This window comes from Ligilactobacillus saerimneri DSM 16049, assembly GCF_000423265.1.
Lineage (GTDB): Bacteria > Bacillota > Bacilli > Lactobacillales > Lactobacillaceae > Ligilactobacillus > Ligilactobacillus saerimneri.
The window spans coordinates 1-57671 of sequence record NZ_AUHQ01000009.1; the positions used below are offsets into that span (position 1 = coordinate 1).

Consider the following 57671-nt stretch of genomic DNA (forward strand, 5'->3'; position numbering starts at 1 on the left):
CTTTCTAATGGAATGTTGTAACGACACCATTAAAGACCTTTATGGGTTTTTCTGTCCACTAAAATGTTCAACTTAAATTTTACAATCTGCCTTAAATAAAAATTGCAATTTTTTGCACTTTTAATTTAATTTTAATCAAATGGTATGGTATTATGGAAACATAACTTAATCAATGGGAAATAGAAAGAGGTGAGAAATGATGATGTTGATGATGAAAAAGCAATTAGATGTTGGTTCTTTATTGATAAATCATGTTCTTACCTCGACTCTCGTGATGAAACAGGCGCTTCAGGGTTATTTTGCTAGCAAACGATACTATCCCATCTTTATGGATGGGGAATAATTAGTATGCTCTGAATTGTTAGGCAGTTTAGGGTAAAAATAACGCAGAACAAAATAATTAAAAGTTTCACGGGGAGTGACAAATATGACAAAAGTTCGATTCAGTGAAGCAGTCACTATTTTATTGGTAATGATTGCTATTTTGGGGACCGCAGTTATTAAGTTTGGAGTTAGTCCAGAGATGCCGGTACTACTAGTGATCGCATTGGTAATCCTATGGGCCAAGTTGCGGCGGGCAAGTTGGGACGATATTCATGCGGGCATTATTGATGGGATCAACACAGCAATTATTCCTATCTTTATTTTTATCTTGATTGGGATTTTGATTGCTGTTTGGATTCAGGCGGGAATTATTCCTGCCTTGATGGTAGTAGGCTTTAAGATGATTAGCATTAAGTTCTTTGTTCCATCGGTGTTTATTGTGTGTGCCTTAGTTGGGGTTTCAATTGGGAGTGCCTTTACGACTATTTCGACAGTAGGGATCGCCTTGTTTGGAATGGGATTGACAATGCAGATTAATCCTGCTCTCGTTGCCGGGGCAGTTGTATCGGGGGCAATCTTTGGGGATAAGACCTCTCCGCTATCTGATTCAACTAACTTGGCATCTGCAATCGCTGGGGCCGATTTATTTGAGCACATCAAGAATTTAATGTGGACGACTATCCCCGCCTTTGTCATTTCATTGGTATTATTTTTCCTATTAGGCCAGGCACATCATCGTCCTGATTTTTCACGGATTCAAACGACGACCGCAATATTAGCCCACCATTTCAGTATTACCTGGTGGGCGGCTTTACCGGTAGTGTTAATGTTCTTGTGTGCTTGGATTAAGATGCCTGCAATTCCAACTTTATTTACGAATATCTTTGTGACAATCGTAATGATTTTTGTTCAAAAGCCAACAACGTCATTGTCTGACCTGGCAGCTTTAATCCAGGATGGTTTTGTTGCTCATACCCACAATGCAGCTGTGGATGCATTGCTGACCCGTGGGGGGATTGCTAGCATGATGGGAACTGTATCCTTAATCATCACAACCTTGGCACTGGGCGGACTGTTGATGCAGTTTGATGTCATTCAAATTGCCATGGAGCCCTTAATTGCGCGTTTAAAGACACCGGGAAGTCTTATCACTTGTACCATTTTAGCTGGTATCGGGGTAAACCTCTTTGTAGGGGAACAATACTTATCCGTAATTTTACCCGGGAAAGCTTTCAAATTAGCCTTTGACCGGATCGGGTTGTCACCATTGGCATTGGGACGTGCGCTCGAAGACGGAGGTAGTGTAATCAACTACTTAGTACCTTGGGGAGTAGCTGCTTCCTTTGCGGCTTCAACCCTCAATGTTTCGGTATTACATTTCTTGCCGTTTACCTTCTTTAGCCTTTTGTCACCAGTCTTTTCAATCCTATCAGGCTGGACTAAGATCGGACTGAAGTGGCAAGACACTAAAAAAACTGTATAATGATCGCGCCTCATGTTGGGACATCATGTTCTAACATGGGGTTTTATTTTGAAAATAAGATTCTTGCTGGCATTGGTAAACGACTATGCCAGTTTTTTAATGCTCAAAATAAGACGTGTAAATTATTAATTTTAAGCCTACACACGAAATTTACACAAAATTTACATAAGCACCGCATTTTAACCACAATCACTTTTTATACTTTAGTTGTTGAATAAAGATAGAATCAGGTGAGAAAATGCGGGGAAAATTAAAATTTATTATCGGCATCCTCTTAGCTATTACTGTGCTGACAGGGTGTAGCCGAAAAACCGATAAAGTGACGATTGTTGGTTCGTCTGCAATGCAGTTGTTGGCGGAACAGGCAGGAAATGATTATCGGTTGCAGCACAAAGGGGTCAATATTACCGTTCAAGGTGGGGGCTCCGGGACGGGGTTAAGCCAGGTGCAAGAACGGGCCGTAGCCATTGGCACTTCCGATATTTTTGCAGAGCAAAAGAAAGGGATCAACGCAGCGCAACTCCAGGATCATAAGATTGCGGTGATTGGAATTACCCCTATCGCCAACAAGGAGGTAGGCGTGAAAAACATTACCCGAACTAATTTACAAAAGATCTTTACGGGGAAAATCACGAATTGGAAGCAAGTCGGCGGGCATGATCTTCCGATTACGGTAATCAACCGGAGTAAAGGAAGCGGAACTCGGACAAGCTTTGAAAGTGTGATTTTACCAGGTTTAGTGCCCATCAAGGCACAAGAACAAGATTCTAACGGCGCAGTGAAAAAGATTGTTGCTTCAACACCTGGGGCAATCAGCTACATTGCTTTTCCGTATGCGGAAGGTAATGCGGTCCAAAAATTAGCCATTGACGGAATCGCACCAACGAATACCAATGTTAAACAAAACAAATGGAAGTTATGGTCTTATGAACATATGTACACCCAAAAACATCCACAAGCGCGGACCCAAGCTTTCATCAATTATATGCAAGGAACCCATGTTCAACGCGATTTGATTCCTAAATTAGGCTATATCAGTGTGCATGATATGGAATACGAACGCGATGCCCAGGGAAACGACAAGCTAGTACGGAAGGGAGGAAAGCAAGATGTCGGATAAGAAGCATACGCACACACACCAACTGCAACAAGCATCGCGAGAAACACGGCACGAATGGTATGGCAAGACCATCACTTTAGCTAGCGTAGTTGGTATCATCATTTTAGTGGTGGCAATTATTTATTTTATCGGGCAACGGGGCTTAGCTGCCTTTACGACTGACCATGTTAAAGTGACAGACTTTTTATTTTCGGCTGACTGGAATCCCTTAGATGGGAAGCAATACGTTGGGGCAGCGGCGATGATTGTGACTTCTTTTTTGGTAATGATCTTAGCCACCCTTTTAGCTGTACCGTTTGCGTTAGCATTAGGGATTTTTATGACAGAATTTACGAAAAAGCGGCTAACAAAATACCTACAAATAATGATTGAACTCTTAGCCGGAATTCCCTCAGTTGTTTATGGTTTCTTAGGGGTTACGATTATTGTGCCGGCAATCCGAACGATATTTGGCGGAGCAGGGTTTGGGATCTTAGCGGGGATCTTGGTTCTCTTTGTGATGGTTTTACCAACCATCACTTCACTAACAATTGATGCCCTCAAGGGGGTCCCCGCACAGTACCGGCAGGCATCGTTAGCCCTAGGAGCTACCTGGTGGCAAACGACATCTAAGGTCATCCTCAGGGCGGCCACTCCAGGAATTTTGACCGCAATCATTTTTGGGATGGCGCGCGCCTTTGGGGAGGCGCTAGCAGTCCAAATGGTGATTGGAAACGCAGTCTTAATGCCACATAACTTGATCAGTCCAGCGGCTACTTTAACCAGTCAGTTAACTAGTCAGTTGGGGAATACAGTTAATGGGACGTTAGCCAACAATGCTTTGTGGTCCTTAGCACTATTCTTATTACTGATGTCCCTGGCATTTAACCTAGTGGTTAGAATAATTGGAAAACGGAAGGGATGAAGCAAAAGTGAAGCGTAAAAACAATGCTAAACTACAAAATAAAATAGCTATGATTACTATTTATTGCCTGGTTGGGACTGTTTGTCTTATCCTATTAGGAATTTTGGGCTATATTCTAGGCACTGGTTTACCGCACGTATCATGGCATTTTCTGACGAGTGAGTCATCGTCTTTCCAAGCCCATGGGGGGGTTAGGGATCAATTATTTAATTCGCTCTATCTTTTAGTGTTGACGCTCATCATTTCAGTGCCAATTGCACTGGGGGCAGCGATCTATTTGACAGAGTATGCCCGGGATAACTGGCTAACCAACTTATTACGGACGATGATTGAGGTCTTGTCCTCACTTCCGTCAATCGTTGTTGGTTTATTCGGTTACTCATTGTTTGTAATTAAATTCGAGCTGAGTTTCTCAATTTTGGCAGGCGCTTTAACCCTGACTTTTTTCAACCTACCGTTGTTAACGCGCAACATTGAAGAAGCGTTGCGAACGGTTCCTGCAACGCAACGGGAAGCAGGACTGGCCCTCGGTTTGTCTTATTGGAAAACGGTTTACGGTGTCGTTCTTCCCTCGGCCTTACCAGGTATTATTACAGGAATTGTATTAAGTGCAGGTAGGATATTTGGGGAAGCAGCCGCATTGATCTATACGGCGGGGCAAAGCAATGCGACCGTTAGCTATACCGACTGGAATCCCTTTAGTCCAACGAGCTTTTTGAACGTGATGCGGCCCGCAGAAACTCTGGCCGTGCATATTTGGAAAGTTAATAGTGAGGGGTTAATCCCTGATGCGACGCTTGTCGCTAGTGCGACGGCAGCCATTTTAGTGATTGTTGTCCTGATTTTCAATGTTTCAGCGCGGGCATTAGGCAACTTTATCTATAAAAAGATCACTTCAGCGAGGTAAAACATGGAACAATATCTTACACAAATTGCGCCAGAACAGCGTAGTTTAGAAACTAAAAATTTAAATGTTTATTATGGAGGAACCATCCATAAGCTCCATGATGTGAGCTTGCAGATCCCACAAAATGCGATTACGGCCTTAATCGGGGCGTCAGGTTCAAGTAAATCAACTTTTTTACGCAGCTTGAACCGGATGAACGATAAGGTAGCAAAGGTAACTGGTCAAATAATCTATGCTGGGATTGACATCAACCACAAAGATATCAATGTCTACCAGCTGCGTAAACAGATCGGGATGGTGTTTCAGCGGCCTAATCCCTTTGCCAAGTCGATCTATGACAACATTACCTATGCATTAAAAGCTAACGGGGTTAAAGACTCCGCGGTTTTGGACCAGGCCGTTGAAGACAGTTTGCGGGCCGCTGCCCTTTGGGATGAAGTCAAAGATTCATTGCATAAAAGTGCCTTAGCATTGTCAGGGGGGCAGCAACAACGGTTATGCATTGCTCGGGCTTTAGCGATGAAACCAGATATTTTGTTGCTGGATGAGCCGGCCAGTGCCTTAGACCCGGTATCAACTGCTAAGCTGGAGGAGACGTTGAAACAGTTGCGGGATCAGTACACGATGGTAATGGTAACCCATAATATGCAGCAGGCTTCACGGATCAGTGATTATACCGCCTTTTTCCATATGGGAAATATTGTCGAATATGATAGGACAGAAAAAATTTTTACGACTCCACGGGTGACACTGACAGAACAGTACATTAACGGTAGTTTTGGTTAGACAGGAGGGAGGCACAGGGATGAGCGAAGCAATTATTGATGTTAAAGATTTAAAGGTTGCCTACGGAAAAAATGAAGTGCTCCACGGTGTTTCGTTAGCCTTTCCTGCTGGTGACTTGGTCGCACTGGTAGGGCCGTCTGGATGCGGAAAGTCAACCTTTTTACGGAGTCTTAACCGCATGAACGATGAGGTGGGCAATGTGAATATTCAAGGAACAATTAAGTTTAAGGGTCAAGATATTTATGCTGATGGCAGTGACTTGGTAGCCTTACGCAGCGCAATTGGGATGGTGTTTCAGCAACCAGTTCCTTTTCCATTTTCTATTTATGACAATGTCGCATACGGACTGCGGGTCGCTGGTTACACTGAACGAGAATATCTTGACCAGCGCGTTGAGGAAAGCCTGCGGCAAGCAGCAATCTGGGACGAAGTCAAAGACGACCTCAAAAAGAGTGCACTGGCACTTTCCGGGGGGCAACAACAACGGGTATGTATTGCCCGCCAGTTAGCGGTTCGGCCCCAGGTCATTTTGTTGGATGAACCTACCAGTGCGCTGGACCCAATTTCAAGTAGTGAAATCGAAGAAACTTTACTGACATTAAAGCGCGACTATACTTTGATTATGGTGACCCACAATCTCCAACAGGCAAGTAGAATTTCAGACAGGACAGCTTTTTTTCTTAACGGAAATCTAGTAGAATATGGCAGAACAGAGGAAATGTTTTTACGTCCGCGGCAAGAAGTAACGAGTGAATATTTGAACGGACGGTTTGGATAGGTAAAGGGGTGGCAGAATGCACGCAATTTTTTTAGAAGAGCTTGAAAAATTGAATAAACGTTTCATTGATCTGGGGTTGCAGGTGAGTGAGCAAATTTATTTAGCAACCAAGAGTTTTATTGATCATGACCGTGATTTAGCTAAACAAGTTATTGAAACGGATCAAAAGATTAATGACCGGCAGATAGCAATCGTTGAAGAATCGTTGAAACTGATTGCACTCCAGCAGCCAGTAGCGACTGATTTTCGTAAAATTATTGCCATTTCTAATGCTAGTACGGACTTGGAACGCTTGAGTGATCACGCTGAAAGTATCGCCCGAGAAACTATCCGGGTAAAGGGTGAACAGCGCATTATTCAGATTGAAACAGAAATCGAAGCGATGGCATTACAAGTCCGCCGGATGTTAGAGCAAGTTTTGGAAGCATACCTACGGGGGGACCAGGATCTGGCACGAGATATTGCCCGCCTGGATACTGAGGTCGACCGGCGTCACCATCAGCTGTACAATTTGATTGTGGGAGCGATGAAGCGCGATGCTAAGACTGTGACGGCGGATACGTCTTATTTAACGGTTATTCGTTTGTTAGAACGGATTGGAGATCACATCATTAATGTAGCTGAATGGGTTATTTATCGCGAAACAGGAAAGATTACAGAATTAGCCTTTAAAGAGGATAGCAAATAAGTGAGCAGAAATAGCCTTTTTGGCAAAGTTATCTGTGCCGTTCATGAATAAATAATAAGGCTGGTGAGGAGGCAGAATCTTCTCACCAGCCTTATTTATTTGTAAAGCAGATAACGGGGAAATCAACCACGAGGCTAGCAGCTAAGGCAACTTTGTTCTAGCTTAGCTTAACGTCTGGTTGCAGAGCCTATTTCCCCGTATTATTAAAGCTTCTTGAGAGGACCTTCAAAGGAGTAGCCGAAGCCACGGACGGTTTTGATCCAGCGCGGGTGGTCTGGATCAACTTCAATTTTGTCGCGAAGATGGGAGATATGCATATCGACAATCCGCGAGCTGCCGAGCGTATCATAGCCCCAAACTCCTTGTAGAAGTTGCTCCCGGCTCAAAACCTGATTGTGGTGCTTGATTAAATACCACAAAAGGCGGAATTCTTTAGGAGTTAACCCAATATCAGTTCCATTATGGGTGACCCGGTAATGATCCCGATCAATCAATAAGTGTTCCAAATAATACCCCCGTTTAGGGGTAGTTTCTGCGGTCAGATTCGCAGTGACTAGTTTATCACCTGCAAACCAGAGTTGCTGGAGAAGTTGAGCAAAAATGACGCAGTAGTCTAAGGGCTTGCAAAAATAACCATTGATCAAGGCTTGTGTGTAAAGTTCATAAGCATGTTCAGGATCGGTTTTCGTTGTAAGGGCAAAGATGGGACGGCGAAAATCTTGGCGTACTTGCTTGATCAAAGCAATATCTTGTTGATAATCCTGCAAAACATCCATATCCCAAAAGATTGCAGTGATTTTTTTCTCTTTTAAAAGGGTTGGCACTTCAGCAGGATCCATAACGTTTTGAATGATCCATCCTTCTTCATTGAAAAAAGTGTTGAACTCAATGAAGATTTCAAGATTTTTAGTTAGCAAAAGAATCCGGTTGGACATCCTTATCCCTCCTCAGCCAAATTACATATATATTTTAGCAAACCAAATAGATCTTCACCAAGTTCAAAGCGCTTCCTAAATAAACAAATTTATCGGCAACAATAATGCGAAAAAGTCCCTGAACATACTGGCAATTAAGTACATAATCGTATATCGTAAATGGTAAGAAAAGTAGGAAAGAAGGATGCTTATGGACAAAATTTCATTGGAGCCAGCTGTTAGGACATTGTGCAGTGATGAGCGCCGACGCTTTATTCCCACAACAATTGGCATCCGTGCGCTACGTAAACGCCTGCAGATGCAGCAAGAAGGGCCGGTCTACCAGCATCCTGCTTCTTTTACAACCAAAAAGGTAGTGGTGCCAGGAAGAACCGAACCCCTAAATATTCATTTTGTTTATCCACGGCAGCCTGCAACAACTCAACTCCCGGTATTATTTTATATCCATGGGGGACAGTTCATCACAGGTGACCTCCAAGTTTACAATAAGTTCATTCGGGAACTGGCAGTGAGAGCACAAGTAATGGTAGTTTTTCCCGAATACAGTTTAGCTCCTGAAGCACAGGCCCCTGATCAGATTAAGCAACTGCAACACGCCTTAGCTGCTTTACCTCAATTCGGCGAGGAATTTAACCTTGATTTAGAGCGGGTGATTATTGGGGCAGATGATGTGGGAGCTAAATTTGCTGCCCAATTAATTGCTGATCCGGGTATAAAGAAAGTTGCAATATACAAAATGGCATGGATTTGCCCGGTAACCAATTATAATTTTGACACAGCATCTTATTATGAATTTGCTGGTGGATATGATCTAACCAGGGAACAGATGAAATTTGCTTGGCGCCAATATCTAGGGCAGTTAACGGAGCAGCTACCATTGCGGGAAATGCCACTGCGCTATTCTTCTGAACTCTTAGCGACTTTTCCAGAAACATTGATTATTACCGCTGAAGCTGACGTTGTTCGGGATGAAGGGGAAGCAATGGCCCGCAAGATGCGGGATGCAGGAGTTTCGGTAGCCCAAATCAGGATGCAAGGAACCATTCATAATTTTGTAATATACAATGAACTTGATATTACCAGTTCTTGTCGCTTGGCGATGAATGTTTTGGTTGATTGGATTAAAAAGAGAGGGTGAAAAAACGGATGCAATATCGTGATTATTTCTGGGACTTTGATGGGAATTTGTATAATACATATCCTGTGATGACAACAGCCCTCCACCAAACTTTGGCTACTTGGGGGTTAGATGTTACAGAGGCTGAATTATACCATGCGATGCGGCGGACATCAGTGGGGCAAACAATCAGATCGTATGCCCAGCAAGTACCGGTAACGGCAACCACAATTAGGCAAAAATATGCCACCATTGAAGCACCACAAATTGGGCAAGCCCGACCATTTCCCTATGTTAGGGAGGTATGCCAAGCGGTAGTCCAGGCTGGTGGCCGTAACTTTTTGTTGACCCACCGTAATCAAGTCGCTAAGCAACTGTTAACCCGGGATCACTTGGTACAGTATTTTACAGACTTTGTAACAGGTGATGATGACTTCCCGCGTAAGCCAGACCCGGCTTCGTTGAATTACTTATGTACTAAGCATAATGTGGACCGCCATGCAGCGGTAATGGTAGGGGATCGGACATTAGATGTTGAAGCAGGTCACAATGCTGGTTTAGCAGGAATCTTGTTTGATTTTGATGACCTCATCGCAGACCATACAACTGCAGACCAGGTTATACACTGCTTCCGGGAATTGTTGGTGAATTAAAAAAGCAAATATTCATGCCATTATAGGGCAAAAAAGCCGGGTTAAATCCTTTGATTTAGCCCGGCTTTCATATTATTTTCTCTTAGCTAGTGTGCTCGCTTGCTTAATATTTTTCGGATTGGCTGCAACAGTTGAATAGGGGCCGGCAGCGATCAGGCGACCGTGGTCGTGCGTCAAAGCAAAGACATAGGTCTTATTAACGAGTGGAAATTGGTCGTTATGATAAAGATAGACACTCCCAGTTTGGGGATTGCGACCACCTTTTTTAGCAATAATTACGCTCTGTGGTAGTTTTGTGGCAGTGAGGTTTTGCTTAACCCGTAAGCGAAAAACAGTGGTTGGAATGCCCTTGGAGGTGGTGGTTTTAACTTGTTGTTTGACCTGGGCGACTAGCAAAACATCAGCGTGCTGAAACTTACTTTGCTGACTTATTTTGGGGCTACTTAGGTACTTGGTTTGCGGACGGCTACGCGTATAGATTGTCATCCCAGTGATCACTACCAGCAAAACTAATGCACCGATTAAACCATATAAGAAATAGCGTTGCTTTTTACGTGTATCCATTATTCCTACTCCTGTTCAAAAAATTTGGCGATTCCAGTAGTCATTTCTGTTGTAACTTGGTCTTGGTAGGTAGTTGACCTGATTTTTTTGAAATCTTTTTTAGTATTGATATAACCCAATTCATTGAGAACGGCAGGGACGGTATTGTCCCGAATTACTAGGTAGTCTCCAAATTCAACCCCTTTATTATCTAACCCGTGGGGGTTGAGACTACTATTAATATCTTTGGCTAAACGATAAGAAGCTCCTTGGTGATAATAATAAGTAGTAAAACCTGATCCTTGGTTTTCGTCTGGCGAAGAATCAAAGTGGAAGCTGATGAAGGCATCGGCATGGACCCGTTCAGCTAAAGCAGGGCGGGCGGCCAAGCCAACAAAAGAGTCATTCTTACGGGTCATATAAACCTTGGCTCCCTGGGCTTCGAGTTTATCAGCCAGTTTTTGCGCAAAAATCAGAGTATATTTTTTTTCTTGCTTACCACTGATCGAGAGGGCCCCTGAATCACTACCACCGTGCCCAGCGTCAATTACAATAGTAGCCTGAGAAAGTTTAGTGACGGGGTTAGGTTGTGAAAAATACCAATCAGCAATCCAGCCTGTTTTATGGTCAGGCGTTCGGACCTGTTTCCAGTGATATTTGCTCCGGATAACTGCTACCCGGGCGTTAGGTTGGAGGGAAGTGATTTTTTTGTATTCAATCCCTGGACCAGAGCGCACATTAACTGCCTGGGTTACCACTTGCTTATGGGTATAAAGATACGTTCTTCCCCCTACAACCACGAGGAGGATTACGATGATTCCCCAAAGAACTTTGAGATGGTTGGGGATAGTCTTATCAAAATGACGCGCGTGTTTCATTATCAATCAGCCTCTAAAATCAAATTCTAATAAATATTGTAACAAAGTTAAGCCGGCAAACTCTAGCTATTATTATACGCAGACTTAAATGCTATATAAAAAACAATTAAAACGGACGGCACACTTTTTAGGGTTCAAGAAGAGCCTGCCGGTTACCGAGTGAGCGAATAAGCCTAAAACTTTTGCGGAAATTCATAGGTGTGGCTTGACTTTGCAATATGAGCAAAGTATTCTTAAATAAAGAATATTGAACCGGAAATGAGAGATGAGTAGGTGGCTGAAAGCCTTTAGCGAGTGAACGTTGGTGGGAGGTTCATGGTGATAGGTCATTGAAGACACTTTCTAGGTGCATACTTGTTGAAAGTATGCCGTCAGCGACGTTACCCTGAAGAAAAAAGTTAAGGTGGTACCGTGCAGTTTGCGCCCTTGCTGGTCGTTTTGAGACTAGTGAGGGCTTTTTTATTCCGGCGTTAAAGCATAAGGAGGAACTGGTTATTATGAAGAGATATCAACGACCTAAGGGAACAGCCGACATTGTCCCTGGGGAATCCGAAAAATGGCAATATGTTGAAGCCAAAGCCCGGGAGGTGTTTGCCCACTACCGTTATCATGAAATTCGCACACCTATTTTTGAAAATTATGACGTGTTTGCGCGGACATCCGGGGATACATCTGACATTGTTACCAAGGAAATGTATGATTTCCACGATAAAGGTGACCGCCACGTTGCCCTGCGTCCGGAAGGAACAGCTGGTGTTGTTCGGGCTTTCATCGAAAATAAATTCTTTGGCCCAGAAGTACCGAAGCCATTCAAGGTGTTCTACATGGGACCAATGTTTCGCTATGAACGGCCCCAGTCCGGTCGGATGCGACAATTTCATCAAATTGGGGTTGAAGCATTTGGGTCTGATGCCCCAGCTTTGGATGTTGAAGTTATTGCAATGGCAGTTGATTACCTCAAACAGTTAGGTTTAACTGACCTCAAAGTGACGATCAACAGTTTGGGTGATGCTGAATCGCGGGCAGCTTACCGGCAAGCTTTGTTAGATTATTTAGAACCATTAGCTGAACAATTAAGTCCAGATTCACAGGCGCGGTTACACAAAAACCCCTTGCGGATTTTGGATAGTAAGGATGATCAAGATCAAGACATCATTGCCCATGCCCCGTCAATTCTTGACTACCTCACACCGGCTGCAACTGAACACTTGACAGTTGTTAAGCAGTTATTGGACCAACTGGGAATCGAATATGTAATTGATTCTGAGATGGTCCGGGGGTTGGACTACTACAACCACACTATTTTTGAAATCATGAGTAACTCGCAAGCCTTTGGTGGCAAGTGGACAACTGTTTGTGCCGGGGGTCGTTACAGTGGCTTAGTAGCGGAACTAGGCGGTCCCGATATTGCTGGGGTTGGCTTCGGTTTAGGAGTTGAACGGTTGTTATTGGTATTAGAAGCAGAAGACAAGCAGTTAACTGCGCCAGATCCATTAGATGCTTATGTTGTTGGTATTGGCAACAGCGCTGAAGTCAACACTGCGTCATTGGTTGTAGTGCAAGCACTACGGCAGCAAGGATACAATGCTGAACGGGATTATTTGAACAAAAAGCCTAAGGCCCAGTTCAAAACCGCTAATAAACTAGGGGCCCGTTATACTGTAACTATTGGCGAAGCCGAATTAGCTAACCACCAGGTGAACGTTAAGGATATGGTTGCCAACCAAGAAATCACTGTGCCGTTGGCTACTATCACAAACGATTTTAAGAGCATTAGTGCCAAGTTTTAGTTAAGAAGGAGAAGTACTATGAAACGAACAACATACTGTGGCTTAGTCGATGAGTCATATATTGGTCAAGAAGTAACCCTCAAGGGTTGGGTGCAAAAACGACGGAGCTTGGGGAACCTGATTTTCGTTGACTTGCGGGACATTGATGGAATTGTCCAACTAGTATTTAGCCAGGAATTTGGTCCTGATGCACTTGCAGTTGCTGAAAAATTACGGAGTGAATATGTGATTGAAGCTCACGGCCGGGTAGTAGCCCGGGGCGAAGGGGCGATCAATCCTGACATGAAGACAGGGAAAGTTGAAGTTGAAGTTACTGCTGTCACTGTATTGAATGAAGCTAAGGTAACACCATTTAACATTCAAGATGATATTGATGCTTCTGATGACCTGCGGTTGAAATACCGTTACTTAGATTTACGGCGGCCAGAAATGCAAAAGGGATTATTGATTCGGAACCGGATCACCCAGGCGGTTCACAGTTACTTAGATGAAAATCACTTTATTGATATTGAAACCCCGAACTTGACCCGGTCTACTCCGGAAGGGGCGCGGGATTATTTGGTACCATCGCGGGTATATCCAGGTACATTCTATGCCTTACCTCAATCACCACAGTTGTTTAAGCAATTGCTGATGGGGGCAGGGTTTGACCGGTATTATCAAATTGCCCGTTGTTTCCGGGATGAAGACTTGCGGGGGGACCGGCAACCAGAATTCACTCAGATCGATATGGAAACTTCCTTCATGGACCAAGATGAAATTATGGAAATGACGGAAGGTTTATTGAAGCGGGTCATGAAAGAAGCAGTTAACTATGATTTAGCTGATCCAATTCCGCGGATTACTTGGGATGAAGCTATGGACCGCTTTGGTTCAGATAAACCAGATATCCGGTTTGACATGGAGCTCAAAGATGTTGCAGCTGCCGTTCAAGGTGCTGGTTTCCGGGTCTTTGATGCCACATTAGATAATGGTGGTCAGGTCAAAGCGATTGCGGTTCCTGGTGGTGCTGACCACTACTCCCGTAAGAAGATTGAAGAAAAGCAAGAATACATCAAGCGGTTTGGGGCTAAGGGCCTAGCCTGGATAAAAGTTACTGCTGACGGTTTCTCCGGTCCAATCGCTAAGTTCTTTGCTGATGATCGGGTAGCTGCGATTAAAGAAGCTACTGGTGCCCAAGTTGGTGACTTGTTATTGTTTGTTGCCGACAGTCGCAAAGTGGTTGCGGATGCACTGGGTTATTTGCGGACAAGCATTGCCAAGGAATTGGGCATGATTGATGAATCAAAGTTTGCTTTTGTTTGGGTAGTAGATTGGCCATTGTTTGAATACAGTGAAGACTTCCAACGTTATATTGCTGCCCACCACCCGTTCACTATGCCAAATGAAGAAGATATCCCGCTGTTGGCTACTGATCCCCACAAGTGCCATGCCCAAAGTTACGATATCGTATTGAATGGGTATGAGCTGGGGGGCGGTTCAATCCGTATTCATAAGCGTGAGATCCAAGAAGCAATGTTCAAGGCTTTAGGGTTCACTAAGGAAAAGGCTGCTGACCGCTTTGGTTGGTTTATGGACGCGTTGGACTACGGCTTCCCTCCGCATGGTGGTTTGGCTATCGGCTTGGATCGGTTTGCGATGCTGTTGTCCCATAAGGAAAATATTCGGGAAGTAATTGCCTTCCCTAAGAATTCCAAGGCAACTGAACCATTGACCCATGCGCCAAGTGAAGTTGATCCTAAGCAATTAGACGAATTGCACATCGCTACAGTTGAACAAGACTAAAAGATAAAAGTCGGCTGCGAGCCGGCTTTTTCTATATCATTATGGGGATAGTTGCTAGCAAATTAGCACCATATTATAATAGAGAATAGAATTTATGAGAAAGTAGGAATTCTGGATGGATTTAAAAGAAATGCAGGATCGCCAGCAACATACACGTAATTTTTCGATAGTGGCACACATTGATCATGGTAAATCAACGCTTGCCGATCGAATTTTGGAACTAACTGATACTGTTTCAAAACGGGAAATGAAAAACCAATTATTGGATTCGATGGACCTGGAACGGGAACGGGGAATCACGATCAAGCTCAACGCCGTGGAACTGCACTATCAAGCTAAAGATGGAGAAACGTATATTTTCCACTTGATTGATACTCCCGGTCACGTCGATTTCACGTATGAAGTATCCCGGTCACTGGCAGCGTGTGAAGGGGCTGTATTGGTAGTTGATGCTGCGCAAGGGGTTGAAGCCCAAACTTTGGCCAATGTGTACTTGGCATTGGATGATGATTTGGAAATCTTACCGGTTATCAACAAGATTGACCTGCCTTCAGCCCAACCAGAGGTCGTCAAGCAAGAAATCGAAGACGTGATTGGCCTCGATGGGGATGACGCTGTTTGCACCAGTGCGAAGACAGGAATGGGGGTCGATGAATTACTCGAGAAAATCGTCCAAGAAGTCCCAGCTCCAAGTGGGGACCTTGAAGCGCCCCTAAAAGCGTTGATCTTTGATTCGATCTATGATGATTACCGTGGTGTGGTTCTCAGTGTTCGGGTCGTTGATGGGACAGTTAAGGCCGGCGATCGGATTAAGTTGATGAACAGTGGGGCAGAATACGAAGTAACTGAAGTTGGGGTGAACTCACCTAAGCCACTGAAACGGGACATCTTGATTGCAGGGGATGTTGGTTATATCACTGCTAGTATCAAGGATATCCAAGATACCCGGGTGGGGGATACGGTTACTAATGCGGACCACCCAACAGATAAGCCGTTAGCTGGTTACCGCGAAATGAACCCTATGGTATATGCTGGGCTGTACCCAACTGACAACGCTAAATACAATGATTTACGGGAAGCATTGGAGAAATTACAGTTAAACGATGCGGCCTTAGAATTTGAACCGGAAACTTCTCAGGCCCTAGGCTTTGGGTTCCGGTGTGGGTTCTTGGGGTTGCTGCATATGGATGTGATCCAGGAACGTTTGGAAAGAGAATTCAACATGGACTTGATTACCACTGCTCCTTCGGTAACCTACGATGTTGAACTAACCAACGGCGAGCATAAACAAGTATCGAATCCATCAGAAATGCCTGAAGTTTCTGCTATTAGGGAGATCAATGAACCGGTTGTGAAGGCAACTATTATGGTGCCGAACGATTATGTAGGGCCAGTTATGGAACTGTGCCAGCGTAAGCGGGGTGTTTTCGATACGATGGAATACTTAGATGACTCCCGGGTCAATGTGATCTACCATATTCCATTGTCAGAAATTATTTTTGATTTCTTTGATAAGTTGAAGTCTGGAACCCGGGGATATGCTTCGTTGGACTACGAATTGGATGGCTATCGGCCAAGCGATCTGGTCAAGATCGACATTTTACTCAATTCCGACAAAGTGGATGCTTTGAGTTTTATTTCTCACCGGCAATTTGCCCAGGAACGGGCTCGGGTGATCACACGGAAACTCAAGGATATTATTCCGCGGCAAAACTTTGAAATTCCAATCCAAGCAGCGATTGGAGCCAAGATTATTTCACGAACTAATATCAAGGCTTACCGGAAGGATGTTACTGCGCGGATCCATACGGGGGACCCTGACCGGCGGGCCAAGCTTTTAGATAAGCAAAAACGGGGGAAGAAGCGGATGAAGGCTGTGGGGACTGTTGAAGTGCCACAGGCGGCCTTTATGGCAGTTCTCAAGACAGACGAAGAAATTGAAGGACGTTAGTTCGTGATGAACTAACAGAAAGTAAGCGGAAAATAATTTTGTAGCCAGCCGTTGCACTAAGCGCGGATGATAGTTGCGCAAAATGCGACGGTCTTTGCGCGTACTTAGACTAGATTTTTAGTTATTTTCCCTGTTATCTGTGAAACATTATTAGTCAATAAAGATCGAAGCTGGTGAAAAGATGCTGTTTTCTCACCGGCTTTTTGTATAGCTTCGGACCATAATAGAACTTGAAGCTGGGGCTAAATTAGCAATTCGATTAGAAAAAAATTTAGATTTAAAGTGAACGGGGAATTGCACTTTTATAATTGTTGGTTCCATGTTAGAATAACGGAATTAAAAGGAATTATCGGTTTAAGGAGATATACAAATGGATGAACTCCAGAAGATTTGGAAAAGACACCAGCTGGTTGCGCGCGCTTCGACAGCCTTTATTTATGGGATTTTAGTGGCGATTGCCATGAACTTTTTTTGGGACCCGGGGAAGATTTATTCTTCGGGGATCACAGGGTTAGCACAGTTGATTGCAACATTAACCGCCCATACCCCGATTCACCTCTCAGCAGCCCTGATGTTGTTTGTGTTGAATGTTCCTCTTTTTGTCCTATCATGGCGGGCAATTGGCCACCGGTTTACGTTCTTTACTATTTTGGCAGTTGTGTTCTCAAGTATTATGATCAAAACGATTCATCCGGTTACCCTGACTAATGATCCAATCATCTGTGCGATCTTTGGTGGGGCGGTAAACGGCTTTGGGACCGGGACTTGTCTCAAGAATGGGATCTCGACTGGGGGATTGGATATTTTAGGTTTGACCCTACGGAAGCGAACGGGAAAAAGTATTGGGACCATTAATATCATTTTTAATGCTTTTATCGTTTTATCAGCTGGGGCAATGTACGGCTGGCCGCACGCCTTTTATTCGGCTATTGGTTTGATCGTCAACGCTAAGGTAATTGACATGGTTTATACCCAGCAACAAAAGATGCAGGTCATGATTGTCACGACACGGCCCAACAGTGTGATTGACTGTATTCAAAACCATATTCGGCGTGGAATTACCATTGTTCATGGTGCTGAAGGGGCATACCGGCATGACAAGAAGACAATCCTGTTTACGGTTGTTTCACGGTATGAACAATATGAATTAAAAAAGGCAATGCAGGAGTCTGATCCGCATGCCTTTGTAAGTATTACTGAAAATGTCCATATTATGGGACATTTCTATGAACCGGAACCATAGGAGTACATAGTTTTTGCCTCCCGGTATTTTAGGCTCAGCAATAAAAGCCCAGTACGATAATTTATAAAAAATTAGCAAGGGAGTGTCCTACACTATTAGTCAGTCTAATATTTGTAGGGCATTTTTTGTGTGGTGAAAATATTCGGATTAAAGGCATGGCCTGCATGTGGTGCCGTGGTCTGGAAGGTCTCGACCATATGCTGGATGATATAATTGGGATAGAAAAATTAAAAGGAAAATAGCTGATAATAATATTATTTAAACTACCAGATAAATGTTTCATATCGTATAATCTCAACGATTATAAACTGATTCAATGCACCCCTAAATAGGAGGAAAACCATGTTTGGCTTGACTAATGATGAATTAGAATTTTTAAAAAATGCAGTGATAATATAAAAACACTAATAGATAACAAAAATCTTGACGAGTTACAAACTGAGATAGCCTGGTACTTAACAAGCGAAGACTGCATGTATTATGATGAAGATGGAGAAAACTGGTACACTAAAAAAGGTAAATATGTTCAAGATCTATATGATAAAATAATTGATTGGAAATATGATATAAAAAATTAATTACAACAATGTTTTGGCATTCAATCAAAGTTAATTTGGTTGAATGCTATTTTTATACTCCATCAATACGGTCGGAAAATTTCACTTTGGACAACAAACACACGGCAAATAGTAAAATATGTGTTTGTTTCAAAGGATGAACATTGATTTAACAAGGTTTTGTCTTTGCGCCAATATATAAATATGTCGTGTGCGGGCGGAAAAACGAGCATCGCATAAAATTTACAAAGCCAATTTTTGAAAGAAAAAACCACGCAAAAATGCGTGGCAACAATTCTCTTCCTCAAATAGTATTAGTTATCGCCTTTACCGAGCGATTCTAAAATGAGGGTAGCAGTTTCTTCGATTGATTTTTGAGCAGTATTGATCACTAAGCAGCCCAGTTTACGATAAAGCTGGTTAGCATTATTAAGTTCATCACGGACCTGTGCCATGCTGGAATAGTTGGAGTCTGGATCCAAACCGTAAGCAATCATCCGTTCGCGCCGGTATTTGTTGAGCACTTCAGGAGTGGTGGTTAAACCAATAATTTTGGCTGGATCAACCCGGTAAATTTCATCAGGAATGCGGGTTTTAGGTACCAGGGGTAAGTTAGCGACCTTATAGCCAAGGTTAGCCAGGTACAAAGATAACGGGGTCTTGGAAGTCCGTGACACCCCAAGCAAGACGATATCGGCTTTGAGGAAACCAGATGGGTCCTTACCGTCATCGTATTCGACAGCGAACTCCATTGCTTTGATCTTGTCGAAATACTTACTGTTCATGTTGTGGTTGATCCCTGCTTCTTCGATTGGCTCATGGTGGGTCACTTCGGAAAGAGTTTTGATCAGGTTAACCATGGCATCGATGTGGGGCATATTGTGGTCTGCACAGAACTTTAGGGCAAACTCGGCCAATTGGGAGTTGGCAAAAGTATAGACAATAACGGCTTGTTCCCGTTTACCTTTTTTCAAGATCCCTTGGAGCAATGACTCTGTACGTGTCAGTGGGTAGCGTTCGATTTTGAACTCATCATTTGGAAATTGCACAACAGCAGCCTGCACCAATCCGTTACCAGTTACCCCGAGTGAGTCGGAGATAATGTAAATTTTCATAGCGGATTCCCCCTAGAAATATATTGATGAATAATCCACCTAACCCTGCTAGGTTATATGGATTGAGCGTTTTATATCAGTCAGGATATGAAAACGATTTTACAATTTAATAATACCATTCGCACCCCAAAAAGAAAAAAGGTAAATTATTGGTGATGACACCCGGGGGCTCCTGCTGTACAATATGACCAATAATTTGGTGCGAGGTGAGATAGATGCGGCGCATAGGTATCTTTTGGCGGTGGAGTTGTTATTGGCTGACGGGGACTTGGGCCTTGGTAATTATTTTCCTGTATCAAGGATGGTTACGGTTAGATCCGTGGCAGTATGTGTTTACTCCGGTCCAGCTTTACCTGGGGGTCAACTGGCTTTTGTTACCATTTTTTCGCTACTGCCATCCAGGGTGGTTTATTGCCCCTACGGATGATTTCAAATCCAATAAGACCCGGGCTCTGGAGAATTATCACCGTGACTTAGCACAGCATGCGACCCATAAAAAATGGTCTGTCAACGGGACTAACCTCAATCCGTATGAGTATACTTCGCCGTATACGATGGCATATGATAATTCGCTAGCTTGGACATATAGTTTGGCGAAAGCTTTAGTGGTGAGTGGTTTCTTTCTTGTCCTAAGCCCCGTGTTTTATCTACGGGGATATTTAAAAAAGTAAATAAAAAATCGAGGCTGGTGGGAAAGTAGGACTTTCTTCCAGCCTCATTTGGTATTAAGGTAGAAAAACGATTTGGGCAGGCGCAAAGTAAGTCAGGAACTGCTGTTGATCAGCTGGGCCAAGCTGCTGGGGTTGGACCGCCAGTTGGTTTAAGAGGTCGGGGCTTATTTGCTGGCGGAAGTCCCAGTCGGGTTGGGTAGTTACTTGGACTAGATTAGCAGTTGGTTCAGCGATGTTTTCAGGTGCAACAAAGGAATGGGCCTGGTAGTAAGCAATAACCGGTGCGAATTGGGGCTGCCAGCTAACATTAAAGTGATGTTGCTGAGCAGTTTTGGCTAGTTGCAGGACTTGGTCAATCTTCCAGGGATTGATCGCAAAGGTTGTGGTGGTTGTAGTGGCTGCTAACAGCTTGGTAAGGTGCTTTTGCCAGCCCCGGTAGGTCATTAGGGGTGTTGGCTCATTACTAAACATGGACTGCCCTAAGAGTAGGTGGCTGATGTTGCTGGCTTTTAACCATTTTTTCCATTTTTTGATGCGCTTATTATGGATTCCTCCTTGGTCAAAACGGAAACAATAGCCAATTTTTTGCTGGTCAGGTCCGGTCAACAAGAGTACCAGGGCCCCGTAGAGTCCGTCTTCATTAGCCTTGGCCGTGATGGTCCACCCATCATGGTAGAGAGGATAGGTGTAGGGGATGATTTTTAGGTGGTGCTTGAGTGGGGGCAGAAGGTCGGTGGCGGCTAGCTTTTGGAGGAGGGTAAACAACTCTTGGGAAATGTACAGGGAGCAAGGCAAGGGCTGGGGATCAAAGAGCACACTATTAGTTGTTAAACTAGTGATGATGATCAACTTAGCTTGGGAGCAGTCAGCGCCCTGTTGGGGATCAAGGATGATCTGCCCAGTCGGAGTGGTGATGGTGGTCCCTTGCGGGGTGGAAAAAATATCAGGAGTGATTGTTTGTTTCATAAGTAAAACCTCGAAAAAATAATTTACTTCTAGTCTACCAAAAATAATTGGGATCGACCTGGAGAAACTAGTAACTACCATGACGATCCTGAAAGTGGTACTTAAGATAATGCTACGCTGTTAATCGCTTCTTTTTTGATGTAATTAATGGTATTAATAGGGATTAGTTATGAATCATATTTGAAAACATCACTGGCTATATTTTTGTAATAATTCCCTTTTTATTACTAGTTAAGCGCTTTAATAAAAAGTATTAAATGCGACGGATATAACTGTTTGTTCTTGTTAATATATATATGTATATATAATTTTTATGTAGAGTTGAGGAAAAAGACATACATAGGGAGAATTTATTATGAAAAAATTAGACAAAAAATTAGTTGCAACTACAGCTTTAGCAGGAACGATGATGGTGGGGGCTCAGGCTGTCCATGCCGATACTGTGAGTGATACCACTACTCCTGTTTCTACAAGCGAAACAACAACTACACAAAAAGCACCAGCAACAGATGTCACTACAGCTAAGCAAGACGTCAAGGACGCTCAGGGTGAAGTTAACCAAGCCCAAACTGAAGCTGACAAGACGCAAGCAGCTCAAGACCAAGCACAAAAGACTACTGATCAAGCGCAAAAAGACGTTGATCAAGCTCAAGCTAAGACAGATGCTGCCCAAAAAGCTAAAGACGAAGCGACACCAGAGAAGATCGCTGAAACTGAAAAAGCGGTTAACGATCAAAAAGATGCAGTTGCCGAAGCAGAAAAGACACAAGGTGACAAGCAAACTACATTAGATCAAAAGAATCAAACTGTTGACCAGGCTAAGAATGATGTCAATGGTGCTCAAGATCAAGTTGACCAAGCGCAAGCAGACGTTAACACTGCTGACCAAGCGGTTAAGGACGCTCAAGCAGTGGTTGATGGAACGCATGCTGACGAAATCCGCCAGAATGCTAAGGATACGACTGACCAAGTTGTCAAAGACAAGCAAGCTGTTCAAGATGCACTGTCAACCAATGCTAAAGCACAACAAGACATGTTGAATGCCAAGGACGCTCAGGCTTCAGCTCAAGAAACGGCTGATACTAAGCAAGTAGCTGCTGACAAGACCCAAGCAACCTTAGACCAAGCTAATAAGGACGTCAAGGACGCTCAAGGCAAGGTTGGTGCAATCAATGACAAGCTAAATAGCATTAACCATATCACTCTCCCTAATAACTATCGTAAGCGTTTCAGTAGTTCCGACAAGATGGAAGATGCCTATGCAATGAATCAATTTAAGCATAGAAAGGCTGACCAAGCGGTCAAAGTTGATCCATACCATCTAACTACTGAACAGCAGAAAGAATTGACATTATGGATCACTGATTTGCTAAATCCTCTCCATGATCAACTAGGTTTCAATAGATTTACTGTTACTGCTGACTCCCTTAACTTTGCCAAGGTAGTGGCCGATAATTCTTGGGACAAATATGATCACGATGAAGCAGCCATCAAGAAAGGGGAAGCTTCAGTTGGTGGTACAGCATACTCTGGAGAAGCATTGGGTGCTTTAGGCGTGGGTTCATATACTTTCAATCCTAGTCAAAAAGAATTTACTTTAGATGAGATCAAAGAAGCTATTTGGAACAACATGATGATGATGCTCTTTGATGATGGTCATTCTAATTGGGGTCACGCAGCCTTGTTGACAGGTATTGCTAAGCGAGATTTTGCTGGTGATCAAGCGCCAAGTAACTTTGGTTTTGCAATTGATCAGTACAGTGGCCTCCACTTTGAAAACTATTCTCCAATGAACGATGATCACAGTGAAGTATTCACTTCACCTAACGGTGAAGATGCACTACGGCAAGAATTAGCAACTGCTACCCAAGACTTAACAGCTAAGCAGAGGGTGGCTAACGATGCTAAGACGGCCAATGATCAAGCGCAAAGCGAATTACAAGCTGCTAAGACAGCTTTAAACACAGCTACCCAGGACTTAGCAACGAAGCAAGCTACGGCTAATAAGACTCAACAAGCATTGAGTGATGCTTCTGATAAGTTAGCTAAGGATCAAGAAGCTGCCCAAAAGGCACAAGCTCTCTTAGATCAGTTAAACCAAGACTTACCAACTAAGTTGGCTAACTTACAAAAGGCTAAGGATAACTTAGCTACCAAGCAAACGGTTTTAACCGAAGCACAGAATAATCTGGCTGCTAAGCAAGAAGTGCTCAAGCAAGCGCAAGCGGAAGCCGCTCAAGCTAGTGCTGACTTAGCTAGCGCTAAGCAAGCTGTGTCTGACGCTAAGCAAAAGTTAACTGATCTCCAAACGAAGTTGGCCAACTTACAAAATGCAGACGCTAATTTGGATCAAGCTAAAGCTGAATTGGCTCAAGCCCAAAAGGACTTAGAAGTTGCTGAAGCTAACTTAGCTACTGCACAAACAGCAAATGGCCAAGCACAAGCCGTGCTTCAGGACAAGCAAGCTAAGCTCAAGGCTGCGCAAGACAACTTGGATAAGCTTAAAGACCAAGAAGCTATTGAACAAGCGCTCAAGGAAGCAGAACAAAAGGCTAAAGAAGCTCAACAAAAGCAAGCTGAAAAGAACACTTACTATCAAGTAGCTGGAAAGGTGTTCAATGCTAAAGGTGAGTTAGTCAACGGAGTAACTGTTAAAGACGGACATGTCTATAATCAGAAAGGTGAATTAATTGGTACGGTTGCTAAAGAAGTAGCTACGCGAACAGCACAACAAGCAATTAATAAACAAATTCCACAACTATCTGATGATAGCAATAACATGAGCACAACTGGTGCAGTCTTAGTTGCCTTAGGTGGTGTTCTGGGCATGTTCGGTTTGACAACGAAGCGTCGCCGGAATTAAATTAGATAAAACAAGTAGTCATGTTAAAATTACCAACGAATGGTAGATGAAACCGCTTGAGGAGTGCTATGTGACTCAGGTCGGGAAAGACAGATCTCTCAGAAATGAGGGGTCTGATTTTTTTTGGTGACGATGATATTATCTTTGTGTCTACCGTGAATACAGTACATACTAGAATTAAGGAAGGAAGTGCTCAAGCATGGATACAGTAAAAGCTAGAAAACAAGGAAATTCAATCGTCTTGACCGTGCCTAAGCTATTTGATGTAACTAGAGGAACAGAATATACAGTATCGCAACAACCCGATGGAAGTATTTTATACACACCAAAAAATGGCTATGATATTTGGGCAGACGCTAAGTTAGACAATTTTGACTACGAGAAAGAACTACAAGAGGAGTATCGTGATTTAGAGTACAATCCACGGGAAGTTAAGCCAGTAGGAAGGGAACTGCCAAATGATTGAGATTCATCAAGGAGATATTATTGTAGTTGACGCTGAACCACATGCCGGATATGATCCCAAACAGGGCAATATCCGCCGGCATTTTCTAGTGGTCAGCCGTTATGAATACAATCGGCGGGCCCGTTTAGTTTGCGGTTTAGCAATTACCCATAATCATGTTGAGTCGCCATTTCGCTTTCCGATTGTTGATTTTGAGAGTGGAACAAATGGTGATGCGTTACTATTGCAACTTTTGACTTATGATTTTGTAGCTAGAAATGGGAAAGTTATCGGTCATTTACATGATAAGGGACAATTATCAAGGATTATTGATCAGGTTGGTAATATTTTTGCTAAGGAAAGTTATCGTGGTTAATGAGTGACCGGAAAATGTAGTTTGGAGGATACGGGCTACCAAAACAGCCACTATTCGCCTTGAAAGAGGCACTCTGGAACTCATTCATAAATAAGCAAAATTAGCTGGGGTAACTTCAACAGACTTTATGCGTCAAGCTGTATTGGAAAAGCTGGAAGATAGTTTAGAGTATCAAGATGTGGCTAAAAGCATCCGTAATTTCGGTGGAAGAACAATCTCTCGTGAGGAAGTTAAACGCCATGCTAGTTGGGATGGTAATTAGTAACTTAATTGAGCGTGTTTTTCCAGGATTAGCGTAATTTTTATATTGCAATTGAGGAATGCTTGCCATATAATGAATAATGTTATGGGTTAAGTTCCAAATGTAGATGAGGTGCTTACTATGGATAAAGTTAAACTTTCACCTAAAGCTATTGTTAGCAAACGGTTTAAGTCAAAAGTGCGCGGGTATGATCCTGCCGAAGTTGACGAATTTTTAGACATTGTGATTCAGGATTATGGATTGTATGCTAAGAATACTCAGCAATTAGAGATGGAAAATGATCGTTTGCGGAGCAAGGTTGATGAGTTAACCAAGCAAGTTGCTGTTGGAAAGTCAGGACAAGCATCTAGACCTGCTAATAACATGACCAATATGGATATTTTAAAGCGTTTATCTAATTTGGAGCGACATGTGTTTGGTACGCAACTCAACAATGATGACGATCAAAGTAATCGTTTTTAATTTAAGTTAATATTATGTGTAATTTTCTGGTAATCGCGGGCTATTTTTATAGTCTGAGGAAAGTCCAAGCTTGCACAGGCTGCGATGCCTGTAGTGATCGTACTTGCTGAAAAAATAAGGCAAGGCACCATTATGGTGACGGCAGACAAAAGGGCTAAGGTTTTTACTATGCTTAAGTAGTCTTGAAAAGTGCCACAGAGACGAGGAGGAATGGAAACATTCCTAAGTGGAACGAGGTAAACCCTGCGAGCAGGTAACCCAAACTTTGGTAGGGGCGCTTCATGACGGAAATGAACTAATCATGGGGGCGAATATCCTAGTGGTATTCGGAGATAGATGATTACCACCGATTCTAGCTTCCTGGGCTGGATGACGTACGGAACGTGGCTTATAGAGGATTACATAACAGGGAACTAGGATTGTAGGTTACTATCATCCTAGTTTTTTTATTTTTGAGAAACAATTCAAGGAGAATAAGATGAAAACATATAATTTGATTGCAACCGCAGCTGCGGGGATTGAATCAATCGTTGGCAATGAGTTACGCCACTTGGGCTATGATGTCCAGGTTGAGAACAGTCGTGTTCGTTACCACGGCACAATTGAAGACATTATTTGGACCAACCTGTGGCTTCGGACTGCTGACCGGGTCAAAATAGTGGTAGCAGAGTTTGAAGCCCGCTCGTTTGAAGAACTATTCAATAAAACCGAACGCGTAGCATGGGAAGACTATTTGCCAATGGATGCTGCTTTTCCAGTTGAAGGAACGTCACAAAAATCTATTTTGCACCATGTGCCATCAGTTCAATCAATCGTAAAAAAGGCAATTGTAGCGAAATTAAGTGCAGTTTACCACCGGCGGACCCGTTTTCCAGAAACAGGAGCTAAATACCCGCTTGAAGTCAGCATCAATAAAAACCACGTGATGTTGACCTTAGACACTTCTGGAACCAGCTTATTTAAACGGGGCTATCGGGTAGCGAAGGGGGAAGCTCCCCTGAAAGAAAACATGGCGGCAGCCCTAATTTTATTGGCACACTGGTACCCAGAACGGCCATTTGTTGATCCGGTATGTGGTTCAGGAACATTGCCAATTGAAGCAGCGATGATTGGACGTAACATTGCCCCAGGCTTTAACCGGGACTTTATCTGTGAAACATGGGATTGGATTCCAGCAAATATTAGCGAAAAAATGCGGGCTAAGGCCGATGAATTGGCCGACTATGACCGGACGTTGGATATAACTGGTTATGATATTGATGGGCGCATGATTGAAATTGCCCGGCAAAACGCAGCTGAAGTGGGTTTAGCTGATGATATCACCTTCAAACAGATGGCAGCTAAGGATTTTAAGACCGACAAGACTTATGGAACAATTGTTGCCAATCCACCATATGGGGAACGGTTAAGTGACCAAGAGCAAGTTCGCCAGCTCTACCACCAAATGGGGACAACGTATAGACCATTGAAGACCTGGGGCAAATACATTTTGACTAGTGACCTGGAATTTGAGAAGTTCTATGGCCAAAAAGCTGACAAGCGCCGCAAGCTCTATAATGGTTCACTACGGACTGACTTGTTCCAGTACTGGGCACCTCGAAAGCAAAAATAGTTTTATCAAGCGAAATGGGACTGCGAGCGGAGTTTAATTTGTTAAATTATTGATTAATACTCTTGTTTGATTACAGAATTCCGTTAAAATTAATACATGAAAACTTTGGATAGAGGAATTGAGTAATGCAAAGACAAAAAAGAAATAGGATATACCGTCTTACTGGGACAATCACCCTGGTTGTAGTGATTGCTTTGGTAGTTGTAGGGTGGATATTTTATATGCGGGCGCAGGCGCCAGTACGGGAAGCCCGCAGTGAAGCGGTTGCCTTGGCCAAGAAGAAAACGGCTCTGGTACACCCCCAAGATTTTTATTGGTTCAACCGCAAGGCAACGTACTACACTGTCGCAGGAACTGATAAAAAAGGCCGCCACATGTATGTCATCATCTCTCCTAAAGGGCAGATTTTAGTTACTAATGCCAAGGATGGAATCAGTGCGAGTCGGGCTCAAGCCATCGTGAAAAAAGACCGCCAAGCGCGGGCTATCAAGCATGTCGCCCTGGGAGTATACGACAAAAAGATCGCCTGGGAAGTAACATATACCAACAAAAATGGTCGCCTGGCATACGACTTGCTAACGTTTAAAAATGGTAGTTTAATTAAATCAATTCAAAATATTTAAAAAGAGGTAATTGGTATGGGAATTAACATTACTGACAAGATCAACGCTATCGCACCATCAGCCACCCTGGCTTTGTCAACCAAAGCTAAGGAGATGCAGGCGCAAGGAATTGACGTGATAAATTTATCAATCGGTGAACCTGATTTCAATACACCTGAGCACATTAAGCAAGCAGCTATTGCGGCTATCACTGCTGGTAAGTCGGACTTTTACACACCGGCTTTGGGAATCAAAGAACTCCGGTCAGCAATCGCCACTAAGGTGACCAAGATGTTAGGAGTTCCAACTTCAGCTGACCAAGTAGCCGTCACAGCAGGGGGGAAGTTTTCCCTTTATGCCGTAACTCAAGCGGTAATTAGCGCTGGTGATGAAGTGCTAATTCCTTTGCCATACTGGGTGAGCTATGGCGAACAAGTAAAATTAGCTGCAGGAAAGCCTGTGTTCGTTCGTCCAACTGCTGCCACCGGTCGGGTTAGTGTGGCGGACTTAGAGGCTAACCGGACTGACCGGACCAAGCTGCTGATCATCAATAGTCCCCAAAACCCAGCTGGATTAGTTTATACTCGGGAAGAGTTGCAAGCGATTGGTGACTGGGCCGTTGAACATGATATTGTGATTATTGCTGACGATATGTACAGTGAGTTGATTTACAATGGCAACCAATTCACATCCATTTGGCAACTTTCAGCGGCTATTCGTGAACAAACTATTTTAGTCAGTGGTTTTTCCAAGACTTATGCGATGACTGGCTGGCGGGTGGGGTACACCGTTGCGCCCCAGTGGTTCATCAAGAAACTAGGGAGCTTTATCGGGCATACTACCAGCAATATTGCAGCAGTTAGTCAATATGCAGCCTTAGCAGCCGCTACTGGACCACAAACCTGCGTGGAAGAAATGCGCCTTCAGTACGAGCAACGGCTCAATACTATTTATCCGTTGTTAAGTGCGATCCCTGGGGTAGATCTCCGAAAGCCCGCCGGTGCATTTTATATGTTCCCTAATGTCAAAAAGACCGCCACAATGTGTGGTTATTCGACCGTGAGTGATTTCTGTACGGCATTGCTCGAACAAGCCCACGTAGCAGTTGTTCCTGGGGTTGCCTTCGGGATGGATGAACATATTCGCTTGAGCTATGCAACTAGCATGGAAAACCTCATGGAAGCAGTTAAACGTTTAGATAAATTTGTTCAGCAACACCTACAATAGAAAGTAATAAACACGTTCAGTGACGATGCTGGGCGTGTTTATTTATTTTATCCAAAAACAATAATAGAATGTTACTTTAACTATAATGTAAAAAAACATGTTTACAGCAGGGTTTAGGTTGACGTAATTTCTCTAAGAGTCGATACTTAATTAAGAGAGAGTAGTAAAGGAATGAAGCAAATGGATGCGCAATTAAGACAATATTTAGCAGCAGGGACAGTCACAGTTTCCCGCTTACTAGTCAATAATTATCGCAAAATAGGGTTAAGTGAAACGGAATTAGTCCTCTTTTTGCAGCTCCAAGAACAATTTCAATTTGGACAACAAGAAGTTGATATCGATAAGATCGCGCAAAATATGGAAATCCCCTCAGAAAAAGTCTTTACGTTGTTATACGGAATGGTGGAAAAAAAGTTGTTAACTATCGCACCAGTTGAAGATGCAGAGGGAAAAAAGCATGATCAATATGATTTTAGTCAGCTATATACCGAACTATTTAAGGTGCTTACGGCAGCTGAACGTCCGGAACTAACGACTGTCAAAGATGACCGCCGTTTATCAAAAGTCGATGTCTTTAACCGGTTTGAAGTTGAATTTGGCCGTGATTTTAGCCCAATGGAGATTCAAACTATTGATGGGTGGTTGACAGAAGACCACTATCAACCCGACTTGATTTTGGCGGCTTTGAAGGAAGCGGTCATTAATAGTGCCTTGAGCTTACGCTATATTGACCAAATTTTAATGAATTGGGAAAAGAAAAATATCAAAACTGCTAAAGCGGCGGCTGACTATCTTAAAAAGAGGCACCAAGCGCAAAGCTTTGCGCAGCCAGCATCGCCACAAAACAGTGCAGAAAAACTGCCACCAATTCCACTAATCCACTGGTCAGATGATCAAGGTGATAAAAATGCTAAGTAAAGATCAAATTGAATTAGCTATTGCGACCATGCGGGAGAAGTATCCCCAAGCTCGGACATCGTTGGTTGCCGATACAGATTTTCACTTTCTCCTCGCTGTGATTTTGAGTGCCCAGGCAACAGATAAGTCGGTAAACTTAGTTACTCCGGCCTTATTTGCCCGTTTTCCTACGCCCAATGACTTAGCCCAGGTCACAGCGACTGATGTCGAACCATACATCAAGACAATCGGTTTATACCGAAACAAGGCCCGGTACCTAGTGGCTTGTGCGCAAAAACTGGTTACTGACTACGGAGGAGTAGTGCCGGCACAGCGAGAGGAGCTAGTAAAGTTGCCCGGTGTAGGGCGGAAAACCGCAAATGTAGTCTTATCTGAACGGTTTGGTGTCCCGGCATTTGCGGTTGATACCCACGTTAGTCGGATTGCCAAACGCCTGCAGATCGTTGCAGCAGACGCTTCAGTGACCCAGATAGAAAGAAAATTTATGGATAGCCTGCCCCCAGAAAAGTGGCTTGATGCGCACCATGCGTTGATCTTTTGGGGACGGTACTGGTGTACTGCACGACAGCCACACTGTGCAACTTGTCCCTTGCTCAATATTTGCGCGTATGGGCAAGAACAAGCGAAATAATACAGTTAGCAGGCTTAAATACCTAGTTCAGCAAAGTTAATGTAGCCAAAGAAAACCCCCATAATTGGATTTGATCCAACTATGGGGGTTTATTTTATGCTAGTTTAGCAATTTGCTGATGAGCATCATGAGTGGCCGTTATTCCCATTGTTGCTGGGGGTAGTCGGCGGAGTTGAATTTGATGCCGGGGTAGAACTACTGCTGGACTGGGTACTTGAAGCAGTAGTAGCTGCTGAAGATGATGACGAACTCGAGCTATCTGATGAACTCGAACTGCTATCATCAGATGAACTAGAGGACTTGTCAGAGCTTGATGAACTCGATGAACTGGAGGATTCTTTCTTCTTATCATCGTTATCAATAGATAAGACAGGTCCTGATCCAGCCAAGTACAATTCGCGGTTACCGCGAACGTATTTAACATAAACATCACTCGGCTTAGTCCAGTCCGTGCTTTCTTTGTCTTGCATCATATAAGCCATCATCTGCTGGTAGAATTGACTAGCAAGTCGCGACGCAGAAGGGCTGAGATAATTTCCTGGTTCATATGGATGATCATACCCAGTCCAAATGGACATCGAGTACTGTTTAGTATAGCCATTAAACCATGAATCCATATCAGCACTAGCAGGGAATTGGCTTGCAACATCATCTGGGTAAGCGTTAGTCCCCGTTTTACCGGCTTGGTAGATTCCGGCAATCCGGGCACCAGTCCCGGTCCCTTTGGTGATAACTTGCTTAAGCATGTCTGTGATCATGTAAGCTGTGGAACTCTTCATTGCCCGTGTTCCGGAACTAGAATAATTCTTAACATCACCATCAGCAGTAACAATTGTTCTAATGTAAGAAGGCTTGTAGTATGTTCCTCCGTTAGCAAAAGCAGCGTAGGCAGCAGCATTTTGCAACGTAGAGGAAGGCATCCCAATCCCGTTTTGGAATTCCAGATCTTTTTTATAAGAAAAACCAAGTTTCTGAATAAAATCTTGAGATCGGGTGATCCCGACTGATTGCAAAGCTCTAATAGCCGGGATATTACGGGATTCGATCAATGCTTGGCGCATAGTCATCTTCCCTTTATAAGAGTGATCAAAGTCGTTCAGCTGGATATTAGTTCCTGGGTAAACGTACTTGCTATCATCCAAAACATGGTATGTTGCCCAGTCAAGGTATTCGATAGCTGGTCCATAATCCATCAGCGGTTTTGCAGTCGAACCATTAGTTCGATCCGTCTGGACAGCCCGGTTCAAACCATAAGTTACATTACCGGTCTTTCGTCCCCCCAGCATAGCAATAACCGCACCGTTACGTGGGTTGACAACCGTTGCTGCGATTTGGAACTTGTTATCTGGGAAAATGAAGCTCGTATCATCATTAGCTAAATTATAGAGCTTCTTTTGGTAGTCCATATTGAGGTTAGTATAAATCCGTAAACTTCCTGAGTATGGATCATATCCCTTAGCCTTAGCATCAGCAATAACTTGTTTGAGGTAAGGATCGGCGATCTTTGCCTTTTTAGAAACCTGCGATGCAGGGCGTTGTTTCTTCAAGCCATAGGTAATACTTTCCTGCTTGGCTTGGGCAGCTTGCGTGGCAGTGATCTTGCCATTGTTCGCCATTGCGTCGAGGACTTCATTCCGCCGTTGGGTAGCCAGCTGCTTGTTGGAGTATGGGTTATAGTCAGTTGGTGCATTAGGGATACCAGCGATCAGGGCTGTTTGAGCTAAATCGAGATTCTTCAAGCTCTTACCATAGTAATAGCGCGAAGCTGTCTGCATCCCGTAACATCCGTTCCCCATAAAGACCTTGTTGACATAGAATGTCAAGATTTGATCTTTGTCATACATACGATCAAGTTGCAAAGCTAGCCAAGCTTCTTGAGCTTTCCGCTTTAATGTTTGATCAGACCGCTTAGTTGAGAAGTATGATAACTTGATCAGCTGTTGTTCTAACGTACTACCACCTTGAAGACCATTGGAACCCCCAGTGAGGTTGGCCCAGGCAGCTCCAGCAATTCGGAAAGGATCAACCCCGTGGCTCTTGTAGAAGCGTTTGTCTTCGATAGAAACCACAGCGCTTTTAAGTTGTTGTGGGATCTCATTACTATGCGCATAATCCCGATTTTCCGTACCTAGTGAAGTGATCTTGTGATTGCTAGCGTCATAAATAACAGTTGAACCCGAACTTTCAAGACGGGTTGCAGTTAAACGGGGAGCTTGTGATGCGTAAACAAAGAACAATGTCGCTCCTCCGACTACTATTAAAAGTATGAAAGCTAAAACACCTAGGATTATCTTTTTAGCGAGGCTCTTATTTGTTGGTTTTTTTGCGCCCCGTCGGCCTTTTTCCTCTTCGTGTCGCCGTGCAACACGCGAATATTTAGGATCGTTATCTGCCATATTGATTAAATCTCCTTATTATTATTGGATCGTTGCCATAAATTTATCCACTGCATCCAGGTAGGGCACCGTAGGGTTGATATGATATTGAATCGCATATCCTGCCTGGATAATGGCTTGCTTAGGGATAGATTTTCTACCTGTGGCTTGTTGTTGCCAATAGTCAAATAAAACCCGCGCTGGAAGTAAGAAAATCTCTTGAGTTTGCGTGAATTTAATTATAGTGAAACAAATCCCCCCCTGGGCCACACATGCCCGCATGTGCTGCACTTGGTGTTCGTGAAAGTTTTTTAGCGGAAATGAAGTCTTGTTTTTGGTCTCTTTGGCTTCAAAGTCAATATACTTTCCTTTATATACACCATTGTAATCGGTCGTCGATGGCGTCTTAAAATATGCCTCTTTGATTACTGCTGCGCTTCGCTTGGGGTAATTAACATCAACTATTTGGACGGGTATTGGTTTTTTATGGACAACAGCAATGCCGTGAGTCAGGTAGTATTGATTACTAGCGTTGATCTCTTGTTCAAGTGACATCCCCCGGTTACCATAAATAACTTGTGATGAAACTGATTTTTTCTTTGCGGAATGATCAGACTCATGAAAGAGCCTTCCGCCAGGATATCGGATTGCCACTCGCATCCCTCCCTATCGATTGGAATTATACCACAATCAACCGTGAGAACGCCTAAATTGTTTTAGTTGCGCGCACTGTGCTAGTGTTTGCAAAATTCGCTTGCTTAGAAAGACTTTTATAAAAGTTGATTTTTGTTATGATGAGAACGATGTTTTTGAAATGTAATAATTAATAATATTCAAAGGAGGAACCTTGATGCGGTTATGGATTACTGGTTATCGAAGTTATGAGCTGGGAGTCTTTCAGGAAAAAGACGAAAAAATTGAGGTGATTAAATATGTTTTGCGCAACGCTCTGGCTGATCAGTTAGATGAGGGCTTGGAATGGGTTCTTACAGGGGGACAGTTAGGAGTTGAACAGTGGGCTGTCGAAACTGCCTTAGCAATGAAAAAAGAATATTCGGAGTTAAAAGTGGCCTTGATGGAACCATTTTTAGATTTTGGGAATAGGTGGCAGGAGAATAAGCAACTCCACCTGGCAGATTTACGGCGTCAAGTGGACTTCAATGAAGCAGTAGTTCAGGCTCCCTATAATAATCCCCAGCAACTACGGCAGTACCAGCAATTTATGGTGGAGCATACTGATCGGTGCCTGCTGATTTATGATCCCCAGTATCCGGGCAAATCGCAGTATGATTTTAAGTATGTCAAACGTTACATTGAACAGGAAAAGACGGACTATCAACTGACTCTCATAAGTATGGACGAGCTGCAAGATCAGGCCAACGAGTATCTGGAATTTGGGCGCCAGCGCGAAGAAAACTAACATATAATTGAGGGGGCATGCTTGACAAAAGACGGGTAAATCCATACGATATATATCGATTTGAACATTGATTAAAATTATTAAAGAAAGAAAAGGAGTTGGGTTAATGCCAACGACCCAAAAGAAACGTAAAAAACCTCGGAAGAATCTAGTTATTGTCGAATCACCTTCCAAAGCTAAGACGATCGGCAAGTATCTAGGTTCACACTACAAAGTAATGGCTAGTTTAGGCCATATTCGCGACCTTCCTAAGAGCAAGATGGGGGTCGATATTGAAAATGATTACGAACCACATTATATCTCTATTCGTGGCAAGGGCGACGTAATTAAAGAGCTACGCAAGGAAGCCAAAAAGGCAGCCCATGTATACTTGGCATCTGACCCGGACCGTGAAGGGGAAGCTATCGCTTGGCACTTGTCTTATCTTTTAGGATTGGATCCAAACGGAAAAAACCGGGTTGTCTTTAACGAAATTACGAAAGACACCGTTAAAAATGCCTTTAAGAATCCCCGTTCAATTGATATGAATTTGGTTGATGCCCAACAAGCACGGCGGGTTTTAGACCGCTTGGTAGGTTATTCTATCTCGCCATTACTATGGGCTAAAATCAAAAAAGGCCTGTCAGCTGGGCGGGTGCAATCTATCGCTTTAAACTTGATTATCAAGCGGGAACGCGAAATCAAAGAATTTAAACCAGAAGAATACTGGAAGATTGATAGTGAGTTTAAGAAGGGTAAAACTAAGTTTGCAGCCGATTATCATGATCTGGATGGTGCTCTGAAGAAACTTCACGCCAATGAGGATGTTCAAACAGTTTTACAACGGATTGATAAGCAACAACCATTTACCGTTGCCACCGTCAAACGCAAGGAACGCAAGCGACAAGCTCCCTTACCGTTTACTACTTCCACCATGCAACAAGCGGCTAACAATATCTTGAAGTTTAGAACAGCCAAAACGATGATGGTTGCCCAACAGCTGTATGAAGGTATCAATATCGGGTCCGGAACAGTAGGGTTGATTACTTATATGCGGACGGATTCAACACGGATTGCCTCTGTGGCTAAGCATGAGGCGGCCACCTATATTCATGAAAACTTAGGGGCAAAATATGCAGCTAATAGTCCACGCAAAGGGAAGTTACCTGAAGGGGCTCAGGATGCCCACGAAGCTATTCGGCCTTCTTCAGTGATGCGGACACCACAGGAACTTGAAAAGTACCTAAGCAAAGACCAGATGAAGCTTTATTCATTGATATGGTCGCGTTTTGTTGCTTCACAGATGACGCCAGCGGTCTACGATACGATGACGGTTGATATTACTCAAAATGGCGTTACTTTCCGGGCTAATGGGTCAAAACTCAAGTTTCCGGGCTTTAGTAAGGTATACACTGTTTCAAAGCACAAAGATAATATTCTCCCTGAACTCAATGAAGGCGACGAAGTAGAGTTGGTTAAAACTAGTCCCAACCAATTGTTCACAACGCCACCAGCCCGCTATACTGAAGCAACGTTGATTAAAACATTGGAAAGCAATGGGGTTGGGCGTCCTTCAACTTATGCACCAACTTTGAGCACTATTCAAAAACGTTATTATGTGCGGTTAGTTACCCGTAAGTTTGAACCAACTGAATTAGGGGAAATTGTCAATAAAATGATCGAAGATTGTTTCCCTGATATCTTGAATGTTGCGTTTACAGCTGACTTGGAAAGCAAGTTAGATGAAATTGAAGATGGTAAACAAGAGTGGATTAAAGTTATTGATAGCTTCTACCAACCGTTTGCTAAGGAAGTCGCAACAGCAGAGAAAAAGCTCGAAAAGGTTAAGATTAAAGATGAGCCAGCCCACATTGATTGCGACATTTGTGGTGCACCGATGGTAATTAAATTAGGCCGTTTTGGAAAGTTCTATGCTTGCAGTCGGTTCCCAGACTGTCGGAATACTAAGCCAATTATTAAAAAGATTGGAATTACTTGTCCAAAATGTCATAAAGGCGACGTTGTTGAACGCAAGTCCAAGAAGAACCGGACTTTCTATGGTTGTTCGCGCTATCCTGACTGTGACTTTGTTTCATGGGATAAGCCAGTTGGACGCGACTGTCCACGGTGTCAGCATTTCTTGATCTACAAAAAGACCAAGAAAGGAATGCAAGTTAAATGTCCTAATGGTGACTACGAAGAAGCATTGCAGGAAAATTAAATAATGTCTAAAAACATGGAAGTGAAGCCACTCCATGTTTTTTAATTTGTAATCTGGATATGTTATAATTGTTTGCGAACAAACGTTTGTTAAGTGGTGTTTAAAAAAGTTAAAAGGGCTTATTATTTTCTTGACTAACCTTGACCAAAGTTAGAAAATGACTAGAAAGTGGGTGAATTCATGGAAAAAGAGTGGCTTAATGAATTTAAACGTTATCTATTGGTTGAGCGCCAATACTCAGACAATACTGCTACGGCTTATCTGAAGGATATTAAACACTTCAGTGATTTTTTGCAGGCTAATGGTGGTAGTAGTTCTTTTGCTAATGTTGGTAAATTTGATGTCCATGTTTATATGAGTTATTTATATGACCAGCATTATCGAATAACGACCGTTTCACGAATGGTATCAAGTTTACGGTCCTTTTACCATTTTCTGGACAAAAACGGCTATTGCCAGGATAATCCGTTTGCTTATGTCCAATTGAAGCGCCAACCACGGAGTCTGCCACGTTTCTTTTATATGCAAGAGATGCAGGCACTTTTCGATGCTACTACTGGGGATGATCCAGTATTGACTCGCGACCGTGCTTTGTTAGAAACCTTGTATGGGACTGGGATGCGGGTCAGTGAGTGTACTGGTCTGACCCTGGCAGCAATTGACTTTAATACTCATTCTATGCTGTTGCATGGGAAAGGAAACAAAGAGCGGTATGTTCCCTTTGGTAGTTATTGTGCGGAGGCATTGCAGAAGTATTTTCAAACTTACCGTGCACCAGTGATGCAGAAGTATCACAAGGAACATGACTATGTTTTCATCAACCACTATGGGGATCCAATAACAGCTGCAGGAGTAACATATGTTTTGCAGAAGATTATTGAACGTAGTTCGTTGACAACAAGTATTCACCCCCACGAACTGCGTCACACTTTTGCAACCCATATGATGAACAACGGGGCTGATTTGCGTAGTGTGCAGGAGTTACTGGGTCACAGTAGCTTATCGACTACCCAGATATATACCCACATCACAACTGAACACTTGCAACGTGATTATCAAAAATATTTTAAACGAAAGTAACCAGAAAGGGGAATATATATGAGCGTATCATTTCATGCAACCACTATTTGTGCGGTAAAGCATGCCGGACATACGGCTATGGCTGGAGACGGTCAAGTAACGATGGGTGAAAAAGTAATTATGAAGGGGACCGCCAAAAAGGTTAGACGGATTTACAATGGCAATGTAGTAGTAGGTTTTGCCGGTAGCGTTGCTGACGCTTTTAATTTAGAAGAACGTTTTGAAAAAAAGCTGAATGAGTATAGTGGTAACCTCCAACGGGCTGCGGTCGAGTTAGCTCAAGAATGGCGAAGTGACCAAACATTACAGAAGCTAGAAGCATTATTAATTGTAATGGATAAAGATAACTTACTGTTGGTTTCTGGATCAGGTGAAGTTATCGAACCAGACGATGGGATTTTGGCCATTGGATCAGGTGGCAATTACGCTTTAGCAGCCGCTAAAGCCATGGTCCGCCATGCTGCTACTATGTCCGCCGAAGACATTGCTCGAGAAGCTATTGGGATAGCAGGCGATATTGATATCTTCACTAACCACAACATTATTAGTGAGACGCTATAAACAGACAAAGGATGGGATACGATGAATCCAATTGATAAAACGCCAAAGCAAATTGTTGCTGAATTAGATCAGTTTATTGTTGGACAAACAGCAGCTAAAAAAGCCATTGCCGTGGCCTTACGCAACCGATATCGGCGGTTACAGTTAGCTAAAGACTTGCAGGACGAGATCACACCCAAGAACCTTTTGATGATTGGACCTACTGGGGTAGGGAAGACAGAAATTGCACGTCGCTTAGCTAAAATTGTTAATGCACCGTTTGTTAAGGTGGAAGCAACTAAGTTTACTGAAGTAGGCTATGTGGGCCGGGATGTTGAATCAATGGTTAGGGACTTGGTTGAAGTTGCATACGGGTTGGTTGAGAAGTCTATGTATAAGGAAGTTCGGGGGCAAGCTCTCAAGAAAGCCAATAACCGCCTAGTCAAGCTTTTGGTTCCGGCACAAAAGCAAAATGCAAATAGTAATTCAACCAATGATTTCTTCAAGATGATGCAAGAAATGCAGCAAAGTATCCAGAATGGACAAAATCCCTGGATGGGAGCAAAAAATCAAGAAGATGAAGGAACTGTAACGGATGAAATCAAGAATCAACGAATGTCCGTGGCTGAGCAGTTACGAAATGGCTTACTAGAACAGCAAGAAGTGACACTATTGGTTGATGATCCTAGTCAAAAGTTTAAAAATGAAGCTGGAATGCTAGGACAGATGGGGATAGATTTGTCCGATACTTTGGGCGCTATGATGCCCCAAAAGAAAGTTGAACGGACTATGACAGTAGCTGAAGCCCGCGAATATTTAATCCGAGAAGAGTCAGCTAAATTAGTCAACAGTGCCGATTTGGCGGATGCAGCTATCAAGAAAGCTGAAAATACAGGCATTATTTTTATCGATGAAATTGATAAGATCACTTCTAAGAACAGTAATAATAACGGAAGTGTCTCCCGCGAAGGGGTTCAACGAGACATTTTGCCGATTGTGGAAGGATCACAGATCAAGACAAAGTATGGGCTGGTTAATACCGACCATATCTTATTTATTGCTTCAGGGGCTTTCCATGAATCTAAACCAAGTGATTTGATCGCAGAATTGCAAGGGCGGTTCCCAATTCGGGTTGAATTAGATGATTTGACTGAAGAAGATTTCGTAAAGATTCTTACAGAACCAAATAACGCATTGATTAAGCAATATATAGCTATGATTGGCACAGATAACATCAAAGTGACGTTTACTATCGAGTCAATCCACAAGATGGCACAAATTGCCTACCAAGTAAATCACGAAACTGAAAATATCGGTGCCCGGCGTTTGCATACGATTCTTGAAAAATTATTAGAAGATATTCTGTATGAGGGACCAGATATGGAAATGGGCGAGATTACGGTAACTGAAGCATATGTTACTGAGAAGATCGGCAATATTGTTAAAGACAAGGATCTTAGCCGCTATATTTTATAAACATTACAGAGTCAGCCGGAGGGGTTGGCTCTTTTTGTATACACAGGTTGGTCTTATTTTAAACTAAATTCATAATAAAAAGTTACTTTAACCTATAACAAAATATATTAAGACACAGGGAATTTCCTGCCTTCCTACTAATATTGCTGGTAACCTCGTTCATTTTAGTTTATAGTAGATTCGAATAGGCAAATAGCTATCACTATTGTAAGGAGAGATTTCCGTGTTTGATAAAATTGATGAATTAAGCGTTAATGCTATTAGAACACTTAGTATCGATGCAATTCAAAAGGCTAACTCTGGTCACCCGGGGTTACCATTAGGGGCTGCCCCTATGGCTTATGTCCTCTGGGCTAAGCAAATGAATATTAATCCTGCAACCCATCTGAATTGGGTTAACCGCGACCGTTTTATCCTGTCTGCTGGTCACGGTTCATCTATGCTTTATAGTTTGTTACACCTGGCTGGCTATGAAGTTTCAATTGATGATCTCAAGAATTTCAGACAATGGCAAAGCAAGACCCCTGGTCACCCAGAATATGGTCACACTGATGGGGTCGAAGCTACTACTGGTCCTTTAGGCCAAGGGATTTCCATGGCAGTGGGGATGGCAATGGCTGAAGCTCATTTAGCTGCTAAGTTTAATAAGCCTAACTTCCCTGTAATGGACCACTATACTTTCACTTTATGCGGTGATGGCGACTTAATGGAAGGTGTTTCCCATGAAGCAGCTTCATTGGCAGGGCACCTTAAATTAGGGAAGTTGATCGCTCTTTACGACTCAAATGATATCTCTCTTGATGGCCCAACATCTGCTGCTTTCACTGAAAACGTAGGGCAACGCTTTGAAGCTTATGGTTGGCAACACATTGTGGTTAAAGATGGCAATGATCTCGCTGCAATTAATGCTGCTATTGAAGAAGCTAAGCAAGAAACAAGCAAGCCTACTTTAATTGAAGTTAAGACTGTTATTGGCTTTGGGGCTCCTAAAGCGGGGACTAATGCTGTCCACGGTGCACCATTAGGCGCTGAAGGTGTCAAGGAAACTAAGGCCGCTTTAAACTGGGATTATCCAGAATTTACAGTTCCTGATGAAGTATATGCACGTTTCAAACGTGATATTGCTGAAGCCGGCGCTCAACAAGAAGCTGCTTGGAACGAAATGTTTGCTAAATATGCTGCTGAATATCCAGAATTGGCCCAAGCATTCAAGGCATCCTTTACAAACGAATTACCAGCTAACTTAGCTAGCGCTGTACCAACATACACTACTGAAAGTATTGCTTCACGGGCTGCAAGTGCAAATGCAATCAATGCTATTGCTCAAGAGATGGATAATCTCTGGGGTGGGGCAGCTGATCTTTCAAGTTCTAACAAGACTATGATCTCTGGTAGTGGTGACTTCCAACCAGATTCATATGCTGGCCGGAACATCTGGTTCGGGGTACGTGAATTTGGAATGGCTTGCGCTATGAACGGGATCTTACTTCATGGTGGAACACGGGTCTTTGGCGGAACTTTCTTTGTATTTACGGATTACTTGCGGGCAGCAATTCGCTTATCAGCCCTGCAACACATCCCAGCAATCTATGTTTTGACTCACGATTCTGTTGCTGTCGGTGAAGACGGCCCAACTCATGAACCGATTGAACAATTAGCAAGCTTGCGGGCAATGCCAAATGTGCAAGTTCTTCGCCCAGCTGATGGAAATGAAACATCAGCAGCTTGGTTAACTGCACTTGAAACAACTGATAAGCCAACTGTTCTTGTTTTAAGTCGGCAAAACTTAGCAACATTACCACAAAACTTTGCTAATGCTTTGGCAGGAATGCGCATGGGTGGTTATGTTGTTTCACCTGCTCAAGGTACCCAAGAAGGGATCTTGTTGGCAACTGGATCAGAAGTTAACTTGGCTTTAGCTGCTCAAAAGGAATTGGCTGCTCAAGGTCACGCGGTTTCCGTTGTGTCACTGCCAAGTTTCGATCGCTTCAAAGCCCAAAGTGCAGAATATCGTAACAGTGTATTGCCAGCTACTATTACTAAGCGTTTGAGCATCGAAGCAGGCTCCACATTTGGTTGGGGTGAATTTGTTGGCACTGCCGGCAAATCCCTAGGAATTGACGAATTTGGCGCATCCGCACCAGGTGAAAAGGTCTTAGCTGAATATGGATTCACAGTTGAAAACGTTGTGGCTGCATATTTATCAATGGACTAAAACCCAGCTCCTAGGCTGATAGTTAAATTTTTACAGGAAACTAGCATTGGTTAGTTTCCTGTTTTTTTATTCTTTGAAAAAATCCCTCTAATAATTAGCAGGTTTTTCTGAGTGTCTTATTAGAATCATTGTTATGTGGGCAAGTTTTTGATAGATTAAAATGGAAAAGCATATATTCGGAGGACTAGAAATGGCGCAAATTAAGTTAGTAGCTAGTGATATTGACGGTACTTTGTTGAATAGTGACAAAAAAATCTCATACCGGACAATTGAAACAGTCGAAAAACTCAAACAAATGGGTGTGCATGTGGTTTTATGTTCAGGCCGTCCTGTTAGTGGGGTGATGCCTCACCTAAAGAAATTAGGCTTAACAGACCACGACAACTACGTGATCACGTTCAATGGAGCTAAATCATCCAACGTCACTAACACTAAAGTGATCAAGACGCATCCGTTGGGCTATGATGATTTTGTTAAGTTTCATGACTTAGCCCAAAAACTCGGTTTTGGGATGCAAGTTGTAACGTTAAAATCTGAAATTTTCACAACTTCAGCTAATATCAGCAAGTATACAGTGCGTGATGCTTTTAATACCAACATGCAAATTAAGTATCGTCCCGCAGATCTGATTAGTCCTGATATTGAAATTGCTAAGATCATGTTTGTTGACGATCCTACTCGCATTAGTAAGTTAGGCGGTCAACTTCCTAAAGAAATCTTAACCGACTACTATGCTGTGCGAACAGGATCATGGTCATTTGAATTCATGAATAAAGATGCTTCCAAGGGGAATGCCCTAATGGATTTATGTGAGTATTTAGGAATTGACCCCGCTGAAACCATGGCTATTGGCGACCAGAACAATGATTTAACTATGCTAGAAAAAGCCGGTATCGGCGTGGCAATGGCTAACGGGAATGACCTGGTCAAAAAGACTGCTGATGTTTTGACACCATCCAACGATGATGATGGTGTTGCTCAGGCTATGGAGCGCTATATTTTGAAGTAGAATTAAGCGAATAAAAAAGATCATTCAGTGATACAAATTCACTAAATGATCTTTTTTTAGTTATGCCTTTTTTTGTAACCTAACCCAAACGGTACCATGTTTTCGGTCCCATTCTTTATTCGCTCGATGTTGCTCCAATGACGAATAAAAACAAAAATAGTTAATACCACTGCAACTGTTGTCAGCAGACGGTCTTGGAAGAAAAAGGATACGATACTTAGTAAGGTGAAACCTACCATGCTAGCTACACTAACCATGCTTGTCAAATAAAGGGTAGTTAAAAAGAATGCCCATGCAATGACAAAGAAGAGGGGATTATAGACGAGTAAAACCCCAACACTAGTTGCTACGGCTTTACCCCCTTTAAACCCTGCAAAAATTGGGAAAGCATGACCTAAGATCGCAGATAAACCGATTAACAGAGCATTGACATGAACGCCGAAGAAAAAGGGAAGTAAAGCGGTCAAACTACCCTTTAACATATCCAAAAGCAAAACAGTAATACCAGCTTTTTTGCCTAAGACACGAAAAGTGTTGGTTGTTCCCATATTCCCACTACCGTAGTTACGGATATCTTTATTAAAAAAATACTTTCCGATCCATACTCCTGAAGGGATTGATCCCAGTAGATATCCAATAATAATCATAATGATTATTTTTAGATCGATACTCATAAAGTGAGTAGCCTCCTTTAATAAGTTACGTACAGAGCCAGTAACTTTTACTAATTAAATAGAATGTTAACAGTGCTATTAATTTCTCCTTTGAAAAAACACCACGAGCCCGACTTTTTCTGACATCAGACAGTCGGTCACTATCAGTGTTCTTATTGATAAAAACACCAATAGTACAATTCTATCACAAGATGACCTAAGCGGTTGGCAAATATCGATTTTAGAACATACATTCGCTATGTTATAATAAATATTAAGACTTTACGAATTAATCTTTTTTATATACTATTGATTAGTTCTCAAAATTAATAATAAAGGGGCTTCAATTTATGACTACACCAAATTATGATGATAATTCAATTCAAGTTCTAAAGGGACTTGAAGCTGTTCGTAAGCGCCCCGGAATGTACATAGGTTCCACTGACTCTAAGGGGCTTCATCATTTGGTCTATGAAATAGTTGATAACGCAATTGATGAGGCATTATCAGGATATGGTAAAGAAATCAATGTTGTAATTCACAAAGATGATGCAATTACCGTGGTTGATAACGGTCGGGGAATGCCTGTTGGGATGCATGAAACAGGGATTCCTACTGTTGAAGTGATTTTTACTGTTCTCCATGCAGGGGGAAAGTTTGGTCAAGGGGACTATAAAACTTCTGGTGGCCTCCACGGTGTAGGGGCATCGGTTGTAAATGCTTTGTCGACTAAACTAACTGTTAATACTGTCCGTGACGGTGTGGAATACGAAGAAGATTTCGTCAATGGTGGGCAACCGGTTGGCACATTACGGCGGATCGGAAAGACGAAAAAAAAGAGCGGCACAACCGTAACCTTCAAACCTGACCCAGCTATCTTCTCGACTACCCATTACAAATTCTCTGTTCTAGCTGAACGCTTGCGGGAATCAGCTTTTCTACTTAAAGGGATAAAAATTACTCTTACTGATGAGCGAACAGGGCAAGCAGAGATCTTCCAATTTGATGAAGGCATCAAAGAATTCATTACCTACTTAAATGAAGATAAGGATACTATCGGCAGTATCATGTATTTCGAAGGCAAAAAAGACGGAATCGAAGTTGAAGTTGCTGCCCAATACAATGACCGCTACACCGAGACCATCCTCTCCTTTGTTAACAATGTCCGAACTAAGGATGGTGGTACGCATGAAGTAGGTATGAAAACTGCGTGGACTAAAGCTTTCAACGAATACGCACGGAAGGTAAAACTGCTTAAAGAAAGTGACAAGAATCTCGAAGGTTCTGATGTCCGTGAAGGACTGTCAGCAGTAGTTTCGGTCCGTGTTCCTGAAAAACTCCTTCAATTTGAAGGCCAAACAAAGGGAAAACTAGGTACAGCCGAGGCGCGCCAAGTGGTTGACAATATCGTCAACAAGCAGTTAACTTACTACCTGATGGAAAATGGCGAATTTGCTCAAGACTTAGTCCGCAAAGCTATAAAAGCCCGCGAGGCGCGGGAAGCAGCTCGGAAAGCTCGCGATGCCAGCCGAAGTGGTAAGAAACACAAAAAGAAAGAACGTCTTCTTTCCGGTAAGTTAACTCCAGCGCAATCTAAAAATGCTAAGAAAAATGAACTTTTCCTTGTCGAAGGCGATTCAGCGGGTGGTTCTGCAAAGCAAGGACGTGACCGAAAGTTCCAAGCAATCTTACCATTGCGGGGTAAGGTGTTAAACACTGAAAAGGCAAGTCTTGAAGACATCAGCAAGAATGAAGAAATTAATACCATGATTTATACCATTGGTGCTGGCGTTGGACCCGACTTTAATATTGCGGACGCTAACTATGACAAGATTATTATCATGACGGATGCTGATAATGACGGGGCACATATTCAAACTCTTTTGCTGACCTTTTTCTACAAATACATGCGACCAATGCTGACGAGCGGTAAGGTTTATATTGCATTGCCACCTTTGTATAAATTGCAAAAAAATACCCACGGAAAGCAGTCTGTACGCTATGCCTGGACCGATGGTGAACTCGAACAAACAATTAATGAGTTAGGTACAGGCTATCAACTCCAACGCTTCAAGGGATTAGGTGAAATGAATGCCGATCAACTTTGGGAAACAACGATGAATCCTGCCACTCGGACCTTAGTACGGGTGACCATCGATGATGCTGCCTTAGCTGAAAAGCGGGTAACCACTTTGATGGGAGACAAGGTTGAACCCCGGCGTAAATGGATCGAACAAAACGTTAAGTTTACTTTAGAAGAAGAAGGTAGCCTTTTGGATAATGCTATCGCTGAAGAAGCTCATGGCTTGACGGATAGTGCTGCCATTGATGAAAAATTACGTCAAAATAAAAATTATTAATTTTATAGAAAGAGTGAGCATAGATGACTAACAACCAAGAGAAGATCCAAGAACTCTCTTTGGAAATGGTTATGGGCGAACGCTTTAGCCGTTATTCTAAATACATCATCCAAGAGCGGGCTTTACCCGACATCCGTGATGGTTTAAAGCCTGTGCAACGCCGGATCTTATTTGCGATGAACGAGGACCGCAATACTTTTGATAAGCCATTTCGTAAATCTGCTAAGTCAGTAGGGAATGTCATGGGGAACTACCATCCGCATGGTGATAGTTCCATCTACGAAGCAATGGTTCGTCTGAGTCAACATTGGAAACTGCGCGAACCGCTGATTGAAATGCATGGTAACAATGGGTCTATGGATGGTGATCCACCGGCTGCTATGCGGTATACAGAAGCTCGCTTGTCTAAGATTGCTACCGAAATGCTCCGCGATATCGACAAAAAAACCGTCGATATGGTACTAAATTTCGATGATACTGAGTATGAACCTACCGTTTTGCCGGCAGGTTTCCCCAACTTATTGGTCAACGGGGCCACGGGGATCTCGGCTGGTTATGCGACTGCGATCCCAACCCATAATCTGAGTGAAACAATTGATGCCGCCATCCACTTATTGAAACATCCAGCAGCATCTTTAGATGAGCTGATGACTTTTGTTAAGGGACCTGATTTTCCAACCGGGGGCATCATGCAGGGACTTGACGGAATCAAGAAAGCTTACCAGACAGGACGGGGACGTGCTGTTCTCCGATCGAAAACAACCATCGAGCCTATTAAGGGTGGTAAGCAACAAATCGTGATTACTGAAATCCCCTATGAAGTCAATAAAGCTGGCTTAGTCAAAAAGATCGATGAAATTCGTCTCCTCAAAAAGGTCGAAGGTTTGGCTGAAGTCCGTGATGAATCTGACCGTGAAGGCTTGCGAATTGTTATTGAACTCAAGCGGAATGCCGACGCACAGGGGATTTTAAACTACTTATACAAAAATACAGACTTACAAGTTTCTTATAACTTCAACATGGTGGCAATCAACAATAAGCGGCCTGAACATGTTGGCTTAAAACAAATTTTGCAGGCTTATATTGACCACCGCCGGATTGTAACTACCAAGCGAATTCAGTTTGATTTAAAACGAGCGCAGGAACGGGAACATATTGTTAGTGGATTGATTAAAGCTTTGTCGATCCTTGATGATGTAATTCGTGTTATTCGGGCTTCTGAAAATAAAAAAGATGCTCAAAATAACTTAGTAGCGGAATTTGGCTTTACCAATAAGCAGGCTGAAGCCATCGTTTCGCTCCAACTCTATCGTTTAACCAACACTGACATTACTGCTTTACAACAGGAAGCAGCTGACTTGCAGGCTAAAATCCAACGCTTCCAAAGCATCCTGGGTGACGCTAACAAGTTGGATCAGGTCATCCAAACGGAACTCCTGGCTGTCAAAAAACAGTACGGGACGCCCCGAAAAACTGAGATTCAAGCAGAAGTACAGTCACTCAAGATCGCAACGAGCGTTACGGTGGCTGACGAAGAGGTCAAAGTGTTAATTTCACATGATGGTTATATCAAACGTTCCTCTCTTCGTTCTTATAAGGCCTCGGACCCGGCTGAAAATGGCTTAAAAGAAGTTGACTACCCAATTTTTGAAGAAACCGTTAATACACTCCAACACTTACTGATCTTCACTAACAAGGGTAATATGATTTATCGCCCTGTCCATGAATTAGTTGAAACTAAGTGGAAGGATACTGGAGAACACCTTTCACAAACAGTTGGACTAGATAGTGACGAAAGCATTCTGACAGCCTTTTGCTTTGCTGACTTACAACAAAAAGGACGGTTTGTTTTTGCAAGTAAACAAGGCAACATTAAGCAAACCGACTTTACTGATATGAAACCAGGAAAAACCTACCGTTCTCGCGCTAGCAAGTACATCAACTTGAAAGGCGAAGACAATGAAGTTATCTTGGCAACATATGTTCCTGAAGCAGATTTAGCTACAAAGCAGGCCTTTGTTGTGACGCATGCAGGTTATGGTTTACGGTATCAGTTGACGGATGTTCCTGTTAGTGGTGCCAAAGCCGCCGGGGTCAAGGCAGTAAATCTTAAAGATGATGATTTTGTTGCTGGGGCAGCTCTCGTCCAAGAGGATGATCAGGTTGCTATGGTAACCCAACGCGGTGCCTTCAAACGAATGAAAGTTAGTGAGGTTGAGCTAAAGAATCGCGCCATTCGTGGCATTAAAGTACTCCGTCCACTCAAGACGCGCCCGCACAAGGTGATCTTTATGGATAGTATCACTAGTCATGATCAAGTGCTCATTCAGACTGTCGATGGAGCCAATATAAACGTAATTGTTGCTGATTATTCTATTTCTGATAAACATTCCAATGGTTCATTCGTGTTGGATGAAGAAACACAGGGGGCTATTGCTACTGTTCGCAAATTGATAATTTGACCTCTTAACAATAGAAAAACGTGCTAAGTAACTGGATTAAATCCAATGCTTAGCACGTTTTTTTAATTTTGTAATGCTAAAACTTCTTTTTCTTCTGGAGTAACAAATAAAGTCTTTTGTCCCGTGTAGATTACAAAGCCTGGTTTGGCACCATTAGGTTTGTGAATGTTTTTAACTCTTACATAATCAACCGGTACATTCGCTGATAGGCGGGCCTTGGAATAATAAGCAGCAATGGTAGCTGCTTCCACTAACGTTGCTTCACTTGGCTCTGCACTCTCTACAATCACATGAGACCCTGGTAGATCCTTCACGTGGAGCCAGTAATGGTTTTTCCGTGCAGTTTTGAGAGTTAATCGATCATTTTGAAGATTATTTTTTCCGACCAAGATTGGCGTCCCATCACTAGCATGGAAACGTTCCGGTTTACTGAGCTTGTGGGGACGTTTACGTTTGGCTTGCTTATCCTTTTGGATATAGCCTTGCTCTTGCAACTCAACCTTAATATCTGGCAAATCCCCAGGGGTTGCCAGTTCGATTTGAGCCAGGATACGGTCCAGATACGCGATTTCTTCCTGAGTAAGTCTGATCTGTTCCGTAAGATGCTGAACGGCATTCTTGAGTTTCTGATATTTCTTAAAATAGCGTTGCGCATTTTGGGAAGGGGAAAGTCGCTTGGAGAGGGCGATTTGTAGTGGCGCGTTATTTGCATAGTAATTAGGGAGCGTGATTGTATCGCTACCAGCTTTCACTTGATACAAATACGTGGTCAGTACTTCGCCTTTGATCTTGAAATTCTCTGCATTCTCGGTTGCTTGAAACTCCTTTTGAAGCTTCTTGAGTTTACGCTTATTTTTCTTGAGCTCATTTTTTACCGTGTGAATCAGGTAAGCTCCTTGCTGTTGGACCCGATCTAACGTGGCTTTATGCCGATAATATTCATCCAATAAGGCGCTTAAACTAGCAAATTTTTGCCAATAATACTCTTGTTTAAACAAGGTAAAATTGATTTTGCTGCCTTCCTTACAGAGCAGCGGGGTGGGATGATTGACTTGGTTGATAAACTCAGCAACTGCTTGTTGTGGATCAGCCACAGAGTGAAAAAGATCTGCCAAATACAAGGCTGTATCTTTACCCAACCCTTGATATGTCTGGCTTAATGCTTGGCCAAGCATTTCTCGATTGGGATACATCTGAACTAATTGGCGGTATGTTTCTGCCGTCGTTGTAAATAAATTTTCTTTACCTTGGGCAGGAGGTTGCTTGTATGCAGCCCCTGGTAAAAGAGTCCGGTACCGGTTTTGGTCCATCCCGATTCGCTTGATAACGTCAATAACACGTTGGCGATTAACATCAATTAGGATTACATTACTATGTCGTCCCATAATTTCGATGCTTAAGCACAAAGGCATCTGGTCCCCCAGGTCATTTCGAGTACTAAAAGTCAAGTTAACAACACGGTCATTGGCTAGTTGCGCAACCTCTACTAATTTTGCTCCTTCCAAATACTTGCGGAGCGTCATTGTAAAGTTGGTTGGTACAGGAGGGTTGGTAAATGGGATCTGGGTGACTTGGATCCGTGCATAACTAGGGTTAGCAGATAAAAGTAAAGGATAGTTTTGACGGTTAGATCGAATCGTCAAAATCACTTCGTTCGGATAGGGTTGTGAGATCTTAGTTACCCGGCCTCCGGTTAATTGTTCGGCCAATTCATTGACCATTGCATGGGTAAAAATACCATCAAATATCATACTTAACCTCCTTAAATTATAATGTCATGAGTATATTCTACCAAAAAACAGTTCTTTCAGGTGGATAGACCACTTAATCATGGTAAAAATTGGGTTGAATTGTAAAATAATCGTATGATTTTTGTAGTTTCTCAAGCTATCATAATATTCATTGTTCATTACTTTGTTCGAATTATGCTAGCTACGTCAGCCCGTGCATTTCATAATTATAGTATAATGAAATGGTAAAGAGGTATGACTTTTACATCTTACCTCAACTAATTGTTTATGCTTTAGAAGAATTACGGTAATACCATGCACCAGTATATAAATTGCGAAAAGTTCTAGGCGAGCACTTATAGTTAATCTAGCAAACCTGCCAGAGTTAAAATGGAGGATTAAAAGATTAAATGGACAGAGTGAACAACTTGTTAAACAAAGCAGGAAAAGTTATTTTTGGTGTTGTTGGAGTAATCATAATTGCATATTTCGCTGTGAAGTATTTTGTGGGGTGAAGCAATGAATAGCAGAGTAAAAGAAACGCAGACAAATTCCTTAGAAGCATTAGAAAAATTATTTGTTGGATTTGATACCGATAGATATTTTGAAGAAAATAAAAACGAGTACGATTGGGGCAAGCCACAAGGACGAGAAATTTGGTAACTAAAGCCCGTGTATTTGGGGTTATTTGCATGATGAAAGAAACCCTTGTTGCCAAATCAAAAAAGTGGTAATGATTGACTTCGTCAATTAAGGTATGGGAAGATATAAAGTAAGGAATGTAGCTTAGGAGGAAAGCACAGCTTTTAGCTGATGGACTCGGGTGCAACTCCCGTCATTTCTGTAGAAGACATCCATTACGGGTGTCTTTTTTATGCTTAAATATTAGTTTGGGTAAGAAAAACCCTGGTTTGATAGTTTATTGCCTATTGCAAATACCAACAAGTCAGAGCATAATGAATAATGTAAATTGTATTATACATATAACTCCATAGGAGGGTAGATTACAATGCTAGAGCCTTTGGATAGTTTAGTTGAAGTGGAGCGATTCCTTCACCGTAAATTACAGAGCCTTTCACGGGCTAATAATTTAACCATTTCTGAATGGCAATTGTTGAAAAGAATTGTTGGGGGCGAAAACACCCAAAGTGTACTATCTTCCAATACAAGTTTGGATGTTTCGACGTTAAGCCGGCAATTGGCGCGTCTAACTGCTAAGAATTTTCTAAAAAAAGAAAAGATTCCGTCAGCTAACGCCCAAACCCGTAAGACGATTAGTTATTCAATCAGCGAAACAGGTAAACGTGCTTTTGAACAGATGAATCATGATTACCAAGTTTTAACTCAAAAGATTTTTTCACCCTGGACAGAAGAAGAATACAATCTATTAAAAATTCTCCTGAACAGGCTTGATACCAGCCTCCAACGGACCCTTTAAGTTTTAACGAAGTTATTAGTTTACTATGTAGGGCTCCAGTGAGTATGGTATAGTATTTTATATAATTTTTAGAAGTGGGTGTAACCAATGAAAATTGCTGTTGTAACAGACAGTACTTCCTATTTACCAGAAGAACTTATTCAAAAATATGATATTCGGGTCGTTCCGATTCCTTTTATCTTGAACGAAAAAACTTATGAAGAAGGCGTCGACATCACTACTGAGGAATTTTACTCCTTATTAGCCCAATCACCTGAGTTACCGTCAACATCACAACCACCTTTGGGTGAAATGATTTCATTGTATGAAGATTTACGGGATGAAGGTTATGAAGCCGTCATTAGCATTCATTTAGCTGCAACCATCTCTGGATTAGTGGGTAATTTGCAAAACATTGCTAGCCAGATTGAAGGAATTAAGGTGATTCCATATGATTCAGGCATTACTGTTCGCCTGATGGGTGAATTAGCCGTGGCAGCAGCACAAGATGCAGCCAAGGGCATGGATATTGATAGTATTGTTGCCCATCTTGATGAACTTCGGAGTACTGTTGACGAATACTTCTTAGTGGATGACTTGCAAAATTTAGTTAAGGGTGGCCGTCTTTCCAACGCCTCTGCCTTTATCGGAACTATGCTCAAAATCAAGCCGATTTTGACATTTGACGATGATACCAATAAAATTGTTGCTTTTGATAAAGTTAGATCGATGAAACGGGCTAAAAAACGGGTAGAAAGTTTATTCATTGAACAGTTAGAAAAGACAGACTATCCCGTGCATTTGTTTGTAATTCATGCCAATAACGAAAAAGCTGCCAATGAGTGGCGGGATAGCTTACAAGAGCAATTCCCTAATTTGCGGATCTCAGTAACATATTTTGGTCCGGTTATTGGTTGTCACTTAGGAGAAAAAGCCATGGCCTTAGGTTGGATGCGCGATATCGAAGAATAAGCATTCTCGCATCGATAAAGAGGTGGAAAGTTCAATGAACAAAACAAAAGAAATCTTGAGTTGGGTGATTCCCATCTTAGTAGGTTTTGCGATCGCAATGGTCATCAAAACTTTTTGGATTACTACGGTACGTGTTGATGGTAGTTCAATGTATCCTAACTTACAAAATAACGAACGCATTGTTGAACTCAAAACAGCATCAATTAAGCGTAATTCAGTAGTTATTTTCAACGCTTATGGTGTTGATAAACGCCCTGGAGTAGCTAAGTCAACCCAGTACGTAAAGCGGGTGATTGGGATGCCGGGGGACCAGATCGAGTACAAGAGTAATGGTCAACTTTACGTTAATGGGCACCGCCAATCACAAAGCTATATTTCTAAAAAAGAACAAACCAGTGGCACCCTCGACTTGCAACTACCAGCTGCTAAAGATGTTACTTTGGGTACGGGGCACATTTTTACCGTTCCTAAGGGTGAATACTTTGTTTTGGGGGATCACCGGAGTGTTTCTAACGATAGTCGCTACTATGGTTTTGTCAAAAGGTCCAAGATCACTGGAGTGGCAAAAGTCTTTTTCTGGAATAAGAAGAAGTCTGTGATCAACTCATATCCACAATAAGATTAAAACTAGGAGCGCTGTTGAGGGCTCCTGTTTTTGTATATTTATTATTATGCAAGGGTGCTTTAAATACTGTAATAAAAAAGACGTCCCTGAAAGCTATCAGTGACGTCACCGTTAATTACAAATGTTTGATAAGTCTTGCAGGGTTCCCAGCATATAGAGTTTGCGGTGGAACATCAGTGGTAACCACACTCCCCGCTGCGATAATAGCATTCTTTCCTAAGGTTACTCCCGCAGTAATTGTTGTATTTGCTCCAATCCAGACACCATCTTCAACCGTAATGGATTTGGCAGTAACTAGACCTTGGTTACGTTCAGCTACTGCTTGCGGATAGACCAGCGTTTCAAAAATTGTTCGCGGAGCAATATTTATTTGATTACCAAATGTAACTGGAGCATAATCGTTGACGATTACGTCATGATTGAAGAAGACTTCATCGCCAAAAGTGATATTGAAGCCACACGCACACCAAAAATTGGATTCTACAAATGGATCCGTCCCTACGGTGGCTAATAACTGACGGAGTAAAGCATAATCATACTTACGGTTTAAGTTGATTTGTTGGTTATACTGTGCGCAAGCCTGATCAACTACCGCTTGCCACTGTAAGAGCTCTGGCGCCTGGCGCTTAAATTCTTTTTGATGTAAGATTTGTTGGGCAGCGTTCATTAATTTATTATCGAACTTCATGTGAAAACACCTCATTCATTATTTTACGCTTTTAGTGGAGGGATTTAAATGCAGAGATTAACAGCAGCAGAAATTGAACATGTCAAAGCTATCACTAATACTGGGGAACTGTACTACGATTACGATCCGTTGATTGAACAGGCACGAAACTATGCATATGCTGTCTGTCGGCAATTCAACCAAGCCTACTTGACCCAAGAACCCCATTATGAATGGTTACAGGCTTTATTTGCTACATGTGGCACTAATTTTACGGTTGGTTATGGGTTTATCACTGAATTTGGTTTTAATCTTCATATTGGCAACAATTTCCACGCCGGGAAAAATTTGAAGATTATTGATTGTAACCGCGTAGTAATCGGCGATAATGTTACTTTAGGTGATAATGTAGGGATTTATACTTCTAATCATGCTTTTGATGCGGAAAAGCGTGCCCAACATTGGTGCAGTGAGTTGCCTATTACTATTGGTGACAACACCATCGTTGAAACGGGATGTACCATTGTTCCAGGAACAACGATCGGGGCGAACTGTTTAATAAAAGCTGGGAGCGTTGTGCGCGCTACTATTGCGGATAATACAATCGTTAGTGGAGTGCCGGCTCATTAATTTAATAAACTTTGTGAAATCCTTCCGTAATTAAGAACAAAACAGGAGACGACATTTTAATCGTCTCCTGTTTTTATATCAAATATTGAATTAACCTATGCTTCCTTTTTCATTTCTAATTTTCGTAAATATGGTAATAGGAAGCCTAGCACAATCAAGAAACCAACAGTTAAGAAATTCATCAATAATTGGTGGTTAAAGGCATGGGTTCCCACGGCTGCATCTTGGGGGATGAAGCCCATCGTTGCACAAATGAAAGTAAAGATGAAGCACCACCAGCCAACAGCCAATGCTCCGCGCCGATTGCTGATATATACATAATCTGAATTGAACTCACCTTCATGCCAACGAATAGCTAAAAAGGCAACGAAGACTAACGCAGTTTTATATGGCGAAACAATCCCGTTTAAGTTGAGTAACCAGTTATAAATAGCGTTGATATTTGGCAGTGTCCCACTCAAAAGTAACAATAACAAACTAATGCCTGCAGTTAAAGTATAACTATGCACTGGACGACCATCTTTGTTTTTCTTAGTCAACCATGTCGGCATATATTTAGTTGCGGTATCGGATGCAAAAACACGCGAAGCAGCATCAATTAAGATCGCTAACTGTGCCAGCATGAAGAAAAGTTGCACAAACGCAAACAGGTACATCAAAGACTTGCCCAGGCCAACTTGTTCGCCTAAAAGGTGGAACGCACGGTATGGTCCGTTCATCTTAAAGTCACTAGGGATATGGTTAGCATCAAAGAAAACTGACAAAGCCAAAGTCCCAAAGATAGTAATAAAACCTGTCATAATGGCCAAAAGCCACATTGCTTTAGGAAATTCTCGTTTAGGATTGCGCATCTTACTGATGTATGGTGCGGCCAATTCAGCACCAGACATAGCAAAGATTAGCAGGCCTGTGGTAGAAAAGTAGTGAAGGCTAAAGCTGGGCTTGAAGGCATGCAGGCTGAGATGTGTAGCTGGATGTGCTCCATGTGTCAATGCCCAAACGGTCATGAATACAAACAAGACCGAAATCAAGAACATAGCCCCGCCCCCGATAATCGAGAGAACTTCAAGTGAGTCCCGAAACAGATTTTCAAAAATAATAAAGAATAAAATGATCGCAAAAGTTAGCATCCCGAAGGTGAAAGTCGACATCCGCTGTCCCAAGCTATCATTACCCAAAATGATCCAGGATAGAGAAACAATTACCGAGTTGGATACATCAACAAGGTAGGGGATGGTTTGCGTCCAGTACATCCATGAAGTAATGTAACCAAAAAGATCACTATGTGTTCCCCGTCTAATCCAGGATGCTAACCCACCATCTTGATTTTGAAAGGTTAATCCTAATTGCGTTGCGATCAGGGCGTAGGGGATGACATAAGTAAACAGTAAGAAAATCCACGAAATAACTACTGATAATCCCTGATTTTGGAACGGATAAAAAATGTTTTCGAAACTAATAATCGTCACAAAATCAAGTAATGCAATAACAATCCAGTTCATGTAATGAGTATTTTGTTTTTCGTCTAACATAAACAATCTCCCTTAAGTTTTTTATTTAATTGGCATAGTAACTGCCAATCGGAGATTTGTTATGAAGTTTCCGACAAATTGGAAACACAGTACCACCTGCCTTTAATTACAGCATAACTTATTTATTTTACCGTAAGACTGGCGTCCACGCCACATGTGGTAACGTTTTAAAAAATTATTTATTGTCATCTAAGAAAGCGTTTGCATATATTCCTATGAAAATATATAATAATATCGTTAACAAAAAGGGGGGATGAAAATGAAATACCTAGTAGCAACACACGGAAAGCTAGCATCTGGTTTTCGTAGTTCCATCGACATCCTGACGGGGAAGGGTGCAAACTTGGCCACGATTGATGCTTATGTCGATGACTCAGATTATACGGAAAAGATCCAAGCTTTCATCGCCAGTGTTGCTGACGATGAACAAGCTTTGATTTTCACTGATTTATTTGGGGGCAGTGTTAATCAAAAAGTCGTTACGCAACTTGTGCCATTGGAGAAAGATAATATCTTTGTTATCTCTAACTCCAACCTAGCAATTATTTTGTCATTGATGATGCTTCCTGAAGGAATGAAGCTGACACCGACAGTAATCAATAATACGATTGCAGAGTGTCAAGTTCAGCTTGTTGAAACAAGCCTTCCTGAAGACGAGCAAGATGATGACTTTTTTGCTTAATATATAGTAGTTATAGGGGGACTAAATATGTTAGCACAATTAAGAGTTGATGATCGTTTAATTCACGGTCAAGTCGCTGTTGTATGGACAAAAGAGTTAAATACACCATTACTGGTTGTTGCTAATGACAACGCCGCTAAAAATAAAGTTATGCAAATGACTTTAAAGATGGCTGTTCCAACAGGAACGAAACTGTTAATTCGTTCTGTTGATGATGCAATCAAGATCTTTAATGATCCGCGGGGAAAGGACAAACGGATCTTTGGTATCGTAAACAGTGTTTCTGACGCCAACAAGATTGCTCAAAATGTTCAAGACATTGAAGCAGTCAATGTTGCTAATGCTGGTCGTTTTGATAAATCTGATCCTAAGACTAAGACGATGGTCTTTTCTAGCGTTCAGCTAAATCCGGACGAACTGCAAGCAGCTAAGGAACTAGCTGCTCTGACTCGGGTAGAAACATATAACCAAGTTCTACCTAGCAACCAAAAGCAGAGTTTGGCATCAGCTTTAAAGAACAAATAAATCGCTATTAACTTTTAGGGGAGGTTAAAGTGTATGTTAACTAACGCACTATTGGCTGCCTTGGCAGTCTTTATTTGTTTTGCTGGAAATTATCTGACAGGACAAAGTATGATGGAACGTCCATTAGTAGTTGGACTTGTAACCGGACTTTTAATGGGGGACATGCGTACCGGGATCTTAATGGGGGCTTCTCTAGAAGCCATCTTCCTGGGTAATGTCAACATTGGTGGTGTCATTGCGGCTGAACCAGTTACTGCATCCGTTATCTCAACAACGTTTGCAATTACATCTGGGGTCAGCACTAGCGCTGCCTTGACATTGGCTATTCCTGTTGGGATGTTAGCCGCATTCGTGGTTATGTTCTTGAAAAACGTCTTCATGAACATCTTCGCACCAGTTTTAGATAAAATTGCTCGTGAAGGGAAAGAAAAGCAAATTGTTGCTCTTCACTATGGCACATGGATTATCTACTACGTAATCATTTCTTCAATTTCATTTATTGGTATTTA

At 42.4% G+C, this 57671-nt stretch carries 53 protein-coding genes and 1 other RNA gene (1 of these 54 running past the window's edge); 43 read left to right on the plus strand and 11 right to left on the minus strand.

Translation table 11 applies throughout. The features are described 5' to 3' along the window. Positions 1–196: 196 nt before the first annotated feature. The 8 genes from G541_RS10380 to phoU all read left to right on the plus strand — a co-directional run bounded on the left by G541_RS10380 (position 197) and on the right by phoU (position 6990). Positions 197–343, plus strand: a complete 147-nt coding sequence (locus G541_RS10380) for a hypothetical protein (RefSeq protein ID WP_155824481.1) — start codon at positions 197–199, stop codon at positions 341–343. Positions 344–427: 84 nt separating this feature from the next. After that, positions 428–1807, plus strand: a complete 1380-nt coding sequence (gene nhaC / locus G541_RS0103390) for a Na+/H+ antiporter NhaC (protein WP_009554302.1) — start codon at positions 428–430, stop codon at positions 1805–1807. A gap of 238 nt (positions 1808–2045) precedes the next feature. Beyond that, positions 2046–2927 carry a phosphate ABC transporter substrate-binding protein gene (locus tag G541_RS0103395; protein ID WP_027826507.1) on the plus strand — a complete coding sequence of 294 codons (882 nt, stop codon included), beginning with the start codon at positions 2046–2048 and terminating at the stop codon, positions 2925–2927. Beyond that, positions 2917–3831, plus strand: a complete 915-nt coding sequence (gene pstC, locus G541_RS0103400) for a phosphate ABC transporter permease subunit PstC (RefSeq protein WP_027826508.1) — start codon at positions 2917–2919, stop codon at positions 3829–3831. The genes G541_RS0103395 and pstC overlap by 11 nt, the downstream gene beginning before the upstream one ends. A gap of 49 nt (positions 3832–3880) precedes the next feature. Then, a complete protein-coding gene (gene pstA, locus G541_RS0103405; protein ID WP_035162865.1) occupies positions 3881–4738 on the plus strand; it encodes a phosphate ABC transporter permease PstA in 858 nt (285 codons plus the stop codon). A 3-nt stretch (positions 4739–4741) separates the two neighbouring features. Further along, a complete protein-coding gene (gene pstB, locus G541_RS0103410) occupies positions 4742–5524 on the plus strand; it encodes a phosphate ABC transporter ATP-binding protein PstB (protein ID WP_027826510.1) in 783 nt (260 codons plus the stop codon). A gap of 19 nt (positions 5525–5543) precedes the next feature. Beyond that, positions 5544–6302: a phosphate ABC transporter ATP-binding protein PstB gene (gene pstB / locus G541_RS0103415; RefSeq protein WP_027826511.1), complete on the plus strand. Its 759-nt coding sequence runs from the start codon at positions 5544–5546 to the stop codon at positions 6300–6302. A gap of 16 nt (positions 6303–6318) precedes the next feature. Next, on the plus strand, positions 6319–6990 hold the full coding sequence (gene phoU, locus G541_RS0103420; RefSeq protein WP_027826512.1) for a phosphate signaling complex protein PhoU: 672 nt from the start codon (positions 6319–6321) through the stop codon (positions 6988–6990). A 203-nt stretch (positions 6991–7193) separates the two neighbouring features. Here phoU and G541_RS10725 read toward each other — a convergent pair whose 3' ends face one another. Next, positions 7194–7925, minus strand: a complete 732-nt coding sequence (locus tag G541_RS10725; protein WP_027826513.1) for a winged helix-turn-helix transcriptional regulator — start codon at positions 7923–7925, stop codon at positions 7194–7196. Positions 7926–8115: 190 nt separating this feature from the next. Here G541_RS10725 and G541_RS0103430 point away from each other — a divergent pair, with 190 nt between their 5' ends. Beyond that, entirely contained in the window at positions 8116–9063 is a 948-nt protein-coding gene (locus G541_RS0103430; RefSeq protein WP_027826514.1) for an alpha/beta hydrolase, read from the plus strand. Positions 9064–9071: 8 nt separating this feature from the next. Then, on the plus strand, positions 9072–9695 hold the full coding sequence (locus G541_RS0103435) for an HAD-IA family hydrolase (protein ID WP_027826515.1): 624 nt from the start codon (positions 9072–9074) through the stop codon (positions 9693–9695). Positions 9696–9767: 72 nt separating this feature from the next. Here the strand turns inward: G541_RS0103435 and G541_RS0103440 are convergent, their stop codons facing one another. Then, on the minus strand, positions 9768–10259 hold the full coding sequence (locus G541_RS0103440; protein ID WP_027826516.1) for a hypothetical protein: 492 nt from the start codon (positions 10257–10259) through the stop codon (positions 9768–9770). A gap of 5 nt (positions 10260–10264) precedes the next feature. Beyond that, a complete protein-coding gene (locus G541_RS0103445) occupies positions 10265–11116 on the minus strand; it encodes an N-acetylmuramoyl-L-alanine amidase family protein (protein WP_027826517.1) in 852 nt (283 codons plus the stop codon). 497 nt (positions 11117–11613) lie between these two features. On the opposite strand from G541_RS0103445, the gene hisS reads away from it, so the two are divergent. From hisS to G541_RS0103465, 4 genes are all read left to right on the plus strand, one after another. Further along, positions 11614–12906 carry a histidine--tRNA ligase gene (hisS, locus tag G541_RS0103450; RefSeq protein ID WP_027826518.1) on the plus strand — a complete coding sequence of 431 codons (1293 nt, stop codon included), beginning with the start codon at positions 11614–11616 and terminating at the stop codon, positions 12904–12906. Between the two features lie 18 nt (positions 12907–12924). Continuing rightward, positions 12925–14691 carry an aspartate--tRNA ligase gene (gene aspS / locus G541_RS0103455; protein ID WP_027826519.1) on the plus strand — a complete coding sequence of 589 codons (1767 nt, stop codon included), beginning with the start codon at positions 12925–12927 and terminating at the stop codon, positions 14689–14691. 115 nt (positions 14692–14806) lie between these two features. Beyond that, the gene (lepA, locus tag G541_RS0103460; RefSeq protein WP_009554332.1) at positions 14807–16642 is read left to right on the plus strand and encodes a translation elongation factor 4; all 1836 of its coding nucleotides are present in this window, start codon (positions 14807–14809) and stop codon (positions 16640–16642) included. A gap of 370 nt (positions 16643–17012) precedes the next feature. Then, positions 17013–17885, plus strand: a complete 873-nt coding sequence (locus tag G541_RS0103465) for a YitT family protein (RefSeq protein WP_027826520.1) — start codon at positions 17013–17015, stop codon at positions 17883–17885. Positions 17886–18756: 871 nt separating this feature from the next. On the opposite strand, the gene G541_RS0103470 is transcribed toward G541_RS0103465, so the two are convergent. After that, a complete protein-coding gene (locus G541_RS0103470; RefSeq protein ID WP_027826521.1) occupies positions 18757–19557 on the minus strand; it encodes a pyruvate, water dikinase regulatory protein in 801 nt (266 codons plus the stop codon). 215 nt (positions 19558–19772) lie between these two features. Here G541_RS0103470 and G541_RS0103475 point away from each other — a divergent pair, with 215 nt between their 5' ends. Beyond that, positions 19773–20228 (plus strand): hypothetical protein, encoded by a 456-nt coding sequence (locus tag G541_RS0103475; protein ID WP_051174551.1) that lies wholly within the window; start codon positions 19773–19775, stop codon positions 20226–20228. Between the two features lie 54 nt (positions 20229–20282). On the opposite strand, the gene G541_RS09975 is transcribed toward G541_RS0103475, so the two are convergent. After that, on the minus strand, positions 20283–21194 hold the full coding sequence (locus G541_RS09975) for a hypothetical protein (protein WP_027826523.1): 912 nt from the start codon (positions 21192–21194) through the stop codon (positions 20283–20285). A gap of 355 nt (positions 21195–21549) precedes the next feature. On the opposite strand from G541_RS09975, the gene G541_RS0103485 reads away from it, so the two are divergent. The 11 genes from G541_RS0103485 (at position 21550) to nth (ending at position 30592) form a co-directional block, all read left to right on the plus strand. Next, entirely contained in the window at positions 21550–24057 is a 2508-nt protein-coding gene (locus G541_RS0103485; protein WP_027826524.1) for an SEC10/PgrA surface exclusion domain-containing protein, read from the plus strand. A gap of 199 nt (positions 24058–24256) precedes the next feature. Further along, the gene (gene mazE / locus G541_RS0103490) at positions 24257–24523 is read left to right on the plus strand and encodes a type II toxin-antitoxin system PemI/MazE family antitoxin (RefSeq protein WP_009554345.1); all 267 of its coding nucleotides are present in this window, start codon (positions 24257–24259) and stop codon (positions 24521–24523) included. Continuing rightward, positions 24516–24878: a type II toxin-antitoxin system PemK/MazF family toxin gene (locus G541_RS0103495; RefSeq protein ID WP_027826525.1), complete on the plus strand. Its 363-nt coding sequence runs from the start codon at positions 24516–24518 to the stop codon at positions 24876–24878. The genes mazE and G541_RS0103495 overlap by 8 nt, the downstream gene beginning before the upstream one ends. A gap of 127 nt (positions 24879–25005) precedes the next feature. Then, positions 25006–25140 (plus strand): hypothetical protein, encoded by a 135-nt coding sequence (locus G541_RS10605; protein WP_258409047.1) that lies wholly within the window; start codon positions 25006–25008, stop codon positions 25138–25140. Positions 25141–25260: 120 nt separating this feature from the next. Then, entirely contained in the window at positions 25261–25602 is a 342-nt protein-coding gene (gene gpsB / locus G541_RS0103505; RefSeq protein WP_009554349.1) for a cell division regulator GpsB, read from the plus strand. A gap of 21 nt (positions 25603–25623) precedes the next feature. Then, positions 25624–25998, plus strand: an RNA gene (gene rnpB / locus G541_RS10135) — RNase P RNA component class B. 82 nt (positions 25999–26080) lie between these two features. Continuing rightward, entirely contained in the window at positions 26081–27214 is a 1134-nt protein-coding gene (locus tag G541_RS0103515) for a THUMP domain-containing class I SAM-dependent RNA methyltransferase (RefSeq protein ID WP_027826526.1), read from the plus strand. 125 nt (positions 27215–27339) lie between these two features. After that, entirely contained in the window at positions 27340–27837 is a 498-nt protein-coding gene (locus G541_RS0103520) for a cell wall elongation regulator TseB-like domain-containing protein (RefSeq protein WP_027826527.1), read from the plus strand. 21 nt (positions 27838–27858) lie between these two features. Beyond that, positions 27859–29043, plus strand: a complete 1185-nt coding sequence (locus G541_RS0103525; RefSeq protein WP_027826528.1) for a pyridoxal phosphate-dependent aminotransferase — start codon at positions 27859–27861, stop codon at positions 29041–29043. 171 nt (positions 29044–29214) lie between these two features. Further along, the gene (locus G541_RS09325; protein ID WP_051174552.1) at positions 29215–29961 is read left to right on the plus strand and encodes a DnaD domain-containing protein; all 747 of its coding nucleotides are present in this window, start codon (positions 29215–29217) and stop codon (positions 29959–29961) included. Next, positions 29951–30592, plus strand: coding sequence for an endonuclease III (gene nth, locus G541_RS0103535; RefSeq protein WP_027826529.1), 642 nt, complete (start codon positions 29951–29953; stop codon positions 30590–30592). Before G541_RS09325 ends, nth begins: the two co-directional genes overlap by 11 nt. Positions 30593–30717: 125 nt before the next feature. On the opposite strand, the gene G541_RS0103540 is transcribed toward nth, so the two are convergent. Beyond that, the gene (locus tag G541_RS0103540) at positions 30718–32988 is read right to left on the minus strand and encodes a transglycosylase domain-containing protein (protein ID WP_027826530.1); all 2271 of its coding nucleotides are present in this window, start codon (positions 32986–32988) and stop codon (positions 30718–30720) included. 21 nt (positions 32989–33009) lie between these two features. Next, positions 33010–33621 carry a Holliday junction resolvase RecU gene (gene recU / locus G541_RS0103545; protein ID WP_009554362.1) on the minus strand — a complete coding sequence of 204 codons (612 nt, stop codon included), beginning with the start codon at positions 33619–33621 and terminating at the stop codon, positions 33010–33012. A gap of 193 nt (positions 33622–33814) precedes the next feature. On the opposite strand from recU, the gene G541_RS0103550 reads away from it, so the two are divergent. From G541_RS0103550 to G541_RS0103580, 7 genes are all read left to right on the plus strand, one after another. After that, positions 33815–34387 (plus strand): SLOG family protein, encoded by a 573-nt coding sequence (locus tag G541_RS0103550; RefSeq protein ID WP_338086451.1) that lies wholly within the window; start codon positions 33815–33817, stop codon positions 34385–34387. Positions 34388–34493: 106 nt separating this feature from the next. Further along, entirely contained in the window at positions 34494–36587 is a 2094-nt protein-coding gene (topA, locus tag G541_RS0103555; RefSeq protein WP_027826532.1) for a type I DNA topoisomerase, read from the plus strand. Between the two features lie 180 nt (positions 36588–36767). Continuing rightward, positions 36768–37667, plus strand: a complete 900-nt coding sequence (gene xerC / locus G541_RS0103560) for a tyrosine recombinase XerC (RefSeq protein WP_027826533.1) — start codon at positions 36768–36770, stop codon at positions 37665–37667. Between the two features lie 18 nt (positions 37668–37685). After that, complete coding sequence (hslV, locus tag G541_RS0103565; protein ID WP_009554371.1) at positions 37686–38228, plus strand: ATP-dependent protease subunit HslV; 543 nt, start codon at positions 37686–37688, stop codon at positions 38226–38228. A 21-nt stretch (positions 38229–38249) separates the two neighbouring features. Then, positions 38250–39683, plus strand: coding sequence for an ATP-dependent protease ATPase subunit HslU (gene hslU / locus G541_RS0103570; protein ID WP_027826534.1), 1434 nt, complete (start codon positions 38250–38252; stop codon positions 39681–39683). Between the two features lie 223 nt (positions 39684–39906). Next, entirely contained in the window at positions 39907–41898 is a 1992-nt protein-coding gene (gene tkt, locus G541_RS0103575) for a transketolase (protein ID WP_009554374.1), read from the plus strand. 190 nt (positions 41899–42088) lie between these two features. Next, positions 42089–42907, plus strand: a complete 819-nt coding sequence (locus tag G541_RS0103580; protein ID WP_009554376.1) for a Cof-type HAD-IIB family hydrolase — start codon at positions 42089–42091, stop codon at positions 42905–42907. 56 nt (positions 42908–42963) lie between these two features. Here the strand turns inward: G541_RS0103580 and plsY are convergent, their stop codons facing one another. Next, positions 42964–43575 carry a glycerol-3-phosphate 1-O-acyltransferase PlsY gene (gene plsY, locus G541_RS0103585; RefSeq protein WP_027826535.1) on the minus strand — a complete coding sequence of 204 codons (612 nt, stop codon included), beginning with the start codon at positions 43573–43575 and terminating at the stop codon, positions 42964–42966. Between the two features lie 335 nt (positions 43576–43910). Between plsY and parE the strand changes: the two genes are divergently transcribed. Then, complete coding sequence (gene parE, locus G541_RS0103590; RefSeq protein ID WP_027826536.1) at positions 43911–45920, plus strand: DNA topoisomerase IV subunit B; 2010 nt, start codon at positions 43911–43913, stop codon at positions 45918–45920. Positions 45921–45943: 23 nt separating this feature from the next. After that, complete coding sequence (gene parC / locus G541_RS0103595; RefSeq protein ID WP_027826537.1) at positions 45944–48382, plus strand: DNA topoisomerase IV subunit A; 2439 nt, start codon at positions 45944–45946, stop codon at positions 48380–48382. 62 nt (positions 48383–48444) lie between these two features. On the opposite strand, the gene G541_RS0103600 is transcribed toward parC, so the two are convergent. Then, positions 48445–50133, minus strand: a complete 1689-nt coding sequence (locus tag G541_RS0103600) for an NFACT RNA binding domain-containing protein (RefSeq protein WP_027826538.1) — start codon at positions 50131–50133, stop codon at positions 48445–48447. Between the two features lie 498 nt (positions 50134–50631). On the opposite strand from G541_RS0103600, the gene G541_RS10385 reads away from it, so the two are divergent. The 4 genes from G541_RS10385 (at position 50632) to lepB (ending at position 53120) form a co-directional block, all read left to right on the plus strand. Continuing rightward, on the plus strand, positions 50632–50775 hold the full coding sequence (locus tag G541_RS10385) for a hypothetical protein (RefSeq protein ID WP_155824482.1): 144 nt from the start codon (positions 50632–50634) through the stop codon (positions 50773–50775). 346 nt (positions 50776–51121) lie between these two features. Continuing rightward, a complete protein-coding gene (locus G541_RS0103615) occupies positions 51122–51550 on the plus strand; it encodes a MarR family winged helix-turn-helix transcriptional regulator (protein WP_009554386.1) in 429 nt (142 codons plus the stop codon). A gap of 87 nt (positions 51551–51637) precedes the next feature. Then, entirely contained in the window at positions 51638–52501 is an 864-nt protein-coding gene (locus tag G541_RS0103620) for a DegV family protein (RefSeq protein ID WP_009554387.1), read from the plus strand. Between the two features lie 34 nt (positions 52502–52535). Beyond that, on the plus strand, positions 52536–53120 hold the full coding sequence (gene lepB / locus G541_RS0103625) for a signal peptidase I (RefSeq protein ID WP_009554389.1): 585 nt from the start codon (positions 52536–52538) through the stop codon (positions 53118–53120). Positions 53121–53241: 121 nt separating this feature from the next. Here the strand turns inward: lepB and G541_RS0103630 are convergent, their stop codons facing one another. After that, on the minus strand, positions 53242–53814 hold the full coding sequence (locus tag G541_RS0103630; protein ID WP_027826539.1) for a sugar O-acetyltransferase: 573 nt from the start codon (positions 53812–53814) through the stop codon (positions 53242–53244). Between the two features lie 48 nt (positions 53815–53862). Here G541_RS0103630 and G541_RS0103635 point away from each other — a divergent pair, with 48 nt between their 5' ends. Beyond that, complete coding sequence (locus tag G541_RS0103635; RefSeq protein WP_009554393.1) at positions 53863–54423, plus strand: DapH/DapD/GlmU-related protein; 561 nt, start codon at positions 53863–53865, stop codon at positions 54421–54423. 95 nt (positions 54424–54518) lie between these two features. Here the strand turns inward: G541_RS0103635 and G541_RS0103640 are convergent, their stop codons facing one another. Continuing rightward, the gene (locus G541_RS0103640) at positions 54519–55955 is read right to left on the minus strand and encodes an APC family permease (protein WP_027826540.1); all 1437 of its coding nucleotides are present in this window, start codon (positions 55953–55955) and stop codon (positions 54519–54521) included. A gap of 253 nt (positions 55956–56208) precedes the next feature. Between G541_RS0103640 and G541_RS0103645 the strand changes: the two genes are divergently transcribed. The 3 genes in view from G541_RS0103645 to G541_RS0103655 are tightly spaced (at most 33 nt apart) and all read left to right on the plus strand, a layout consistent with a single transcriptional unit that may run on beyond the window. Next, positions 56209–56637 carry a PTS sugar transporter subunit IIA gene (locus G541_RS0103645; protein WP_027826541.1) on the plus strand — a complete coding sequence of 143 codons (429 nt, stop codon included), beginning with the start codon at positions 56209–56211 and terminating at the stop codon, positions 56635–56637. A 27-nt stretch (positions 56638–56664) separates the two neighbouring features. Beyond that, positions 56665–57162, plus strand: a complete 498-nt coding sequence (locus tag G541_RS0103650; protein ID WP_027826542.1) for a PTS sugar transporter subunit IIB — start codon at positions 56665–56667, stop codon at positions 57160–57162. A 33-nt stretch (positions 57163–57195) separates the two neighbouring features. Further along, positions 57196–57671, plus strand: the 5' portion of a protein-coding gene (locus tag G541_RS0103655; protein WP_009554401.1) for a PTS mannose/fructose/sorbose/N-acetylgalactosamine transporter subunit IIC. It continues 340 nt past the right edge of the window; only the first 476 of its 816 coding nucleotides appear in the window; the start codon lies at positions 57196–57198; the stop codon falls past the right edge of the window.

Excerpts from the sequence above, each read along its gene's own strand:
- G541_RS10380 (WP_155824481.1), top strand. The coding sequence starts at position 197 with ATGATGATGTTGATGATGAAAAAGCAATTAGATGTTGGTTCTTTATTG.
- nhaC (WP_009554302.1), top strand. The coding sequence starts at position 428 with ATGACAAAAGTTCGATTCAGTGAAGCAGTCACTATTTTATTGGTAATG.
- G541_RS0103395 (WP_027826507.1), top strand. The coding sequence starts at position 2,046 with ATGCGGGGAAAATTAAAATTTATTATCGGCATCCTCTTAGCTATTACT.
- pstC (WP_027826508.1), top strand. The coding sequence starts at position 2,917 with ATGTCGGATAAGAAGCATACGCACACACACCAACTGCAACAAGCATCG.
- pstA (WP_035162865.1), top strand. The coding sequence starts at position 3,881 with ATGATTACTATTTATTGCCTGGTTGGGACTGTTTGTCTTATCCTATTA.
- pstB (WP_027826510.1), top strand. The coding sequence starts at position 4,742 with ATGGAACAATATCTTACACAAATTGCGCCAGAACAGCGTAGTTTAGAA.
- pstB (WP_027826511.1), top strand. The coding sequence starts at position 5,544 with ATGAGCGAAGCAATTATTGATGTTAAAGATTTAAAGGTTGCCTACGGA.
- phoU (WP_027826512.1), top strand. The coding sequence starts at position 6,319 with ATGCACGCAATTTTTTTAGAAGAGCTTGAAAAATTGAATAAACGTTTC.
- G541_RS10725 (WP_027826513.1), bottom strand. The coding sequence starts at position 7,925 with ATGTCCAACCGGATTCTTTTGCTAACTAAAAATCTTGAAATCTTCATT.
- G541_RS0103430 (WP_027826514.1), top strand. The coding sequence starts at position 8,116 with ATGGACAAAATTTCATTGGAGCCAGCTGTTAGGACATTGTGCAGTGAT.
- G541_RS0103435 (WP_027826515.1), top strand. The coding sequence starts at position 9,072 with ATGCAATATCGTGATTATTTCTGGGACTTTGATGGGAATTTGTATAAT.
- G541_RS0103440 (WP_027826516.1), bottom strand. The coding sequence starts at position 10,259 with ATGGATACACGTAAAAAGCAACGCTATTTCTTATATGGTTTAATCGGT.
- G541_RS0103445 (WP_027826517.1), bottom strand. The coding sequence starts at position 11,116 with ATGAAACACGCGCGTCATTTTGATAAGACTATCCCCAACCATCTCAAA.
- hisS (WP_027826518.1), top strand. The coding sequence starts at position 11,614 with ATGAAGAGATATCAACGACCTAAGGGAACAGCCGACATTGTCCCTGGG.
- aspS (WP_027826519.1), top strand. The coding sequence starts at position 12,925 with ATGAAACGAACAACATACTGTGGCTTAGTCGATGAGTCATATATTGGT.
- lepA (WP_009554332.1), top strand. The coding sequence starts at position 14,807 with ATGGATTTAAAAGAAATGCAGGATCGCCAGCAACATACACGTAATTTT.
- G541_RS0103465 (WP_027826520.1), top strand. The coding sequence starts at position 17,013 with ATGGATGAACTCCAGAAGATTTGGAAAAGACACCAGCTGGTTGCGCGC.
- G541_RS0103470 (WP_027826521.1), bottom strand. The coding sequence starts at position 19,557 with ATGAAAATTTACATTATCTCCGACTCACTCGGGGTAACTGGTAACGGA.
- G541_RS0103475 (WP_051174551.1), top strand. The coding sequence starts at position 19,773 with ATGCGGCGCATAGGTATCTTTTGGCGGTGGAGTTGTTATTGGCTGACG.
- G541_RS09975 (WP_027826523.1), bottom strand. The coding sequence starts at position 21,194 with ATGAAACAAACAATCACTCCTGATATTTTTTCCACCCCGCAAGGGACC.
- G541_RS0103485 (WP_027826524.1), top strand. The coding sequence starts at position 21,550 with ATGAAAAAATTAGACAAAAAATTAGTTGCAACTACAGCTTTAGCAGGA.
- mazE (WP_009554345.1), top strand. The coding sequence starts at position 24,257 with ATGGATACAGTAAAAGCTAGAAAACAAGGAAATTCAATCGTCTTGACC.
- G541_RS0103495 (WP_027826525.1), top strand. The coding sequence starts at position 24,516 with ATGATTGAGATTCATCAAGGAGATATTATTGTAGTTGACGCTGAACCA.
- G541_RS10605 (WP_258409047.1), top strand. The coding sequence starts at position 25,006 with ATGCGTCAAGCTGTATTGGAAAAGCTGGAAGATAGTTTAGAGTATCAA.
- gpsB (WP_009554349.1), top strand. The coding sequence starts at position 25,261 with ATGGATAAAGTTAAACTTTCACCTAAAGCTATTGTTAGCAAACGGTTT.
- G541_RS0103515 (WP_027826526.1), top strand. The coding sequence starts at position 26,081 with ATGAAAACATATAATTTGATTGCAACCGCAGCTGCGGGGATTGAATCA.
- G541_RS0103520 (WP_027826527.1), top strand. The coding sequence starts at position 27,340 with ATGCAAAGACAAAAAAGAAATAGGATATACCGTCTTACTGGGACAATC.
- G541_RS09325 (WP_051174552.1), top strand. The coding sequence starts at position 29,215 with ATGAAGCAAATGGATGCGCAATTAAGACAATATTTAGCAGCAGGGACA.
- nth (WP_027826529.1), top strand. The coding sequence starts at position 29,951 with ATGCTAAGTAAAGATCAAATTGAATTAGCTATTGCGACCATGCGGGAG.
- G541_RS0103540 (WP_027826530.1), bottom strand. The coding sequence starts at position 32,988 with ATGGCAGATAACGATCCTAAATATTCGCGTGTTGCACGGCGACACGAA.
- topA (WP_027826532.1), top strand. The coding sequence starts at position 34,494 with ATGCCAACGACCCAAAAGAAACGTAAAAAACCTCGGAAGAATCTAGTT.
- xerC (WP_027826533.1), top strand. The coding sequence starts at position 36,768 with ATGGAAAAAGAGTGGCTTAATGAATTTAAACGTTATCTATTGGTTGAG.
- hslV (WP_009554371.1), top strand. The coding sequence starts at position 37,686 with ATGAGCGTATCATTTCATGCAACCACTATTTGTGCGGTAAAGCATGCC.
- hslU (WP_027826534.1), top strand. The coding sequence starts at position 38,250 with ATGAATCCAATTGATAAAACGCCAAAGCAAATTGTTGCTGAATTAGAT.
- G541_RS0103580 (WP_009554376.1), top strand. The coding sequence starts at position 42,089 with ATGGCGCAAATTAAGTTAGTAGCTAGTGATATTGACGGTACTTTGTTG.
- parE (WP_027826536.1), top strand. The coding sequence starts at position 43,911 with ATGACTACACCAAATTATGATGATAATTCAATTCAAGTTCTAAAGGGA.
- parC (WP_027826537.1), top strand. The coding sequence starts at position 45,944 with ATGACTAACAACCAAGAGAAGATCCAAGAACTCTCTTTGGAAATGGTT.
- G541_RS0103600 (WP_027826538.1), bottom strand. The coding sequence starts at position 50,133 with ATGATATTTGATGGTATTTTTACCCATGCAATGGTCAATGAATTGGCC.
- G541_RS10385 (WP_155824482.1), top strand. The coding sequence starts at position 50,632 with ATGAATAGCAGAGTAAAAGAAACGCAGACAAATTCCTTAGAAGCATTA.
- G541_RS0103615 (WP_009554386.1), top strand. The coding sequence starts at position 51,122 with ATGCTAGAGCCTTTGGATAGTTTAGTTGAAGTGGAGCGATTCCTTCAC.
- G541_RS0103620 (WP_009554387.1), top strand. The coding sequence starts at position 51,638 with ATGAAAATTGCTGTTGTAACAGACAGTACTTCCTATTTACCAGAAGAA.
- lepB (WP_009554389.1), top strand. The coding sequence starts at position 52,536 with ATGAACAAAACAAAAGAAATCTTGAGTTGGGTGATTCCCATCTTAGTA.
- G541_RS0103630 (WP_027826539.1), bottom strand. The coding sequence starts at position 53,814 with ATGAAGTTCGATAATAAATTAATGAACGCTGCCCAACAAATCTTACAT.
- G541_RS0103635 (WP_009554393.1), top strand. The coding sequence starts at position 53,863 with ATGCAGAGATTAACAGCAGCAGAAATTGAACATGTCAAAGCTATCACT.
- G541_RS0103640 (WP_027826540.1), bottom strand. The coding sequence starts at position 55,955 with ATGTTAGACGAAAAACAAAATACTCATTACATGAACTGGATTGTTATT.
- G541_RS0103645 (WP_027826541.1), top strand. The coding sequence starts at position 56,209 with ATGAAAATGAAATACCTAGTAGCAACACACGGAAAGCTAGCATCTGGT.
- G541_RS0103650 (WP_027826542.1), top strand. The coding sequence starts at position 56,665 with ATGTTAGCACAATTAAGAGTTGATGATCGTTTAATTCACGGTCAAGTC.